The organism is Caulobacter sp. P4_E5, assembly GCF_056401555.1.
The window spans coordinates 54,714-109,413 of the sequence record NZ_JBFUJD010000004.1; the positions used below are offsets into that span (position 1 = coordinate 54,714).

The 54,700-nt window shown below is 68.4% G+C and carries 59 protein-coding genes and 1 pseudogene (2 of these 60 only partly in view); 31 read left to right on the forward strand and 29 right to left on the reverse strand.

Annotation, left to right across the window (positions count from 1 at the left end; genetic code table 11):
- The 3 genes from AC1DSO_RS02090 to pelA form a co-directional block, all read left to right on the forward strand.
- Positions 1-660, forward strand: the 3' portion of a protein-coding gene (locus tag AC1DSO_RS02090; RefSeq protein WP_477067256.1) for a PspA/IM30 family protein. Its footprint begins 111 nt before the window's first position; 660 of the gene's 771 nt are visible here — the last part of the coding sequence; its start codon lies beyond the left edge, outside the window; it ends in the stop codon at positions 658-660.
- Complete coding sequence (locus AC1DSO_RS02095; protein ID WP_477067257.1) at positions 660-1,826, forward strand: glutathionylspermidine synthase family protein; 1,167 nt, start codon at positions 660-662, stop codon at positions 1,824-1,826. Before AC1DSO_RS02090 ends, AC1DSO_RS02095 begins: the two co-directional genes overlap by 1 nt.
- Before the next feature lie 223 nt (positions 1,827-2,049).
- Positions 2,050-3,360 (forward strand): pectate lyase, encoded by a 1,311-nt coding sequence (gene pelA, locus AC1DSO_RS02100; protein WP_477067258.1) that lies wholly within the window; start codon positions 2,050-2,052, stop codon positions 3,358-3,360.
- A gap of 155 nt (positions 3,361-3,515) precedes the next feature.
- On the opposite strand, the gene AC1DSO_RS02105 is transcribed toward pelA, so the two are convergent.
- Positions 3,516-4,253 carry a copper homeostasis protein CutC gene (locus tag AC1DSO_RS02105; RefSeq protein ID WP_477067259.1) on the reverse strand — a complete coding sequence of 246 codons (738 nt, stop codon included), beginning with the start codon at positions 4,251-4,253 and terminating at the stop codon, positions 3,516-3,518.
- A 55-nt stretch (positions 4,254-4,308) separates the two neighbouring features.
- Here AC1DSO_RS02105 and AC1DSO_RS02110 point away from each other — a divergent pair, with 55 nt between their 5' ends.
- The 5 genes from AC1DSO_RS02110 to AC1DSO_RS02130 all read left to right on the forward strand — a co-directional run bounded on the left by AC1DSO_RS02110 (position 4,309) and on the right by AC1DSO_RS02130 (position 11,182).
- Positions 4,309-5,337, forward strand: coding sequence for a glycosylasparaginase (locus tag AC1DSO_RS02110; RefSeq protein ID WP_477067260.1), 1,029 nt, complete (start codon positions 4,309-4,311; stop codon positions 5,335-5,337).
- Between the two features lie 62 nt (positions 5,338-5,399).
- Complete coding sequence (locus AC1DSO_RS02115; protein WP_477067261.1) at positions 5,400-6,263, forward strand: dienelactone hydrolase family protein; 864 nt, start codon at positions 5,400-5,402, stop codon at positions 6,261-6,263.
- 81 nt (positions 6,264-6,344) lie between these two features.
- Positions 6,345-8,315: a TonB-dependent receptor gene (locus AC1DSO_RS02120; RefSeq protein WP_477067262.1), complete on the forward strand. Its 1,971-nt coding sequence runs from the start codon at positions 6,345-6,347 to the stop codon at positions 8,313-8,315.
- Positions 8,316-8,394: 79 nt separating this feature from the next.
- Positions 8,395-9,972, forward strand: coding sequence for a GH39 family glycosyl hydrolase (locus tag AC1DSO_RS02125; protein WP_477067263.1), 1,578 nt, complete (start codon positions 8,395-8,397; stop codon positions 9,970-9,972).
- Positions 9,973-10,249: 277 nt separating this feature from the next.
- Positions 10,250-11,182: an IS110 family RNA-guided transposase gene (locus AC1DSO_RS02130; protein WP_477067264.1), complete on the forward strand. Its 933-nt coding sequence runs from the start codon at positions 10,250-10,252 to the stop codon at positions 11,180-11,182.
- Positions 11,183-11,393: 211 nt separating this feature from the next.
- On the opposite strand, the gene holA is transcribed toward AC1DSO_RS02130, so the two are convergent.
- The 4 genes from holA to AC1DSO_RS02150 form a co-directional block, all read right to left on the reverse strand.
- A complete protein-coding gene (gene holA, locus AC1DSO_RS02135; RefSeq protein WP_477067265.1) occupies positions 11,394-12,446 on the reverse strand; it encodes a DNA polymerase III subunit delta in 1,053 nt (350 codons plus the stop codon).
- 5 nt (positions 12,447-12,451) lie between these two features.
- Positions 12,452-12,967, reverse strand: coding sequence for an LPS assembly lipoprotein LptE (gene lptE, locus AC1DSO_RS02140; RefSeq protein ID WP_477067266.1), 516 nt, complete (start codon positions 12,965-12,967; stop codon positions 12,452-12,454).
- Positions 12,968-12,972: 5 nt separating this feature from the next.
- A complete protein-coding gene (gene leuS / locus AC1DSO_RS02145; RefSeq protein WP_477067267.1) occupies positions 12,973-15,558 on the reverse strand; it encodes a leucine--tRNA ligase in 2,586 nt (861 codons plus the stop codon).
- A 136-nt stretch (positions 15,559-15,694) separates the two neighbouring features.
- The gene (locus tag AC1DSO_RS02150) at positions 15,695-16,222 is read right to left on the reverse strand and encodes a DUF3576 domain-containing protein (RefSeq protein WP_477067268.1); all 528 of its coding nucleotides are present in this window, start codon (positions 16,220-16,222) and stop codon (positions 15,695-15,697) included.
- A gap of 253 nt (positions 16,223-16,475) precedes the next feature.
- On the opposite strand from AC1DSO_RS02150, the gene AC1DSO_RS02155 reads away from it, so the two are divergent.
- Positions 16,476-16,886, forward strand: a complete 411-nt coding sequence (locus AC1DSO_RS02155) for an NtrZ family periplasmic regulatory protein (protein ID WP_477067269.1) — start codon at positions 16,476-16,478, stop codon at positions 16,884-16,886.
- 6 nt (positions 16,887-16,892) lie between these two features.
- Here AC1DSO_RS02155 and AC1DSO_RS02160 read toward each other — a convergent pair whose 3' ends face one another.
- Positions 16,893-17,513, reverse strand: coding sequence for a thiamine phosphate synthase (locus AC1DSO_RS02160; RefSeq protein WP_477067270.1), 621 nt, complete (start codon positions 17,511-17,513; stop codon positions 16,893-16,895).
- 12 nt (positions 17,514-17,525) lie between these two features.
- Here AC1DSO_RS02160 and AC1DSO_RS02165 point away from each other — a divergent pair, with 12 nt between their 5' ends.
- On the forward strand, positions 17,526-18,194 hold the full coding sequence (locus tag AC1DSO_RS02165) for a YggS family pyridoxal phosphate-dependent enzyme (protein ID WP_477067271.1): 669 nt from the start codon (positions 17,526-17,528) through the stop codon (positions 18,192-18,194).
- A gap of 110 nt (positions 18,195-18,304) precedes the next feature.
- Here the strand turns inward: AC1DSO_RS02165 and AC1DSO_RS02170 are convergent, their stop codons facing one another.
- On the reverse strand, positions 18,305-18,811 hold the full coding sequence (locus tag AC1DSO_RS02170) for a L,D-transpeptidase family protein (RefSeq protein WP_477067272.1): 507 nt from the start codon (positions 18,809-18,811) through the stop codon (positions 18,305-18,307).
- Positions 18,812-18,886: 75 nt separating this feature from the next.
- Between AC1DSO_RS02170 and AC1DSO_RS02175 the strand changes: the two genes are divergently transcribed.
- Complete coding sequence (locus AC1DSO_RS02175; RefSeq protein WP_047413838.1) at positions 18,887-19,573, forward strand: response regulator transcription factor; 687 nt, start codon at positions 18,887-18,889, stop codon at positions 19,571-19,573.
- A 51-nt stretch (positions 19,574-19,624) separates the two neighbouring features.
- Here AC1DSO_RS02175 and AC1DSO_RS02180 read toward each other — a convergent pair.
- Positions 19,625-19,705: pseudogene (locus AC1DSO_RS02180) on the reverse strand (hypothetical protein); the annotation flags it as partial.
- A 69-nt stretch (positions 19,706-19,774) separates the two neighbouring features.
- Positions 19,775-20,263, reverse strand: a complete 489-nt coding sequence (gene secB, locus AC1DSO_RS02185) for a protein-export chaperone SecB (RefSeq protein WP_477067273.1) — start codon at positions 20,261-20,263, stop codon at positions 19,775-19,777.
- Positions 20,264-20,409: 146 nt separating this feature from the next.
- On the opposite strand from secB, the gene timA reads away from it, so the two are divergent.
- The 4 genes from timA to AC1DSO_RS02205 all read left to right on the forward strand — a co-directional run bounded on the left by timA (position 20,410) and on the right by AC1DSO_RS02205 (position 23,007).
- On the forward strand, positions 20,410-21,018 hold the full coding sequence (gene timA, locus AC1DSO_RS02190; protein WP_477067321.1) for a TIM44-related membrane protein TimA: 609 nt from the start codon (positions 20,410-20,412) through the stop codon (positions 21,016-21,018).
- Positions 21,018-22,196 (forward strand): murein transglycosylase A, encoded by a 1,179-nt coding sequence (gene mltA, locus AC1DSO_RS02195; RefSeq protein ID WP_477067274.1) that lies wholly within the window; start codon positions 21,018-21,020, stop codon positions 22,194-22,196. The genes timA and mltA overlap by 1 nt, the downstream gene beginning before the upstream one ends.
- Position 22,197: 1 nt before the next feature.
- Positions 22,198-22,764 (forward strand): Smr/MutS family protein, encoded by a 567-nt coding sequence (locus tag AC1DSO_RS02200; RefSeq protein ID WP_477067275.1) that lies wholly within the window; start codon positions 22,198-22,200, stop codon positions 22,762-22,764.
- A 102-nt stretch (positions 22,765-22,866) separates the two neighbouring features.
- The gene (locus AC1DSO_RS02205; RefSeq protein ID WP_477067276.1) at positions 22,867-23,007 is read left to right on the forward strand and encodes a hypothetical protein; all 141 of its coding nucleotides are present in this window, start codon (positions 22,867-22,869) and stop codon (positions 23,005-23,007) included.
- A gap of 622 nt (positions 23,008-23,629) precedes the next feature.
- Here AC1DSO_RS02205 and AC1DSO_RS02210 read toward each other — a convergent pair.
- The 6 genes from AC1DSO_RS02210 to AC1DSO_RS02235 are packed head-to-tail and all read right to left on the reverse strand — an operon-like array spanning position 23,630 to position 27,709.
- Complete coding sequence (locus AC1DSO_RS02210; RefSeq protein ID WP_477067277.1) at positions 23,630-23,956, reverse strand: phosphoribosyl-ATP diphosphatase; 327 nt, start codon at positions 23,954-23,956, stop codon at positions 23,630-23,632.
- The gene (hisF, locus tag AC1DSO_RS02215; RefSeq protein ID WP_477067278.1) at positions 23,953-24,735 is read right to left on the reverse strand and encodes an imidazole glycerol phosphate synthase subunit HisF; all 783 of its coding nucleotides are present in this window, start codon (positions 24,733-24,735) and stop codon (positions 23,953-23,955) included. Before hisF ends, AC1DSO_RS02210 begins: the two co-directional genes overlap by 4 nt.
- Positions 24,735-25,469: a 1-(5-phosphoribosyl)-5-[(5-phosphoribosylamino)methylideneamino]imidazole-4-carboxamide isomerase gene (gene hisA, locus AC1DSO_RS02220; RefSeq protein WP_477067279.1), complete on the reverse strand. Its 735-nt coding sequence runs from the start codon at positions 25,467-25,469 to the stop codon at positions 24,735-24,737. The genes hisF and hisA overlap by 1 nt, the downstream gene beginning before the upstream one ends.
- Positions 25,457-26,098 (reverse strand): imidazole glycerol phosphate synthase subunit HisH, encoded by a 642-nt coding sequence (hisH, locus tag AC1DSO_RS02225; RefSeq protein WP_477067280.1) that lies wholly within the window; start codon positions 26,096-26,098, stop codon positions 25,457-25,459. Before hisH ends, hisA begins: the two co-directional genes overlap by 13 nt.
- A 6-nt stretch (positions 26,099-26,104) precedes the next feature.
- On the reverse strand, positions 26,105-26,695 hold the full coding sequence (gene hisB / locus AC1DSO_RS02230; RefSeq protein WP_477067281.1) for an imidazoleglycerol-phosphate dehydratase HisB: 591 nt from the start codon (positions 26,693-26,695) through the stop codon (positions 26,105-26,107).
- Between the two features lie 24 nt (positions 26,696-26,719).
- A complete protein-coding gene (locus AC1DSO_RS02235; RefSeq protein WP_477067282.1) occupies positions 26,720-27,709 on the reverse strand; it encodes an adenosine kinase in 990 nt (329 codons plus the stop codon).
- 147 nt (positions 27,710-27,856) lie between these two features.
- On the opposite strand from AC1DSO_RS02235, the gene AC1DSO_RS02240 reads away from it, so the two are divergent.
- A complete protein-coding gene (locus tag AC1DSO_RS02240) occupies positions 27,857-28,711 on the forward strand; it encodes an ATP-grasp domain-containing protein (RefSeq protein ID WP_477067283.1) in 855 nt (284 codons plus the stop codon).
- Positions 28,712-28,839: 128 nt separating this feature from the next.
- Here the strand turns inward: AC1DSO_RS02240 and nth are convergent, their stop codons facing one another.
- On the reverse strand, positions 28,840-29,547 hold the full coding sequence (nth, locus tag AC1DSO_RS02245; protein ID WP_477067322.1) for an endonuclease III: 708 nt from the start codon (positions 29,545-29,547) through the stop codon (positions 28,840-28,842).
- A 52-nt stretch (positions 29,548-29,599) separates the two neighbouring features.
- Between nth and AC1DSO_RS02250 the strand changes: the two genes are divergently transcribed.
- Positions 29,600-30,076: a DUF2244 domain-containing protein gene (locus AC1DSO_RS02250; protein WP_477067284.1), complete on the forward strand. Its 477-nt coding sequence runs from the start codon at positions 29,600-29,602 to the stop codon at positions 30,074-30,076.
- A gap of 43 nt (positions 30,077-30,119) precedes the next feature.
- Positions 30,120-31,034, forward strand: coding sequence for a methylated-DNA--[protein]-cysteine S-methyltransferase (locus AC1DSO_RS02255; protein WP_477067285.1), 915 nt, complete (start codon positions 30,120-30,122; stop codon positions 31,032-31,034).
- 115 nt (positions 31,035-31,149) lie between these two features.
- Here AC1DSO_RS02255 and hslU read toward each other — a convergent pair whose 3' ends face one another.
- The 4 genes from hslU to hslV form a co-directional block, all read right to left on the reverse strand.
- A complete protein-coding gene (hslU, locus tag AC1DSO_RS02260; RefSeq protein ID WP_477067286.1) occupies positions 31,150-32,442 on the reverse strand; it encodes an ATP-dependent protease ATPase subunit HslU in 1,293 nt (430 codons plus the stop codon).
- A complete protein-coding gene (locus tag AC1DSO_RS02265; protein WP_477067287.1) occupies positions 32,439-33,305 on the reverse strand; it encodes a DUF4440 domain-containing protein in 867 nt (288 codons plus the stop codon). The genes hslU and AC1DSO_RS02265 overlap by 4 nt, the downstream gene beginning before the upstream one ends.
- Before the next feature lie 69 nt (positions 33,306-33,374).
- Positions 33,375-33,872: a GNAT family N-acetyltransferase gene (locus AC1DSO_RS02270; RefSeq protein WP_477067288.1), complete on the reverse strand. Its 498-nt coding sequence runs from the start codon at positions 33,870-33,872 to the stop codon at positions 33,375-33,377.
- Positions 33,869-34,471, reverse strand: coding sequence for an ATP-dependent protease subunit HslV (hslV, locus tag AC1DSO_RS02275; RefSeq protein ID WP_477067289.1), 603 nt, complete (start codon positions 34,469-34,471; stop codon positions 33,869-33,871). The genes AC1DSO_RS02270 and hslV overlap by 4 nt, the downstream gene beginning before the upstream one ends.
- A gap of 19 nt (positions 34,472-34,490) precedes the next feature.
- On the opposite strand from hslV, the gene AC1DSO_RS02280 reads away from it, so the two are divergent.
- Both AC1DSO_RS02280 and AC1DSO_RS02285 read left to right on the forward strand, forming a co-directional pair.
- The gene (locus AC1DSO_RS02280) at positions 34,491-35,228 is read left to right on the forward strand and encodes a HesA/MoeB/ThiF family protein (RefSeq protein ID WP_477067290.1); all 738 of its coding nucleotides are present in this window, start codon (positions 34,491-34,493) and stop codon (positions 35,226-35,228) included.
- A 58-nt stretch (positions 35,229-35,286) separates the two neighbouring features.
- On the forward strand, positions 35,287-36,246 hold the full coding sequence (locus AC1DSO_RS02285; RefSeq protein WP_477067291.1) for an alpha/beta fold hydrolase: 960 nt from the start codon (positions 35,287-35,289) through the stop codon (positions 36,244-36,246).
- Positions 36,247-36,248: 2 nt separating this feature from the next.
- On the opposite strand, the gene AC1DSO_RS02290 is transcribed toward AC1DSO_RS02285, so the two are convergent.
- Positions 36,249-37,235, reverse strand: coding sequence for a 2-hydroxyacid dehydrogenase (locus tag AC1DSO_RS02290; RefSeq protein ID WP_477067292.1), 987 nt, complete (start codon positions 37,233-37,235; stop codon positions 36,249-36,251).
- 72 nt (positions 37,236-37,307) lie between these two features.
- Between AC1DSO_RS02290 and AC1DSO_RS02295 the strand changes: the two genes are divergently transcribed.
- From AC1DSO_RS02295 to AC1DSO_RS02315, 5 genes are all read left to right on the forward strand, one after another.
- The gene (locus tag AC1DSO_RS02295) at positions 37,308-37,856 is read left to right on the forward strand and encodes an SH3 domain-containing protein (RefSeq protein ID WP_477067293.1); all 549 of its coding nucleotides are present in this window, start codon (positions 37,308-37,310) and stop codon (positions 37,854-37,856) included.
- Positions 37,857-37,915: 59 nt separating this feature from the next.
- The gene (fabA, locus tag AC1DSO_RS02300; protein ID WP_477067294.1) at positions 37,916-38,431 is read left to right on the forward strand and encodes a 3-hydroxyacyl-[acyl-carrier-protein] dehydratase FabA; all 516 of its coding nucleotides are present in this window, start codon (positions 37,916-37,918) and stop codon (positions 38,429-38,431) included.
- An 87-nt stretch (positions 38,432-38,518) separates the two neighbouring features.
- Positions 38,519-39,733 carry a beta-ketoacyl-ACP synthase I gene (gene fabB, locus AC1DSO_RS02305; RefSeq protein ID WP_477067295.1) on the forward strand — a complete coding sequence of 405 codons (1,215 nt, stop codon included), beginning with the start codon at positions 38,519-38,521 and terminating at the stop codon, positions 39,731-39,733.
- Between the two features lie 18 nt (positions 39,734-39,751).
- On the forward strand, positions 39,752-41,656 hold the full coding sequence (locus AC1DSO_RS02310) for an O-linked N-acetylglucosamine transferase, SPINDLY family protein (protein ID WP_477067296.1): 1,905 nt from the start codon (positions 39,752-39,754) through the stop codon (positions 41,654-41,656).
- Between the two features lie 78 nt (positions 41,657-41,734).
- Positions 41,735-42,550 carry an enoyl-ACP reductase FabI gene (locus AC1DSO_RS02315; RefSeq protein WP_047413811.1) on the forward strand — a complete coding sequence of 272 codons (816 nt, stop codon included), beginning with the start codon at positions 41,735-41,737 and terminating at the stop codon, positions 42,548-42,550.
- Positions 42,551-42,670: 120 nt separating this feature from the next.
- Here AC1DSO_RS02315 and AC1DSO_RS02320 read toward each other — a convergent pair whose 3' ends face one another.
- The 4 genes from AC1DSO_RS02320 to AC1DSO_RS02335 all read right to left on the reverse strand — a co-directional run bounded on the left by AC1DSO_RS02320 (position 42,671) and on the right by AC1DSO_RS02335 (position 47,956).
- Positions 42,671-43,279 (reverse strand): TetR/AcrR family transcriptional regulator, encoded by a 609-nt coding sequence (locus tag AC1DSO_RS02320; protein WP_477067297.1) that lies wholly within the window; start codon positions 43,277-43,279, stop codon positions 42,671-42,673.
- Between the two features lies 1 nt (position 43,280).
- Positions 43,281-44,864, reverse strand: a complete 1,584-nt coding sequence (locus AC1DSO_RS02325) for a DHA2 family efflux MFS transporter permease subunit (RefSeq protein ID WP_477067298.1) — start codon at positions 44,862-44,864, stop codon at positions 43,281-43,283.
- A 13-nt stretch (positions 44,865-44,877) separates the two neighbouring features.
- A complete protein-coding gene (locus tag AC1DSO_RS02330; protein ID WP_477067299.1) occupies positions 44,878-46,008 on the reverse strand; it encodes an HlyD family secretion protein in 1,131 nt (376 codons plus the stop codon).
- A gap of 142 nt (positions 46,009-46,150) precedes the next feature.
- Positions 46,151-47,956: a methyl-accepting chemotaxis protein gene (locus tag AC1DSO_RS02335; RefSeq protein WP_477067300.1), complete on the reverse strand. Its 1,806-nt coding sequence runs from the start codon at positions 47,954-47,956 to the stop codon at positions 46,151-46,153.
- Positions 47,957-48,342: 386 nt separating this feature from the next.
- Here AC1DSO_RS02335 and AC1DSO_RS02340 point away from each other — a divergent pair, with 386 nt between their 5' ends.
- A complete protein-coding gene (locus AC1DSO_RS02340; RefSeq protein ID WP_477067301.1) occupies positions 48,343-48,480 on the forward strand; it encodes a hypothetical protein in 138 nt (45 codons plus the stop codon).
- On the opposite strand, the gene dut is transcribed toward AC1DSO_RS02340, so the two are convergent.
- The gene (gene dut / locus AC1DSO_RS02345) at positions 48,477-48,944 is read right to left on the reverse strand and encodes a dUTP diphosphatase (protein WP_477067302.1); all 468 of its coding nucleotides are present in this window, start codon (positions 48,942-48,944) and stop codon (positions 48,477-48,479) included. The genes AC1DSO_RS02340 and dut overlap by 4 nt on opposite strands.
- 68 nt (positions 48,945-49,012) lie before the next feature.
- Positions 49,013-50,236 (reverse strand): bifunctional phosphopantothenoylcysteine decarboxylase/phosphopantothenate--cysteine ligase CoaBC, encoded by a 1,224-nt coding sequence (gene coaBC / locus AC1DSO_RS02350; protein ID WP_477067303.1) that lies wholly within the window; start codon positions 50,234-50,236, stop codon positions 49,013-49,015.
- Between the two features lie 142 nt (positions 50,237-50,378).
- Between coaBC and AC1DSO_RS02355 the strand changes: the two genes are divergently transcribed.
- Entirely contained in the window at positions 50,379-50,960 is a 582-nt protein-coding gene (locus AC1DSO_RS02355; RefSeq protein WP_477067304.1) for a hypothetical protein, read from the forward strand.
- Between the two features lie 3 nt (positions 50,961-50,963).
- Here the strand turns inward: AC1DSO_RS02355 and ubiB are convergent, their stop codons facing one another.
- Positions 50,964-52,472 (reverse strand): 2-polyprenylphenol 6-hydroxylase, encoded by a 1,509-nt coding sequence (gene ubiB, locus AC1DSO_RS02360; RefSeq protein ID WP_477067305.1) that lies wholly within the window; start codon positions 52,470-52,472, stop codon positions 50,964-50,966.
- Between the two features lie 4 nt (positions 52,473-52,476).
- A complete protein-coding gene (locus AC1DSO_RS02365) occupies positions 52,477-53,235 on the reverse strand; it encodes a class I SAM-dependent methyltransferase (RefSeq protein ID WP_477067306.1) in 759 nt (252 codons plus the stop codon).
- Positions 53,236-53,305: 70 nt separating this feature from the next.
- Here AC1DSO_RS02365 and mutM point away from each other — a divergent pair, with 70 nt between their 5' ends.
- From mutM to AC1DSO_RS02385, 4 genes are all read left to right on the forward strand, one after another.
- Entirely contained in the window at positions 53,306-54,169 is an 864-nt protein-coding gene (gene mutM, locus AC1DSO_RS02370) for a bifunctional DNA-formamidopyrimidine glycosylase/DNA-(apurinic or apyrimidinic site) lyase (protein WP_477067307.1), read from the forward strand.
- A gap of 14 nt (positions 54,170-54,183) precedes the next feature.
- Positions 54,184-54,375 carry a hypothetical protein gene (locus AC1DSO_RS02375; protein ID WP_477067308.1) on the forward strand — a complete coding sequence of 64 codons (192 nt, stop codon included), beginning with the start codon at positions 54,184-54,186 and terminating at the stop codon, positions 54,373-54,375.
- Positions 54,375-54,557 (forward strand): DUF3606 domain-containing protein, encoded by a 183-nt coding sequence (locus AC1DSO_RS02380; protein WP_047413801.1) that lies wholly within the window; start codon positions 54,375-54,377, stop codon positions 54,555-54,557. Before AC1DSO_RS02375 ends, AC1DSO_RS02380 begins: the two co-directional genes overlap by 1 nt.
- Positions 54,558-54,638: 81 nt before the next feature.
- On the forward strand, positions 54,639-54,700 hold the beginning of the coding sequence (locus AC1DSO_RS02385; RefSeq protein WP_477067309.1) for an enoyl-CoA hydratase. 727 nt of this gene lie beyond the right edge of the window; only the first 62 of its 789 coding nucleotides appear in the window; the start codon lies at positions 54,639-54,641; the stop codon falls past the right edge of the window.

Sequence of the window (54,700 nt, forward strand, 5' to 3'; positions counted from 1 at the left end):
GCCGACAACGCCCAGGGCAAGGCCCGGGACGAGCTGGCCAAGCTGGTGGCGCGCCGCCGGTCGCTGGAGACCGAGGTCGCCCAACTGACCGACCAGTCGCGCAAGTACGAGTCCTCGGCGCGCGCGGCCATGAACAAGGGCGACCAGGCCCTAGCCCTGGAAGTGGCCCAGCGGATCGCCGACCTCGAGAAGGACGCGACCCAGAAGTCGACCCAGATGACCGAACTGCGCAGCGCCGAGGACAAGCTGCGCACGATCATCGCCCAGACCGACACCAAGGTCGAAGCGCTGCGTCGCGAGATCGAGATCGTGAAGGTCAACGAGAGCGTCCAGAAGGCCCAGGCGGCCGTCATCTCGCGCTCGGGCTCGGCCAGCGGCGTCGTCGGCTCGGCCGCCGACAGCCTCAAGCGCATCAAGGAACGCCAATCGGTCCGCGAGGAGCAGTTCAAGCTGCACAACGAGTCCGAGGACCGCAAGACCGGCGCCGACCTCGACGCCAAGCTGGCGGCCGCCGGCATCCTGCCGGGCGGCGGCGGGGCCGAGGACGTGCTGGCCCGCCTGATGGCGCCGAAGGATGAGGCTCTGCCCGCCCCGATGCTGGCCATCGAGGACAAGCAGAAGGTCGCCCAAAGGGATGGCAGGGACGGCTCGGACGCCTGATGCGCCGTCTCACCCTGACGCCTCGGCCCGACTGGAAGTCGAAAGCCGAGGCGGTCGGCTTCACCTGGCATCACGCCGACGGTCGTCGCTACTGGGACGAGCGGGCGGCCTACGCCTTCACGCTGGAAGAGGTTGAGGGCCACCTCGAGCCCGCGACCGAGGCGTTGCACAAGCTGTGTCTCGAGCTGGTGGCCGACGCGGTCCAGAGTGACGCGCTGATGGCCCGGCTGCAGATCCCGGAAGCCTCGCGCGACGTGGTCGCCGCCTCGTGGAAGGCGCGCGATCCGTCGCTCTACGGCCGCTTCGACTTCTTCTACGACGGGGCGGGGCCGCCCAAGCTCTACGAATACAACGCCGACACCCCGACCAGCATCTATGAGGCGGGTGTGTTCCAGTGGCTGTGGCTGGAGGATTTGATCCAGCGGGGCGCGCTTCCCGAGAGCACCGACCAGTTCAACAGCCTGCACGACCGGCTGGCCGAACGGTTCAAGGAGATCTTTCCGAACGGCGGCTTCGTCCATTTCGCTAGCGACGCCGACTTCGTCGAGGATCGCCAGACCGTGCGGTTCCTGGAAGACATGGGCAGGCTGGCGGGCCTGGAGCCCAAGTTCGTGCCGACGACCGAGATCGGCCTCGACGCCGATGGCCGCTTCATCGACCAGGACAACTACCTGATCGGCGCGATCTTCAAGCTGCACCCCTGGGAGGAGATGCTGCGCGAGCCCTACGCCGCCAACATCGCCGCCAGCAAGACGCTGTTCCTGGAGCCGCCGTGGAAGGCGGTGCTGTCCAACAAGGCCCTGCTGCCGCTGCTGTGGGAGCGCCATCCGGGCCACCCGAACCTGCTGGAGACCTATTTCGACGACGACCCCAAGGTCGAGCGCCTTGGCAACAGCTACGCCCGCAAGCCGCTGTTCAGCCGCGAGGGCGCCAATGTCGAGCTCTGGAAGGACGGTCGCAAGGGCCGGGTCTTGGACCAGGGCTATGGCGCGGAAGGCTGGATCCGCCAGGAACTGAAGCCGCCGCCGAAGTTCGGCGTCAACTATCCGGTGGTCGGCTCGTGGGTCATCGGCGACCAGCCGGCCGGCATCGGCGTGCGCGAGGATCGGGGACGGGTGACGCGGGATCGGTCTCGGTTCATCCCGCATATCATCGAGAATCCTTAGGCCGATCTCCCCGGCGAAAGCCGGGGCCCAGATCGAACCCTCTGGCGTCGCTATTCTTGAGCCGCCGCCCGATCGCGAACACCCAAACGTCCCCGGATGAATCTGGGCCCCGGCCTTCGCCGGGGAAGTCGGAGGATCTGTTTCAACCCGGTAGGAAACCGGTATCATTCCCGTGAGAAAAAGGCGTCCAACGACAACGACGCCTTCGGGGAGAGACGTCCAGATGACCCACCGCGCCGCCGCCATCGGCCTGTTCCTGTCCGTCAGCCTGCTGGCCGCGCCGGCCTTCGCGGGCGTGATCGGGACCAACGTCCCGGCCCAGCCGATCACCGCCGCCCGGATCGCGGCTCTGCCCGCCGCCCAACAACCAGCGTGGAAGGCCTATCTCGACCGCTCGACCGCCCAGGAGAAGGCCGATCGCGCCGCCCTGGCCGCCGAGCTGAAGCCGGGCGAGGTCGCCCCGCCGCCGCCGCCTTCGGGGCACGGTGACGGCGGCATGGCGCTGACCAAGGACTCCGCCTGGTACGCCTCGCCCGAGGCGCGCCACATCGCCGACGTCATCGTCAGCTTCCAGACCCCGGCCGGCGGCTGGAGCAAGAACCAGGACCGCGAGGGCGCCCTGCGCCTGCCGGGCCAGCCCTGGGCCTCGGACAACAATTCCAAATATCTCAGCGAGAACGACTTCGACGCCGCCCGCGACCCCCGGTGGGGCTATGTCGGCACGCTGGACAACAACGCCACCATCACCGAGATGCGCTTTCTCGCGAAGGTCGCCGCCCAGCTGCCGGGCAAGGATGGCGAGGCCTATCGCCAGAGCTTCCTGAAGGGTGTGCGCTATCTGCTGGCCGCCCAGTTCCCGAACGGCGGCTGGCCGCAGGTCTGGCCGCTGGAAGGCGGCTATCATGACGCGGTCACCTTCAACGACAACGCCGTCTCCGAGGCCGCGGCTCTGCTGACCGAAGTGTCCGAGGCCAAGGCCGACTTCGCTTTCGTGCCCGCCGACCTGCGCGCCAAGGCCGGCGCGGCGGCTAAGCACGGGCGCGAGGTCATCGTCGCCTCGCAGATCCGTATCGACGGCAAGCCGACGATCTGGGGCCAACAAGCCGATCCATTCACCCTGGAGCCCGTGGCCGGCCGCAACTTCGAGCCGCCGGCCCTGTCGACGGGCGAGAGCGCCGACCTCCTGATGTACCTGATGAGCTTGCCCGATCCGACCCCGGCCGAGGTGGCCGCGGTCCACGGCGGCGTGGCCTGGATGAAGGGCGCGGCGATCATGGGCAAGGCCTGGACCGGCGGGAAGGGCGACCCCGAAGGTCGCCGCCTGGTCGATCAGTCTGGAGCCGGTCCGATCTGGTCGCGCTATTACAGCCGCACCACCGGCAAGCCGGTCTTCGGCGAGCGCGACAAGACCCTGCGCGACGAGGTCAACGAGCTCTCGCTGGAGCGCCGCAACGGCTATTCCTGGTTCGGCGCCCAACCGGCCAAGGCGATCAAGGCGTATGAGGCGTGGACCAAGAGGTATCCGGCGAAGTAGCTCCTTTTTCTGATCGTAATCTCTCGTCATCCCGGCCGCAGCGAAGCGGAGAGCCGGGACCCAGGGCAGCCGCACTGCGCCGGCCCCTGGGTCCCGGATAGCCTCTGCGAGGCTTCCGGGATGACGATGAAATTAGGAAGCGGTTCGTGAGGTCGCTACAGCCCGCGCAAAACCCTCACCGCCTCCGCCACCGCCGCCTGATCCGTATCCCGCAGCTCCGGCGGCACGAAACCCATCTCTCCGAGCTTGGAACCGGGCGCCGCCCCAGGGATCGGGCCGCTGAACGAGCCGTGGACTTCGCGCACGCCCGTCCGCTTCACCAGGTCGGCGACATTGCCCGGCTGGACGCCCGCGCCGGCCAGGATGCCGATCCGCCCGGCGGCCTGCTCGACCAATGTCGCGATCTGTTCGGCCCCCGCCTGGGCCGTGAGAGCCCCGCCCGAAGTCAGCACCCGCTCGAAGCCCAGGTCGATGGCRACTTCCAGCGTGGCCGACTTATCAGGGACCAGGTCGAATGACCGGTGCAGGCTCATGCCGAGACCCTTCGAATGCTCGACCAGCTTTTCCAGCACCACGAGATCAAGCTCGCCGTCGGGACGGTTGGCGCCGATGACCACGCCGGCCAGGCCGTAGGCGCGCACCGCGTCGATGTCGCGGCGCATGGCGTCCAGGTCGCCGGCGTCGTAGCAAAAGTCGCCGTTGCGCGGCCGGATCATCGGATAGATCGGGATCGGCGCGCTGGCCGCCAACGCCATCAGGCCGGGCGCGGGAGTCAGGCCCTGCAGGGCCAAAGCCGCGCAAAGTTCGATCCGATCCGCCCCGCCAGCGATCGCCGCCGCCAATCCGGCGGGCGTATCGACACAGACTTCCAGCAGAATGCGGTCGGCGGTCATGGTCAGCTCTCGCTCATGCTAGGGATTCGGGGCGGTCTTGTTGGAGCACACGCGCATGATGAATCGTAGGGGCCTGATCGGCGCATCCTTAGTCGGATCGGCGATGATCGGCGCGAAGGTGTCAGCGGCGGAGGGTTCGGTGAAGCTGGAAGGTCCGTGCGTGATCTCCACCTGGGACTTCGGCGTCGCCGCCAACCAGGCGGCCTGGGCGGTGCTGTCAAAGGGCGGCCGGGCGCTGGACGCGGTCGAGGCCGGAGCGCGGGTGCCCGAGCAGGACCTGAAGAACCACAGCGTCGGCCGCGCCGGCTATCCCGACCGCGACGGTCACGTCTCGCTGGACGCCTGCATCATGGACGAGCTGGGCAACTGCGGCGCGGTGGCGGCGCTGGAGCACATCGCCCATCCGATCTCGGTGGCCCGCAAGGTGATGGAGAAGACCCCGCACGTGATGCTGGTCGGGGCGGGGGCGCTGCAGTTCGCGATCGAGCAGGGCTTCCCGTACGAGGAACTGCTGACGCCGGAATCCAAGGCCGCCTGGGAGGCCTGGAAGAAGGACGCCAAGTACCAGCCCAAGGCCAATAGCGAGGTCGGCGACTACGGCAAGACCTCGGGCCAGCTCGGCACGCCCGGCGGGGCGAACAACCACGACACCATCGGCATGCTGGCCATCGACGCCAAGGGCAACATCGCCGGGGCCTGCACGACCAGCGGCATGGCCTGGAAGCTACGCGGCCGGGTGGGCGACAGCCCGATCATCGGCGCGGGCCTCTATGTCGACAACGACGTCGGCGGCGCCACCTCGACCGGGGTGGGCGAGGAGGTGATCCGCAATGTCGGCAGCTTCCTGGTGGTCGAACTGATGCGCCAGGGTCGCTCGCCCGAGGCCGCCTGCCGCGAGGCCGTCGAGCGGATCCTGAAGAAGAAGCCCCAGGCCAAGGACATTCAGGTCGGCTTCCTGGCGGTCAACAAGCAGGGCGAGGTCGGGGCCTGGGCGATCCAGTCGGGCTTCAGTTATGCCCTGTGCGACGGCCGCAAGCAGGACCTGCTGCTGCCCGGCAAGGCGACCTATCAGACGCCAGCTTAAAGTGGATAGGCGAACGGATAACGCGGTTATAGCGTGCCGGTCTCATTCAGGAGGAGACCGCCATGTGCGATGACGAAATCCACCCCGGCCTCATGCAGGATCCGACTATTTCGCGGCGGAAGTTCGGTCTGCTGACCGCGGCCCTGACCGGCGTCGCGACCGTGGCCCATGCCGACGATGCGGTCGAGGAGAAGGACGTCGAGATCAAGACGGCCGACGGCGTCGCCGATGCGGCCCTGTTCTATCCGAAGGGCAAGGGCAAGTGGCCGGCGGTGCTGGTGTGGCCCGACATCTGGAGCCTGCGCCCGGTGTTCCGCCAGATGGGCCGTCGGCTGGCCGCGGCTGGCTATGTTGTGCTGGTTCCCAACCTCTTCTACCGGTCCAAGAAGGCGCCGGTGATGGAGGGGGCGATGAACTTCGCCGACCCGAAGGACCGCGAGGCGATCATGGCCCTGGCCAAGACCGTCACCCCGACGACGGCGGTGGTCGACGCCAAGGCGTTCGTGGCCTTCCTCGACGCCCAGCCCCAGACCAACAAGGCCAAGYGGGTCGGGACCCAGGGTTACTGCATGGGCGGGCCGCTGGCGTTCCGCACCGCCGGCGTCGCGCCAGATCGCATCGGCGCGGTGGCCAGCTTCCACGGCGGCGGTCTGACGGCGGACGGCCCCGACAGCCCCGTCCTGCTGATCCCCAAGACCAAGGCCGACTACCTGGTCGCCGTCGCCGACAACGACGACCAGCGGGATCCGGCCTCGAAGGACAAGCTGAAGGCCGCTTTCGCCGAGGCCAAGCGCTCGGCCACGGTCGAGGTCTACAAGGGCGCCAACCACGGTTGGACCGTTCCCGGCAGCCAGGCCTACAACGAGGCCTCGGCCGAGAAGGCCTGGAGCGAACTGCTGGCGCTGTACAAGAAGGCGTTGGCTTAGCGGATCCGGGCGGCGGCTGGGGCGATGGCCCTGGCCGCCGACCTCCGTTACACCGGGCTGTTCTCCGCCTAGAGGTCGCCCGTGTTGCTTGAAGCCCCGCCGTCCCCGGTGTCCGCCGTCGTCGTCGAGGCGCCGCGGTTGCCGTCGCTGGCGGGCCAGGAAGCCTTCTCCACCGCGACCTATGACGCTCGCGCCCTGGGCGGCCAGGCGCGGCTGGACGACGTGTTGAAGACGACGCCGGGCGTCTCGCTGTTCCGTCGCACCGGCAGCGATGCGGCCAATCCGACCATCCAGGGCTTGTCTCTTCGCGCCGTGGCGCCGTCCGGCGCCGGCCGGGCGCTGGTCACCCTGGACGGCGCGCCGCAGAACGACCCGTTCGGGGGCTGGGTGATCTGGACCGGCTTGCCGGGCGAGGGCCTCTCCGGCGCGACCATCGTGCGCGGCGCGGGGGCGGGCCCCTATGGCGCCGGCGCCCTGACCGGCGTCGTGGCCCTCCGTGAGCGGGCGGTCGGTGGCGGCTTGTCCAGCTTCACGGCCCAGGCGGGCCAGCGCGACAGCTGGCGCGCGGCCGGGACCTTCGGGACCGACCACGTGCTGCTGACCGCCAGCGGCTCGCGCACCGACGGCTATCGCCCCGTGCGCGGCGCGGCGGCGGGGGCGGCCGACGCGCCCACGACCCTTGAAGACGGTTCGATCGCGGCCCGGGTCCAAGGCGATCTCGGCGGCGTCCGCTGGGCGGTGCGCGCCGGGGCGTTCCAGGAGAAGCGCGGGGCCGGCCTGGTCGGGGCGCGCTCGAACGCCACCGGCGGGGTGCTGGCCGTGACCCTGGCCGGCGAGGCTTGGCGGCTGCAGGCCTGGGCGCGGTCCAGTGACCTGGAGAACACCTCGGCCGCTGTCGCCGCTGGGCGGGTCGGGACGACGCCGGCCAACGACCAGTACTCGACCCCGGCCAACGGCTACGGTCTCAACGCCGCTTGGCAGCACAAGGCCGGCGACTGGTCCTGGGAACTGGGCGGCGACGTCCGGGCGACCGAGGGACGGACCAACGAGCTGTTCCGCTATCTGTCCGGCGCGTTCACCCGGCGGCGCACGGCCGGCGGCCGCACCCTGGTCGGCGGCCTCTATGCCGAGACCGCCTATGCCCGCGAGGACTTCTCCCTGGCGGCCGGCGCGCGGCTGGACGGCTGGCGGTCCTATGCCGGCGTCCGTCGCGAGCGGGACGCGTCGACGGGCGCCCTGACCCTGGACGCGCCGCCGGCCGACGCCTCCGGAACCACGCCGACGGCGCGGGTCGGCGTGCGCCAGCGCCTGTCCGGCGAGGTCTGGTGGCGGGCGGCGGCCTATGCCGGTTTCCGGCCGCCGACCCTGAACGAACTGCACCGCCCGTTCCGGGTCGGTAACGACGTCACCGAGGCCAATGCCGCGCTGAAGCCCGAGACCCTGTACGGCCTCGAGACCGGGCTCGCGGGAGAGGGCGCGGTGCGGTGGACCCTCGGCGCCTTCTACAATCAGGTCCAGGATCCGATCACCAACGTCACGATCGGCATCGGCCCCGGGACCTTCCCGGTCGCCGGCTTCATCCCGGCCGGCGGCGTGCTGCGCCAGCGGCGCAACGCCGGCGAGATCAACGCCTATGGCCTGGAAGGCGACGTCGCCGCCGACCTGTCGCCGGCCTGGGCCGTGCGCGCGGCCTTCTCGGCCACCCACGCTCGCGTCGACGGGGCGGCCCAGCTGACCGGCAAGCGCCCGGCCCAGGCGCCGGCCCTGACCGTCACCGCCGGGGCGCGCTGGCGGCCGATCGAGCGCCTGAGCCTCGACGCCGACCTGCGCTACGAGAGCAAGCGTTTCGAGGACGACCTGAACACGCGAACCTTGAAGGCGGGGACGGGGCTCGACCTGCGGGCGGGCTGGAAGGTGTCGCCGATTAGCGAAATCTACCTGGCCGCCGACAACGCCTTGGACGCCGACCTCGCCGTCGGCCAGACGGCGGACGGCGTCACCAGCTATTCGGCGCCCCGGACGATCTATGTCGGCTTCGCCCTGCGTCGCTGAGTGGAAATTGTCCTACAATAACGATTGATAGCGCTATCATCGCCGTGTAGCCCTTTCGCCAACAAGAGGGAGGAACACCATGGCGATGTCGCGCCGAACCGTGCTGGCCGCGTTCTCGAGCCTGGCGCCGTTGGCGAATCTGGCCGCGATCACCCGTGCCTGGGCCGCGCCGGCCGCGCCGCGCGTGGTGGCCCTGGACCTGGCCAAGACCGGCGGTCCGGTCGATCGCTTCTTCGACCTCTCGGTCGGTTCGGACTATCCGGGAACCCTGATCCGCCCCGACAGCCAGGCCCAGCTGAAGACCGCCGTCGACGAGCTGGGATTCCGCTACATCCGCTTCCACGCGATCTTCCACGACGTGCTGGGCACGGTGAAGGTCCAGGACGGCAAGATCGTCTACGACTGGACCAAGCTGGATCAGCTCTATGACGCCCTGCTGGCCAAGGGGATCCGGCCGTTCGTCGAGCTGGGCTTTACGCCCGACGCGATGAAGACCTCCGACCTGACCATCTTCTACTGGAAGGGCAACACCTCCCACCCGAAGCTGGAGCCCTGGCGTGACCTGATCGACGCCTTTGTCCGGCACGTCCGCCAGCGGTACGGCGTCGAGGAGGTCCGCAAGTGGTTCTTCGAGGTCTGGAACGAGCCCAACCTCGACGGCTTCTGGGAGAAGGCCGACCAGGCGGCCTATTTCGAGCTCTATGACGTCACGGCGCGGGCCATCAAGGCGGTCGATCCCGCCCTGCGGGTCGGCGGCCCCTCGACGGCGGGCGCGGCCTGGGTCCCGGAGTTCCTGGCCCATGTGAAGACCACCGGCTCGGCCGTCGATTTCGTCACCACCCATACTTACGGCGTCGACGGCGGCTTCCTCGACGAGAAGGGCGAGCAGGACACCAAGCTGTCGGCCTCGCCCGACGCCATCGTCGGCGACGTGCGGCGGGTGCGCGAGCAGATCCAGGCCTCGGCCTTCCCGAACCTGCCGCTCTACTTCACCGAATGGAGCACCAGCTACACGCCGCGCGACAGCGTCCACGACAGCTATGTCAGCGCCGCCTACATCCTGGAGAAGCTGCGGCGCACCCAGGGCCTGGTCCAGGGCATGAGCTACTGGACCTATACTGACCTGTTCGAGGAGCCGGGCCCGCCGACCAAGCCGTTCGAGGGCGGCTTCGGCCTGATGAATCCGCAGGGGATCCGCAAGCCCGCCTGGTTCGCCTACAAGTATCTGAACGCCGTGAAGGGGCGTGAGATCGCCTGCGACGACGGCCAGGTCTTCGCCGCCCGCGACGGCGACCGGGTGGCGGCCCTAGCCTATGCCTGGCGGCAGCCCGACCAGAAGGTCAGCAATCGGCCCTTTTACACCCGCCTGCATCCGACCCTCGACGTCGAGCCGCTGAAGCTGCGGGTGGCGGGGCTGAAGCCCGGGTCCTATAGCCTGCGCGTCCGCCGGACCGGCTATCGCGCCAACGACGCCTATAGCGCCTATATCGACATGGGCCTGCCCAAGACCTTGACCGCCGAGCAGCTGCGCCAGCTGGAGGCGCTGACCCAGGATCGTCCCGAGATCGAGAAGGTGATCAAGGTGCGCGGCGAGGCGGTGGTCGACCTGCCGATGCGCGCCAACGATATCGTGCTGGTCGAGCTGGAACCGGTCTAAGTTCCGAACTCGGGTGAGCCACAGAAAGAAATCAAAGCCCTAAACCTTTGTCATCCCGGAAGCCTCGCAGAGGCTGTCCGGGACCCAGGGGCCGGCGCGCTGCGGCGGCCCCTGGGTCCCTGTGTGTCGAAACTGTGAGAGATTGGTCACGGGCGGGAGATCGTTGGGTCCCAGGTCTTGAGACCGTTAGCCGGCCAGATCCCCGCCCGCTTTAGACCACACCTGAACAGTTGCACGAGGCCGTTGGCGCGGACCTCGCATCACAGGGACAGGCACGATGACCATACACCCTGACGTGGTCGGGATCGATGTGTCCAAGCATCATCTCGACGTGTTCGACGCCGCGCTGGATCGCGGCGAGCGCGTGGCCAACACACGCGAACARGTCCAGGCCCTGGCCGCGCGATGGGCGGCCCTGGGGCGCTTCGTCGTCTTCGAGGCCACCGGCCGCTACGACCGGTTCCTGCGCCAGGAGCTGGCCGCGGCCGGGGTCGCCCATGCCCGGGTCAACCCGACGAAGGCCCGCGCCTTCGCCCAGGCTGCTGGCTTCCTGGCCAAGACCGACCAGATCGACGCGCGCATGCTGGCCATCCTGGGCGCGGCCTTGCGCCCCAGAGCGGCCGAGCCCGCCGATCCGTCCCGYGAGCGGCTGGCCCTGCTGCACAAGCGGCGCGACCAGCTGGTGGCCATGCGCCAGCAGGAACGCGCCCGCCGCRCCGAGCTGGACGAGGYCGACCTGATCGACGGTCTGGACGCTCACCTGGCCTGGTTGGATGAGGCCATCGCCGACCTCGACCGCMAGATCGCCGACCTGATCGCCAGCGTTCCCGACCTGCGCCGCGCCCAGGCCTTCATCCGCTCGATCCCCGGCGTTGGCCCCGTCACCGCCGCCACCTTGATCGCTCTGCTGCCCGAACTGGGCCAGCGCTCGCCCAAGACCATCGCCGCCCTCGCCGGCCTGGCCCCCTTCAACCACGACTCCGGCAAGCTGCGCGGCCAACGCGCCATTCGCGGCGGCCGAAAACGCGTCCGCGACGCCCTCTACATGGCCGCCGTCGCCGCCTCCCGCTCCAACAGCCGCTTCAAGGCCGCCTACCAAGCCCTGCGAAACGCCGGAAAACCCCCAAAGCTGGCCTTCATCGCCATCGCCCGAAAGCTCCTCGTCACCGCAAACGCCCTCCTGCGCGACCAACTCTCATTCCAGCCGTAAACACAGTTGCCGGCTCTCCGCCCCGCTGCGGCCGGGATGACGAGTGAAATGGGACGGTAGCTAACCCCCCCGCCCGCAAAGCCGAAGGATTCTCACTCGAGGAGGATCTGAATCATGACCGAACTAGACGCGCTCAATATCGTGACCAAGCTCATTGTCGTGGTGATGAAGCTTGGAGACCTCGTTCTACGCTTGGCGAGGCGTTTTCGGCCTACAGCCCCAATCGTCGCGCGCGCCCGGCGATCATCAGCGCCAAACGCTCGGCGATCAGCTGATCCGGCGAGCCGGAGGTCTTGCAAGCGCGGTCGGCGGTCAGGACCTCGCCCTGGATGTCGAGGATGGCTTCCAGGTTCCAGGCCCGGGCCTGGCGCAGGAACTCGCGCTCCTGTTTCCAGAAGACGCCGGCGGCCTTGGCGGCGGCCTGCAGGTCGACGCCGTTCTTGTGCAGGGTCAGGACCCGGCGCAGACGGCCCAGATAATAGCCGATGGCGCGGACGGCGGCCGGACCGCCTTCGCCCTCGGCCGCGGCGCGGCGCAGGGCGGTCTGGGCCGCGCCCGCCTTGCCGCCGAACGCGTCGGCGGCGGCGTCGCTGAGCGAGGCTTCGGGTTCCACGCCCAGGAAGTCGGTCAGGTCGGCGGCGGTGGCGTTGACGCCGCTGTTCGGACCCAGATAGAGCGCCAAACGCTCGATCTCGGCGCGGGCGACGCCGCGCTCCTTGGGCAGGCGGGAAACGAACAGGTCCAGCGCCTCGCCGTTCAGGCTGACCTTGTCGTTGGCCAAGGTGTCGCGCGTCAGGCGGGCAAGGTCGCCGGCCTCGTCCTCGTAGCAGGGGATGACGGCGCAGCCATTGGCCTTTTCGCCGACCTTGCGCAGCTGGGATTCGCGGCCCAGGGCGCCGGCCTCGACCAGGAAGAAGGCGTCGGGATTGAGCTGGCCTTCGACGTGGCGGGTCAGGGCCTCTGCGGCCTGTTTGTCGGGTCCGGCCTTCTCGCCGGACAGGCGCAGACGCACCAGACGGCGGCCGCCCATCATCGACTGAGCCGACAATTCGTCCTCCAGCTTGGCCGGATCGCCGTCGAGGTCACTGTCGGTCAGCTGAGCGGTGTCGAAGGGATCGTCCGGGCGTTCGACCACGCGCTTGGCCAAGGCGTTGGCGCGATCGCGCACCACGCCTCGGTCCTTGCCGTACAGCACCACGGCCCGGATGTCCGGGGTCGGCTCCTTGAGGAAGCGTTCGACGTCCGGACGCTTGGAGAGAATCATGGCCTCTAAGCCGGCTTCTTGCCCGCCAGCCAGGTGGCGAGGTCCAGCTGGATCTTGCGCGCGGCCTCGGTCGCGGCCCGCTCCTGACCGTCCTGTTGGGCCGCGATGGCGGCGTAGGGCTGGTCGGCGGAGTCGTAGGTTACCGAGACGTCGGTCGAGCCCTTGTGGGCCTCAACACCGGTGTGGGCGTCGAGCAGCCGCCAGGTGACCGACATCCGCAGCTCATAGCGATTGGCGACATTGTCCAGACGCACGCCGCGGGCGAAGCGTTGCTCGTTGACGCCGAACACCAGCTTGTAGGCCGCTGGGTCGCCCTGGCGGTGAGCGAAGGCGTCGTCCAGCTGCTCGCGCAGCAAATAGCCGCCCCGGCCCTCGGCCGCGACGGTCTCGATGCTGGAAAGCCCGCCCTCGACACCAGGGCGGCCGTATAGGGGCGTGAAGCCGGCGCAGGCCGACAGGACCGTCATCGACAGCGCCGCGATCGCGAAGGTTCGGGCGCCAATCAGCAGGGTGCGTTTCATCGGTCTCAATTGGCCACGATGTTGACGATACGGTCCTTGACCACGATCACCTTACGGACCGTGACGCCCTCAAGGTGGGCCAGGACGTTCGGATCCGCCAGAGCGATTTTCTGGACCTCGTCCTCCGGGGCGCCGGCCTTGACCTTGATCTCGCCGCGACGCTTGCCGTTGATCTGGATCGGCAGGACGCGCTCGTCGTCCGCGGCCAGGGCCGGGTCGGCCTTGGGCCAGGGCGCGTCGACGACCATGCCTTGGCCGCCGATGCTGGCCCAGGCCTCTTCGGCCAGGTGGGGCGTGAACGGAGCGACCAGCCGAGCGAGGATGTTCAGGGCCTCGGCGCGGGCGGCCAACACGGCGTCCGAAGCACCTTCGGCCGGAGCGGCCTTCAGCGCGTTCAGGAACTCGTATAGGCGCGCCACACCGCTGTTGAAGCGGAAACCCTCGATGCTGTCGGTGACGAAGCCGATCAGCTTGTGGGCCGCCTTGCGCAGGGCCAGGGCCGCTTCGTCGGTCTCGTCATGGGCGAAGTCGCCGGCCGGCTGGCTGTCGAACTCGTTCCACAGGCGGTGGGTGAAGCGCCAGGAGCCCTCGACGCCCGAATTGGTCCATTGGACGTCGCGTTCGGGCGGGCTGTCGCTCATCACGAACAGGCGCGCCGAGTCGACGCCATAGGCCTCGAAGATGTCCTCCGGAGCGACGACGTTCTTCTTTGACTTCGACATCTTCTCGATGTCGCCGATGACGATCGGCGCGCCGGTCTTGGCGTGCTTGGCGGTGCGGCTGTTACCCTCGGCGGTGATCACCACCTCCGACGGCTCGACCCACTCGCCGGCCTCGTTCTTATAGGCCTCGTGGGTGACCATGCCTTGGGTGAACAGGCCCGCGAACGGCTCCTCGACCGACAACAGGTCCTCGTCCTTCAGGGCGCGGGTGATGAAGCGGGCGTACAGCAGGTGCAGGATCGCGTGCTCGACCCCGCCGATATACTGGTCGACCGCCAACCAGTAGTCGGCCGCGTCCTTGCCGACCGGCTCGGCGGCGTGGGTGTCGGCGAAGCGGGCGAAGTACCAGCTGGAGTCGATGAAGGTGTCCAGCGTGTCGGTCTCGCGTTCGGCCTTGCCGCCGCACGAGGGACAGGTGGTGTGGCGCCAGGTCGGGTGGCGCAGCAGGGGATTGCCCGGCTTGTCGAAGGTGACGTCTTCGGGCAGGGCGACCGGCAGCTGGTTTTCCGGCACGGGCACAACGCCGCAGCTCGCGCAGTGGATGACCGGGATCGGGCAGCCCCAATAGCGTTGGCGCGAAATGCCCCAGTCGCGCAGGCGGTAGACGGTCGCGCCCTGGCCCTGGCCGGCCTTCTCGATGCGGGCGACGGCCTCGGCCTTGGCGGCCTCGACGTCCATGCCGTCCAGGAACTCGGAATTGAAGATCTTGCCGGGGCCGACATAGGCCTCCTTGGCGACCTGGAAGGTCGCGGGATCCTCACCGGTCGGCAGCACCACCGGCAGGACCGGCAGGTCGTACTTGCGGGCGAAGTCCAGGTCGCGCTGGTCGTGGGCGGGGCAGGCGAAGATCGCGCCGGCGCCGTAGTCCATCAGGATGAAGTTGGCGATCCAGACGGGCAGGGTGATCGACGGGTCCAGGGGGTGCTTGACCCGCAGGCCGGTGTCGTAGCCCAGCTTTTCGGCGCTCTCGATCTCGGCTTCCGAGGTGCCGCCCTTGCGGCAGTCGGCCACGAACTGCTGGATCTCGGGATTTTCGATCGCCAGGCGCTCGGCCAGCGGATGCTCGGGCGCGATGCCGACGAAGCTGGCGCCGAACAGGGTGTCGGGACGGGTGGTGTAGACCTCCAGCCCCTCGGCCATGCCGTCGGGCGCTTCGCCGTCGAACTGGAACTTGAAGCGCAGGCCCTTGGAGCGGCCGATCCAGTTCTCCTGCATCAAGCGAACCTTGTCGGGCCAGCGGTCCAGGGTCTTCAGGCCGTCGATCAGGGCGTCGGCGTAGTCGGTGATGCGCAGGAACCACTGGGTCAGTTTGCGCTTCTCGACCGTGGCGCCCGAGCGCCAGCCCTTGCCGTCGATGACCTGCTCGTTGGCCAGGACGGTCATGTCGACTGGGTCCCAGTTGACCGAGGCTTCCTTGCGATAGACCAGGCCGCGCTTCAGCAGACGCAGGAACCAGGCCTGCTGTTTGCCGTAATATTCCGGGTCGCAGGTGGCGAATTCGCGCGACCAATCGATCGAAATGCCCAGCGATTTCAGCTGCTCGCGCATGGCGGCGATGTTGTCGTAGGTCCAGCCCTTGGGGTGGACGCCGCGCTCCATGGCCGCGTTCTCGGCCGGCATGCCGAAGGCGTCCCAGCCCATGGGATGCAGGACGTTGAAGCCCTGGGCGCGCTTGTAGCGGGCCACGACGTCGCCCATGGCGTAGTTGCGGACGTGGCCCATGTGGATGCGGCCCGACGGATACGGGAACATCTCGAGCACGTAGTATTTCGGACGGCCGTCGTTGATCTCGCCGGTCTTGAAGACGTCGGCCTTGGCCCAGGCGTCACGCCATTTGGGCTCGGTGTCTTTGGGGTTGTAGCGGGCCATCGGAAACCAGGATCTTGATACGGAAAAGCGCGCTCAAGAAGCGCGTCCGCGACAAGTTATGCGGTTTCGCGGCTGGAGCGCGCTGAGAAAATAGGACGTCAGGGTCCTCTTCGCCGGGAAGAGGACCCTTGGGGCCTTAGCCCTTGATGTTCGAAAGACGAAGCTGACGAGCGCGGGTCAGGATCGCGTTCTCGATGTCGGTGGCGGTCTGGTCGGCGACGGGAGCGTCGACCCAGCCGCCGTTGATGTCCTTGGACTGCTTGAACACCGTGACGTTCAGGCCATCGGCGCGCAGGCGGGTGTCCAGGATATAGACCGTGGCCTTGAAGCGCTCGGCCGGGGTCTCGGGGTTCACGTACCAGTCGGTGACGATCACGCCGCCGTACGGGTCGGCCGAGGCCAGGGGCATGAAAGCCAGGGTGTCCAGGCTGGCGCGCCACAGATAGCCGTTGACGCCGATCGAACCCTCGGAGGCCGGAGCCTTGTTGCCGCCGCCGAAGCGCTTGAACGGGTTCAGGCCCGGTTCGTCGCTTTGCGTCGAGAACGTCTTCGGGGGCTTGTTGCTGCTGCAGGCGGACACGCCCAGCAGGGACAGAGCCAGGACGCCCGCGGCGACGCCGCGCATCACAGACCCACGCTCAAACGCCATAGTACCTCGCTCCAATGTCTCGCCGACGCGGCTTCGCGCATCCTGGCGCGCCCCCGCGGCCGGGAGCCGGTCTATAGCATGGCTACGCCGCCTCAAAACAGGAATCGCGTGACCTCGTCGCCACAGGAGTCGATTGAATCGCCCAATTCAGCCCGAAGTGCGACCAATGGCCGGTTGACCGCGTTCCGGCCAAGCCTTTAATCGCAATGTAAGGGCTCGTTCCTATATGGGATGGGTGGGGACAACAGAGTATGGGCGGCGAGTAGCGATGGTCGCGACGCGTTTCTTCTTGGCCGGGGCTGCCGCGCTGATCCTAACGGGATCGGCGTCGAGCGCGTTCGCCCAGGCCAAACCTCACGCCGTTGCGCCCGATTTCAGCGTCAAGAACGACTTCACCAGCGCCGCCGCCGGCGTCCAATACCCGCAGGATGACAAACGCACCCTGCGTTGGGACGCCAAGAAGGGCCGCTGGGGCCTGAAGCTCGACCTCGACCAGCCGACCAGCCGCGAAATGGAACTGCAGGACGTGCAGGCCGGCGCCTATTTCAAGGTGACGCCGTCCATCCGCGTCGGCGGCGCCGTCAGCCTGGGCGAGAACAACCCGGCCCTGGCCGCTCGCAAGGCCCAGCAGCCCGATCCGGCGCCGCGTGTCCGCCTGGAAACCGCCTTCAAGTTCTAGGGTTGGTTAGCCCGCCAGGGCTTCCACTGCCGCAATCCCGACAAGTCCGCCGCCGATCAGCTGCGTGACCGTGCGCGCCCGCACGCCGCCCAGGGCGTAGACGGGCAGGGCGGTGGCCGAGACCAGATCCTTTACGGCATCAACGCCCAGCGGGTCTCCCGCCGACGAACTATTGCTGGGAAAGACCGGCGAAACGACGATCGCATCCGCTCCGGCTCGTTCCGCCGCCCGCACGGCGCGCTCGTCGTGCGCGGCGACCGTGATCAGGTAGCGGGCGTGTTCGGCCCGCAGGCGGGGAATGTCGGCCACCAGGCGTTCAGGCATGTGCAGGCCGTCTGCCCCGATGCCCTCGGCCAGGTTGGCGTGAGCGCCGACCAGCAGCAGCAGGCCGCGTTCGTTGGCGATCGCCCGCAGGCGGCGGCCCTGCTCGACCGCGTCGGGCGCGCCGAACGCCCGGAACACGATCCCGGCCCCGCGCGGCAGGCGCTCGGCCACGGTCGTGGGATCAGGAACCCGGGCCGGATCGGTGAAGAACAGCAGGTTCGGCAAGGTCACGCCGCGCGCGGTCCTTGGCGGGAAGGTCGCGGCCGCACTAGACAGGACTTCCAGTTCGCTCACGTCGTGCAAGGCCGTTTCCTCATGTCGCTCGCCCAGTCGCAAGCCCTCGCCGAGATCCGCGACCGCATCGCCGCCGCCGAGACCCGCGCGAACCGGCCGGGGGGATCGACGACGCTGGTGGCCGTTTCCAAGACCCAGCCGTGGGAGCATATCGCGCCCGTGCTGGCGGCGGGACAGAAAGTGTTCGGCGAGAACCGGGTCCAGGAGGCCATGGAACGCTGGGGCCAGCGCCGCGAAGGGCTGGAGCTGCGCCTGATCGGCCCGTTGCAGACCAACAAGGTTCGCGAGGCGGTCGATTTCTTCGACGTGATCGAGACGCTCGACCGGGAGAAGCTGGCCCGCGCCGTAGCCGACGAGATCAAACGAACCGGCAAGGCCCCCCGCCTCTACGTCCAGGTTAATACCGGGGAAGAGCCGCAAAAGGCCGGAATCACGCCCGCCGCCGCCGACGCCTTCATCGCCGCCTGTCGCACGACCTATGGCCTGACGATAGAGGGTCTGATGTGCATTCCGCCCGTCGACGCCGACCCGTCGCCGCACTTCGCGTTGCTGCGGGAGATCGCCGTCCGCAACGGTGTCGCGAAGCTGTCGATGGGCATGAGCGACGACTTCGAGACGGCGATCGCCGAGGGCGCGACCTCGGTGCGGGTGGGATCGGCGATCTTTGGCGTGAGGACCTACGCTCAATAGGGGCTGTCATCCCGGACAAGCGCGCAGCGCGCAGATCCGGGACCGCCGGAAGCTCCGGGCCTGTTGCGGTCCCGGGTCTTCGCTACGCTTCGCCCGGGATGACAGGATAGCTAGGCGACGATCTCGACCGCATCCCCCGGCTTCGCCGCCGCCAGCACCGCTTCCAGATCCTCTCGCGCCAGCGCCACGCACCCTTCCGTCCCGGGATAACCCTCTCGCGCCAGGTGCATGAAGATCGCCGAGCCCATGCCGGGGGCCGGCGGGTCGTCGTTGTGGCCCAAGATCACCACCAGGTCGTAGACGGAGTCGTCGCGCCACATCCGCTCGGCGCTGGCGGCATAGGGCAGGGTGACGGGCCGGTTGTAGTTCGGATCGTCGGGAGCGTCGCACCAGCCGTCCTCGGGTCGGGTGGCGCGAAGCGGCAGGGCGGTGGTCGGGCCGTTCGGATAGACGTCCGGCCGATACCAGACCTCGTGCATGAGCCAGGTTCCGAGCGGGCTCTTGTTGTCGCCCTCGCGCTTTTCGGCCGCCGCGATCACGCCCGCCTTGCCGATCGCGCAGCGTAAGGTGCGCCCATCCAGTTCGAAGCGGCCGTCGGTATGGGCGCGGAACAGCATCGAAGGGCGACTCCTCGGACTTAAGGCCTCGCTCGGGGTTGTCCCCGGGGGCCGCAGCGGTGCATGTTTCGCCTTATGGCGCAACGCAAGACCCTTCTGCTGATCGACGACGACGACGACCTGCGCGGCGCCTTGGCCGAGCAGCTGGCCCTGCACGAGGAGTTCGCGGTCGCCGAGGCCGCGAGCGCCGGCGAAGGCGTGCGGATGTCGCGCGAGATCAAGCCCGACCTGATCCTGCTGGACGTCGACCTGCCCGACATGGACGGCCGCGAGGCCTGCCGGCTGATGCGCAAGAACGGGGTCACCGCCCCGGTGATCATGCTGACGGCGGCGGCCAGCGACAGCGACACGATCTTGGGCTTGGAGTCCGGCGCCAACGACTATGTCACCAAGCCCTTCCGCTTCGGCGTGCTCTTGGCCCGCATCCGCGCCCAGCTGCGCAGCTACGAGGCCTCGGAAGACGCGCTGTTCCGGATCGGGCCGTACGAGTTCCGCCCGTCCGCCAAGCTGCTGGTCGACGAGAAGCAGAAGAAGGTGCGGTTGACCGAGAAGGAAACCAATATCCTGAAGTACCTCTACCGCGCCGGCTCCAAGCCGGTGTCGCGCGAGGAGCTGCTGACGGAGGTCTGGGGCTACAACGCCGGGGTCACGACCCACACCCTGGAAACCCATGTCTATCGCCTACGCCAGAAGATCGAGCCGGACCCGGCCGTGGCGCGGATCCTGATCACCGAGATGGGCGGTTATCGGCTGCAGCCGTAAGCGGCTCGAGACGCGCACAAATCCTCGTCATCCCGGAAGCGCGTAGCGCTATCCGAGACCCAGGGGCCGGCGCAACGAGGCTGCCCCTGGATCCCGGCTCTCCGCTTCGCTGCGACCGGGATGACGCGCTATTTTGGGCCATGAAAAAGGGCCCGACCGTTCCCGATCGAGCCCCCTTCCGAATTCAGCTCGCCTTCGAACCTAGGCGTTGCCGACCACTTGGCCTTCGGCTTGGGCCTTGCGCGCGGCGTAGACGCCGGCGAAGTCGATCGGGTCGATCAGGAAGGGCGGGAAACCGCCCTCGGCCGTCACGTCCGAGATCAGGCGACGAGCGTACGGGAACAGGAAGCGCGGGCACTCGATCAGCAGCACCGGCTCGAGATCGGCTTCGGGCACGCCTTCGATGTGGAACAGGCCGCCATAGACGACCTCGACGTGGAACACGGCCTGCTCGTCGCGCAGGGCGCGGGCCGAAAGCTTCAGGTCGACCTCGAACAGGCCGTCGGGACGGCCGCGGGCATTCATCTCGACACCCATGTCGATAGCGGGCTGGGCCGCGCCGGCGCGCAGGCTGTCGGGGGCCAACGGGTTCTCGAACGAGAAGTCACGGACGAACTGGGCCAGGATGCGGATGCCCGATTGCCCCGCGGTCTCTTCCGAAGTCGCCTCGGGGGCGGTGGTGTCGGTCATTAGGATAAAATCCGTAATCGGCGGCTAGAACGCCTGAAGAAAGGTGGGCGCTGCTACCATGAGGCCCCGCCTGGCGCAATGTCAGGCGCCTGACGAGAGAGCGCGTCTCGCCTATATAGACATGATATCCTGGGCTCCAAAGCCCGCTGACGGACCTCGAAGTGCTCCAGATCCTGTTCCTCGCCGCGGTCGCCGCGGTCGTTCTGTACCAGCTCTACGCCACGCTCGGCCGCCGCGTCGGTCGCCAGCCCGAGGACGCGCCCGCGACGGCGCAGTCGGGCGGCGGAAGCGCGCCGGTCGATGCCCATCCCGCTCTGCGCACGGAAGGCGTGGCGGTGTTGAAGTCCAAACAGCCCGACTTCGATCCGACCAAGTTCCTGGCCGGGGCCCGGGCGGCCTATGAGCAGATCGTCAAGGCCTATGCCGAAGGCGACCGCGAGACGCTGAAGCCGCTGCTGGCGCCCGAGGTGATGAGCAATTTCGAGCAAGCCATGGCCGCTCGCGAGGCCGCTGGCCGCAGCGAGAAGGTCGAGTTCCTGACCCCGCCGCGCCTGGATCTCGAGAAGATCGACGTGGTCGGCGACATCGCCAAGGCGGTGGTGCGGGTCCTGGCCGAGGTGCGCACCCGCACCAAGGACGAGCGCGGCGAGGGCGTCGACGACCGTCGCACGGCCGAGCTCTGGACGTTCGAGCGCGAGGTCAAGAGCGCCAATCCGAACTGGTTCCTCTCGTTCGTGGCCGCCGCCGAGGCGTGATGGTCCGCGTCTCGATCCCGTCCGCCTTCGCGCCGCTGGCCTTGGCTGCGGCGCTGCTGGTCAGCGCCTGCGCCAGCTCGGTGACGCCGCGTCCGCCCGTGGCGACTGGACCCAGGCCGCCGCCCACGACCACCGTTTCGCCGCCACCGCCCTCGACCATGGCGCCGACGGCGCTGTCGTTCTCCAGCCTGGCCGGCTGGGGCGAAGAGGACCATCTGGCCGCCCTGAGCGCGTTCCGCGCCGGCTGCGGCGTGGCCAAGGAGCCGGCCATGGCCCGCGCCTGTGGCCTGGCGCGGAGCAGCGGGATTCAGGACGAGCAGGGCGCGCGCCTGTTCCTCGAGAGCAATTTCCGGCCCGAGCCGGTGGGTGACGAGGGCCTGCTGACGGCCTATTTCGCTCCGCAATACGAGGCGCGGATGTCGCGCAACGACGAGTTCAGCGTACCGGTGCGCGGCCTGCCGGCCGACCTGGTGGTGTTGGATCTCGGCGCGTTCGAGCCCGCCTTCGTCGGCAAGAAGGTCACTGGCCATGTCGAGGGCCCGACCTTCGTGCCCTATCCCGACCGCGCAGCCATCGAGGCGGTTCCGACCGACAAGCCCCTGGCCTGGATGCGGCCCGAAGAGCTGTTCTTCCTGCAGATCCAGGGTTCGGGCGTGCTGGTCCTGCCCGACGGTCGGCGCGTGCGGGCGGCCTTCGCCGGTTCGAACGGCAAGCCCTTCGTCGGCATCGCCAACGCCATGCGCGACCAAGGCCTGCTGCCCGACAACAACACCTCGGGCGACGCGATCCGATCCTGGCTAGCGGCCCATCGGGGCCCCGAGGCCGACGCGATCATGCAGCTGAACCCGCGCTATGTGTTCTTCAAGATGGCCGCCGATGACGGCAAGGAGCCCGTCGGCGCGGCGGGCGTGCCGCTGCCGGCCGGCCGGGCCATCGCGGTCGATCCCAGCCGCCACGCCTTCGGTGGTCTCTACTGGCTGGACGCCGCGGCTCCGAAGCTCTCCGGCGCTTTCCCCGTCTATCGCCGCCTGGCGGTAGCGCTGGACACCGGCGGGGCGATCAAGGGCGAGGTGCGCGCCGACCTCTACATGGGCACGGGCTCGGCCGCCGGCGCCGAGGCCGGCCGCGTGCGCCACGCCCTGCGCCTCTACCGGCTCGTGCCGAACCCGCAATCGTAACGTGGCCAGGAAGCCGCCGCCTGGACCCGAGGACGACCGCCGCCTCTGGAAGCTGGTCGCCTCGACCGTGACGCCTCGCGTGGCCGAAAAGCCCGAGAAGATGCGCAGCAAGGCCCGGATCCGACCGGTGAAGACCGCCACGGCCATCCCGCTGGACCCGCCGACCCACCTGGCGTCGATCGCGCCGTTGCGGGTGAGTCCCGAGGAGTTCAAGCCGGCCGCGCCGAAGGTCCCCAAGGGTCCGGCCGAAGGCATCGAGCCCAACCGCAAACGCCGGATCGTCAAGGCGCATGACCCGATCGGCGCGCGGCTCGACATGCACGGCCTCGATCAGGACCAGGCCCGCGCCACGCTCGAGGCCTTCATCCGTCGCGCCTATGACGACGGCCATCGCGCCGTGCTAGTCATCACCGGCAAGGGCAAGATCGGGCACGGGGTGCTGAAGAAGCGGACGCCTGAATGGCTGGCGGGGTCCGGCCTGCGCGAGATGATCGCGGGGGTTTCCACGGCCGATCAGCGGCACGGCGGGGAGGGCGCGTTGTACGTGGCGCTGAAGCGGAAGAGTTGAGTGTCCGCAACGGGTGGAAAAGGGGTCGGGCGCCTGAGCCCATCGCAGTGCAGCTTACTATTGCCTTTGGAGCGCCCGTCGGATCAGCCGGAGGTGGAAGGCGTGCGCTACGAGGAAGACGACCGCACAGAAAATAACTACTGGTATGACAAGGCCTTCCTGACCAGCCCTCGGTTTTACGAACGCTGCTGCGACAGCGACGAGCACCAGGCAGACCGCAGCCAGTACCGGGGTGAACGCTAGCGCGACCTTACGGGGCGCGGTCCAGTTTATCGAGCCATCCAGCCCCCACTGCATTGGCAATCGGGATTGGCTTTCGAAGCGGCGGTTGGCGCGCAGAGACATCGTTGTAAGCAGCGCCACAGTGCCCAGAACTACTACCGCCGCTACTAGCGCTTGCGTCATCAGACCACCTCAATCTACCGCAGGTTAAACTCTCCAATCGAAAAACCGCAATGGATGGTGAGCGGACTATGGGCAGGTTGGGAAGTATCGCCCACCGACGCTTGTAATCACACCTGCGTCGCTAGCTTTCCAGGCCACATCGACATCATGCTCACAGATGCCCTTGGTCCAATGAGCTTTGGCCGTTCGCGCCGCTCGATCTATCGCGAACCCCTGCGATTGAAGCGTATCCAAAACCACAGTTTCAGCCGTGCCGATCGGAAAGTGTTGAGCAAGGCGCTTAGGCCATTCTTTGTTCTCGATCGACACATCAAGGTCTTGTGCAATAGGCGGCGGGTTTCGTGGCCCGTCACCACACGACGTCACCAAGAGCAGCGTAGCCAGCCACAGTCTCTTCATGGCGAGAAAATCACTGAAAATCCCAAGGTCCGCAACGGGTCGTAAGCCGACCCTGCGAGCACTAAAGCTTCCGCGACGCCTTTTCGGCGATCCCCGAAGTCCCCTCCCGGGCCTCAAGCTTCTCGGCCACGGCGTCCAGCGAGACGCCCGAAGCCGCCATCAGGGCCAGCCAGTGGTACAGCAGGTCGGCGCTCTCGGCAGCCAGGGCGTCGGGCCCCTGGGCGACGGCGGCGATCACCGTCTCCACCGCTTCCTCGCCCAGCTTCTTGGCGGCCAGGGCCGGGTCGTTCAGCAGCTTGGCGGTGTAGGAGGCGGCCGGATCACCGCCCTTGCGGCTCTCGATGGTCGCGGCCAGGCGCGCCAGGACGGCGGTCAGGCGAGCGCTCATGCGGCCCCCTTCAGCGCGTCGAGACGCACGGGAATGCCCGCTTCGGCCATGGCCTGCTTGGCCTCGCCGATGCTGATCTCGCCGAAGTGGAAGATCGAAGCGGCCAGCACGGCGGCCGCGTGGCCGTCGCGGGCGGCTTCCACGAGGTGCTCGGTCTTGCCCGCGCCGCCCGAGGCGATCACCGGCACCGTCACGGCGCCGGTCACGGCCTTCAGCAGCGGAATGTCATAGCCGATCTTGGCGCCGTCGCGGTCCATCGAGGTCAGCAGGATCTCGCCCGCGCCGCGCTCGACGACCTTGGCGGCCCATTCCACGACGTCGATGCCGGTGTCCTTGCGGCCGCCGTAGGTCCAGACGTTCCAGCCCGAGCCGTCCTCGCGCGCCTTGGCGTCGATGGCCACCACCACGCACTGGGCTCCGAAGGCGTCGGCGCCGCCGGCGATCAGGTCGGGGTTCTCGACGGCGGCGGTGTTGACCGAAACCTTGTCGGCCCCGGCCAGCAGCAGGCGGCGCATATCGGACACCTGCCGCACGCCGCCACCCACCGAGACGGGCATGAAGCAGACCTCGGCTGTGCGCGAGATGACGTCCAGGATAAGACCGCGGCCCTCGCTGGACGCGGTGATGTCCAGGAACATCAGCTCGTCGGCGCCGGCCGCGTCATAGGCTCTGGCCTGCTCCACCGGATCGCCGGCGTCGCGCAGGGAGACGAAATTGACCCCCTTGACCACCCGCCCGTCCTTCACGTCGAGGCAGGGAATGATCCGGGTCTTCAGCATCAGGCGACCGCCGCGATCAGGGCTTCGGAGGGCTTGATGGTGCCGGCGTACAGCGAGCGGCCCAGGATGGCGCCGGCGATCTCGACGCCCTTGCGGGCTTTCAAGCGCTCGATATCGGCCACCGAGGCGACGCCGCCCGAGGCGATGACCGGGATCGAGACGGCGTCGGCAAGCTCGCCCACGCCTTCGACATTGACGCCGGTCAGGGCGCCGTCGCGGCTGATGTCGGTGATGATCAGGGCCGCGACGCCCGCATCCTCGAAGCGGCGCGACAGATCGATCGCCGACAGGTCCGACAGGCCGGTCCAGCCGTCGATCGCGACCTTGCCGTCACGAACGTCGACCGCCACGGCGATCTGCTCGGGCCACAGCCGGGCGGCCTTCTTGACCAGTTCGGGGTCGTGCACGGCCACGGTGCCGAGGATGACGCGGGACACGCCGGCCTCGATCCAGCTCTCGACGCCTTCCAGCGTGCGGATGCCGCCACCCAGCTGCACCGGGATCGAGATCGATTCCAGGATCGACTCGACGGCGGTGGTGTTGACCGACTTGCCCTCGATCGCGCCGTTCAGGTCGACGACGTGCAGCCACGAGAAGCCGTCCTTGACGAAGCGCTGGGCCTGATCGGCGGGCGAAGTGTTGAAGACCGTGGCCTTTTCCATGTCGCCGTGCAGCAGGCGCACGCACTGGCCGTCCTTCAGGTCGATGGCGGGATAGAGGATCATGGGCGCCATTCCAGGAAGTTGGCGAGCAGGGCGAGCCCTGAAGCTTGTGATTTTTCGGGGTGGAACTGTACGCCGGCGACATTGCCCTTGGCCACAGCCGCCGTGAACGGACCACCATGATCGGTGGTCGCGACCAGGTCGGCCGAGTCGGCGGTGGTCAGGGCGAACGAGTTGGCGAAGTACATGTGGGCGCCGCTTTCGACGCCCGCGAACAGCGGATGGTCGCGGACCAGGGTCACGGCGTTCCAGCCCATGTGCGGGATGGTCAAGGCCGAATCGGTGGGCTCCAGCCTCTTGACCTGGCCGGCGATCCAGTCGAGGCCGTGGGTGACGCCGAATTCCAGGCCTTCGCTGGCCAGCAGCTGATGGCCGACGCAGATACCCAGGAACGGAACGCCTCGGCCATGCACGGCGGTGTTCATCGCCTCGTAGACGCCGGACGCGTCGAGGCCCGCGCGGCACGAGGCGAAGGCCCCGACGCCGGGCAGGAAGACGCGATCGGCCTTGGCGACAAGGTCGGGATCGGCGGTGACAACGATGTCGGCGTCGATCGCGGAGCGGCGGGCCGCCTCGCGCAGGGCCTTTTCGGCCGAACGCAGGTTGCCCGACCCGTAATCGATCAGGGCGACGGTCTGCATGGGTTCCTACAGCACGCCCTTGGTGGACGGGGCCTGGCCGCCGGTCTTGGGATCGATCTCGACCGCCTGACGCAGCGCCCGGGCCAGGGCCTTGAAGCCGCTCTCGGCGACGTGGTGGGTGTTGTCGCCGTACAGCGTCTCCAGATGGACGCACGCCCCGACGTTCATCGCGAACGCGTGGTGGAACTCCTTGAAGAGTTCGGTGTCCATCTCGCCGACCTTGGGCCGCTTGAAATCGACCTTCCAGATCAGATAGGGCCGGTTCGACAGGTCGATGGCGCAGCGCGTCAGGGTCTCGTCCATCGGAATATAGGCGTGGCCGAAGCGGCGAATGCCCTTGAAGCCGTCCAGCGCCTTGTTGATCGCCAGGCCCAGCACGATGCCGGTGTCCTCGACCGTGTGGTGCATGTCGATGTGCAGGTCGCCCTTGGTCTCGACCTTCAGGTCGAAGCCGCCGTGGCGCGCGAAGCTCTCCAGCATATGGTCGTAGAAACCGATGCCGGTGGAGATCGTCGAGGCGCCGGTCCCGTCGAGATCGATCCAGACCCGGATCTGGGTCTCTTTCGTCTCGCGGACCACTTCAGCGGTGCGGGCCATTGAATCCTACAGTCCGTTCTTGCCTTAGAGGCCGTTTTGGGCGGCCAGCTCGCGCAGGCTGACCTGCGGGCGCGGACCATAGTGGTTGATCACCTCGGCGGCGGCGAGACTGCCCAGCTGGCCGCAGACCGGCAGCGGGCGACCTTGGCTGAGGCCATAGAGGAAACCGGCCGCGTATTGGTCCCCCGCGCCGGTCGTGTCCACGACTTTTTCGACGGGGTAGGCCGAGATTTCGTGAAGCTGCCCGCCAGCGGCCACGACCGAGCCCTTTTCGCCCCGGGTGACGGCGGCGATCTCGCTGCGCGCGGCCAAGGCCTTCACGGCGGCGTCGAAGTCGGTGGTTTCGAACAACGAGCAGACCTCGTCCTCGTTGGCGAAGACGATGTCGCACTGGGTTTCGATGAAGCCCAGCAGGGCGCCGCGATGGCGGTCGACCATGAAGCTGTCGGACAGGGTCATGGAGATCTTGCGGCCCGCGCCGTGGCTGAGCGCGGCGGCCTTGGCGAAGGCGCGGCGGGCTTCGGGGGGATCGAACAGATAGCCTTCCAGATAGGAGTACTGGGCCGCCTCGATGATCGCCGGGTCGACGTCGGCCGGGGTCAGCTCGACGCAGGCGCCCAGATAGGTCGACATGGTGCGCTGGGCGTCAGGGGTGACGTTGATCAGGCTTTGCGCCGTGGCGGGACCTTCCGCCAGGGACGGCGTGGTGAAGATGCAGCCGATGGCCTTCATGTCGTGACGGAAGACCGAGCCCAGTTGATCATCGGCGACCTTGCCGATGAAGGCGCCGCGGCCGCCGAAGCTGGCGACGCCGGCCACGGTGTTGGCGGCGCTGCCGCCCGAGGCTTCGATCGCTGCGGCCATGACGTCGTACAGGCTGGCCGCCCGGGTCGGATCGATCAGGGCCATCGAGCCCTTCACCAGGCCCTCACGCGCGAGGAAGGCGTCGTCGCATTGGGCGATGACATCGACGATGGCGTTGCCGATGGCGGCGACGTCGTAGAGCGCGGTCATGGGGCGGAGCAAACCTTTGAAAGAACACGGCCAAGCGGCCGAAAACACTTGGCGATTAAAGGAAGTAGGGCCGCAAGGCAACGCGAGCCTTGTTCCGGGCGTCCCGACATCCTAGCTGCGACCTTCCTATCAAGCGTGGGTAAACCGATGGTCGACGTCCTGCTTCTGGTCCCCGCTCGCGATGAGCACCGCTATGGCGACGCCTGGGCGAAGCTGTTCGAGCGCCTGGCCGCGCCGCTGCGCGCCCACGGCCTGACCGTCGCGGCGCAGCCCTGGACCGACGCGATCGAGACGGACCAGACGCGGCTGGTCATGCCGTCRCTGGCCTGGGGCTATCACGGTCGCCAACCGGAATGGTTCGCCAAGCTCGACGCCCTCGAAGCGGCGGGTGTTCGCATGGCCAACCCTCCGGCGGTGTTGCGCTGGAATTCGACCAAGACCTATCTGGTCGAGCTGGCCGGCAAGGGCGCGCCGGTGGTGCCGACCCAAGCTCACGATCAGCTGACCCCCGAGACCGTCCAGGCCGCCTTCGACGCGTTCGGGGTCGACGAGGTGGTGGTCAAGCCGCAAATCTCGGCGGGATCTCACGAGACCATCCGGGTCAAGCGCCACGGGTCTCTGGAGGGCGGTCCGACCGGGTCAGCCCTGATCCAGCCGTTCCTGCCGGCGGTCGGCGAGGAGGGCGAGCTGTCGCTGTTCTATTTCGACGGCGTTTTCAGCCACGCGGTGGCCAAGGTGGCGGTCGACGGCGATTTCCGCGTTCAGCCGCAGTTCGGCGGCCGGGTCAGCGAGATCGCGCCCGAACCGGAAGCCCTGCGCGCGGCCGAAATGGTGTTGGAAGCGGCCGGGGCGCGGTTGACCTATGCCCGCGTCGACCTGATCCGGGGGCTCGACCACACGCCGCAGCTGATGGAGCTGGAGGCCATCGAGCCCGACCTGTTCCTGGAGCACGCCCACGACAAGGGCGCGGCGTTCGCGGCGGCGGTGGCGCGGGCGCTTTAGGCGGTTGGCTCAGCTGGCCCCCACCGGACCTCGCGGCGCGAGGTCGTCCGCTCCCAGAGGGGGCGGAAGGCGCTAATCTTCTTCCCCCTCCGGGGGAGGAGGGCCGAAGGCCCGGAGGGGGCAAGGTCTTAAGCCCCCAGAAATAGCTCCCGCGACGGACACAGGTCGCTGATCTTGCAAATTTCGCACTTGGGCCGCCGCGCGACGCAGACGTACCGACCGTGCAGGATCAGCCAGTGGTGCGCGCGGGTCTGGTAGGGCGGCGGCACGATCCGCATCAGGTCCTGCTCGACCGCGTCGGGCGTCTTGCCGGTCGACAGCTTCAGCCGGTGCGAGACGCGGAAGACGTGGGTGTCGACGGCGATGGCCGGTTCGATGTCCAGCTCGTTCAGCACGACGCTGGCGGTCTTGCGGCCGACGCCGGGCAGGCTTTCCAGCGCCTCGCGGTTCAGCGGGACCTGGCCGCCGTGCTGGTTCACCAGGATATGGGCCGTGGCGATGACGTTCTTGGCCTTGGTCCGGTAGAGGCCGATTGAGGCGATGTACGGAATCAGGCCCGCCTCGCCGAGCTCCAGCATCGTCTCCGGCGTATTGGCGACCTTGAACAGCTTGTCGGTGGCCTTGTTGACGCTGACGTCGGTGGCCTGGGCCGACAGGGCGACGGCGGTGACCAGCTCGTAGGGGTTGGCGTAGTTCAGCTCGGTCTTGGGCCGCAGCTCCAGGCTCTCGAAGCGGTCGAACAGCACCTCGACCCGTTCGCGCTCGGCGGGGCTGATCCGCTTCTGCGCGGGCTTCTTCTTCTTTGGAGCGGGGGCTTTGGCCATCGGCCGGACCATGCCGTGATGCGCGCCGCTCGCCAAGCGCGAGGGAGGCTCCTAAATTCAGGGCATGGCCATGCCGATTTACATGGACCGCGTGATCGCGCCCCACCGCTCGTTGACGCCGCAAGGCGCGGCCGTGCTGCTGGGCGTGGTGATGGCGTTCAACGTTCTGGTGGCGATCTTCCTGCTGGTGGTAGGCGCGCCGCCGGTGCTGCCGTTCCTGGGCCTGGATGTTCTGGCGCTGTGGCTGGCCCTGCGCGCCAGCGACCGCGCCGCCCGCCGGGTCGAACGGGTGCAGGTCACCGCCGAGGCGGTCACGGTCAGTCGCGAGGACGAGAAGGGCGCGCGCACCGTCTGGACCTCGCCGACCGCCTTCACGCGTGTCGATGTCGACCAGCCGGGCGAGCACGAGACCCGGGTGCGGCTGATGATCTACCGCAAGCGCTTGACCTTGGCCCGATCGTTGAGTCCGGACGAGCGCATGACCTTCGCCAACGCCCTGCGGGACGCCATCCGCGCCGCCAGAAGCGAGCGCTGGTCATGACAGCAAGAACCGGGCGGACGCCATTGGACGAGGGTCGTACCTTATGAGCATGGCATACGACGCTTCCCCTCAAGAAAACCCGTTGTCGGCGGCGATTTCCGAGACGGCCAGCCAGGAGCTGGTCCGTCTGGCGGAGCGCTCGGTCGACTACCACCGCATGGCTCGCGCGCTCGACTGGCTGGCCGAGCGGTGGTCGGATCATCCGTCGCTGGACGAGGCGGCCCAGGCCGTCGGCCTGTCGCCGTTCCACTTCCAGCGCATCTTCACCCGCTGGGCCGGGGTCAGCCCCAAGAGCTTCGTCTCGGCCATCGCCCATGCCGAGGCCCGGCGCTCGCTCGAGGCCGGCGGCACCGTGCTGGACGCGGCCTTCGACGCCGGCCTGTCCGGCCCCTCGCGCCTGCACGACCTGTTCATCGCCCAGGAGGCGGCGACGCCGGGCGAGGTGCGCCGGCGCGGCGCGGGCATGCGGCTGCGCTGGGGCTGGGCCCCGACGCCGTTCGGCAAAGGCCTGTTCGTGATGGCCGACCGCGGCCTGGCCGGCCTGGCCTTTTCGGATGGCGACGACGAGCTTGTGTTCGCCGACATGCACCGCCGGTTCCCGGCCGCCGACTGGACGCGCGATGACGAGGCCGCTTTGGCCACCGCCGTCCACGCCTTCACGGGCGGGGAGAGGCCGCTGCCGATCGTGCTGATCGGCTCGCCCTATCATGTCCAGGTCTGGAAGGCCTTGTTGCAGATCCCGGCCGGGGAGACCGCCACCTACGGCCAGGTCGCCTGTTGGGCCGGCAAGCCCAAGGCGTTCCAGGCCACGGGCGGGGCCATCGGGGCCAACCCGATCTCGCTGCTGATCCCCTGCCACCGCGCCATCGCCAAGAGCGGCCGGCTGACCGGCTATCACTGGGGCCTGGCGCGCAAGGCGGCGATGCTGGGGATGGAGGCGGTGGCTAAGGCGGGCTGATACTCGCCCCCTCCGCGCCTACGGCGCTCCTCCCCCAAAGGGGGAAGAAGGATCCAACCTTCCGCCCCCGCTGGGGGCGGACGATCGCGAAGCGATCAGGTGGGGGCCTGCGGCGTCACAGAATAAAGCGACTGAGATCCGCGTTCGCCGCCAGCGCGCCGATCCGCTCCTGTACATAGGCCGCGTCGATCGCGACCGTTTCGCCGCTGCGATCCGCCGCCGAGAAGCTGATCTCCTCGACCACCTTCTCCAGGATCGTCTGCAGCCGGCGGGCGCCGATGTTCTCGACCGAACCGTTCACGGCCACGGCCGCGTCGGCCAAGGCGTCGATCGCCTCGTCGGTGAAGGTCAGCGTCACGCCCTCGGTCAGCATCAAGGCCTGATGCTGGCGGATCAGGTTGGCTTCCGGTTCGGTCAGGATGCGGCGCATGTCGTCGCGCGACAGGCCCTTCAGCTCGACGCGGATCGGTAGGCGGCCTTGCAGTTCGGGCAACAGGTCCGACGGCTTGGCGACGTGGAAGGCGCCCGAGGCGATGAACAGGATGTGGTCGGTCTTGACCGGTCCGTACTTGGTCGAGACCGTCGTGCCCTCGATCAGCGGCAGCAGGTCGCGCTGCACGCCCTCGCGGGAGACGTCCGCGCCCGAGCGCTGCGACGAGCTGGCGACCTTGTCGATCTCGTCCAGGAAGACGATGCCGTGGTTCTCGGCCAGCTCCAGGGCCTCCTGGGTCAGGGCTTCCTGGTCCAGCAGCTTGTCGCTTTCCTCGGCGATCAGCGGGGCCCAGGCGGCGGAGACGGTGGTCTTGTGGGTCTTGGTGCGCCCGCCGCTGAACGACTTCATCATCTCCGACAGGTTCAGCACCGCCGCGCCCGGCTGGCCGGGGATCTCGAAGCTCTGGCCGCCGGTGTCCGCTAGCTGCAGCTCGACCTCCTTGTCGTCCAGCTCACCGGCCCGCAGCTTCCTGCGGAAGCTGTCGCGGGCGGCGGTCGAACCGGGGCCGGTCATGGCGTCCAGAATCCGCTCCTCGGCGGCCGCCTCGGCCTTGGCCTTGACGGCGGCGCGGCGCTTGTCGCGGACCATACCGAGCGCACTTTCCACCAGATCGCGGACGATCTGGTCGACATCGCGGCCGACATAGCCGACCTCGGTGAACTTGGTGGCCTCGACCTTCAAGAACGGGGCTTGGGCCAGCTTGGCCAGACGTCGGGCGATCTCGGTCTTGCCCACGCCCGTGGGGCCGATCAGCAGGATGTTCTTGGGCGTCACCTCGTCCCGGAGGTCGGCGGGAACCCGGCGACGGCGCCAGCGGTTGCGCAGGGCCACGGCGACGGCCTTCTTGGCCTCGTTGTGGCCGACGATATAGCGGTCCAGTTCGGAAACGATCTCGCGGGGGGAAAACTCAGTCATCGGTCGTTGATCAGGGCCTCGAAGATCAGGCGCCACCCGTCGGGGCGCTTCTGCCAGACATGCATATAGTGCCCCGCGACCGAATTTTGAGCCGCTTCACGCCATTGCGCTTCGCCGTGGGTCCAGACGAAGTCGCCGGCCTTGGACGCGCCGCCGCCGCGCAGGGTCAGGGCCATGGTGGCCGGGCGCAGGGCCAAGCGCGCCTCGACGGCGTTCGGCGCGAGGGTCCGCGTGCCGCGCGGGCCCAGCATACGAGCGTCCTGGGTCAGCAAGGCCTTGTAGGCCTCGGCGGTGTTTTTGCTGGCGGTTTCAGCGAGGGCGGCTTCGCGCGCCCGCACGGCGTCGAAGGCCTTGGCGGGGGAAGTCTCACCCGATCCGGCCACCGAACCGACTTCGGCGCGCGTCTCCGGGCCTTGGGCCGAGACCGCGTCGGCCGGTCCGCCGCCGTCGTAGATCCAGCGCCACTGGCCATCGGCGTCCTTGCGCCAGATGCTGGCGTACCAGCCGCCGCGCTTGCCATTGATCGCCGAGGGACCGATGGACAGGCCCAGGTCCCCCGACCTGGCCGCCACCACCCAGGCCGGCCACCATTCCAGCTTTGGCTCGCCTTCGCCTGAGCGCCCGCCATAGAGCGCCTTGGCGCTGACCGGGCCAGGGCCGAAGACGATCGCGTCGTCGGCCATGTGCTTCAGGAACGAGCTCTTGATCCCCATCGTCAATCCGTCGGCGGCGAAGGCGCGCTCGGCGGCCTCGACCTGTCGGGCGGGGGCCTTGGAAGCTATCTGGGGCGCGGCTTGGGCGGCATGGGCGAAGGCCAGCGCGAAGCCGGCGGCCAGAACGGTCTTGAGCATGGTCTTGAACATGGCAGGATCCTCCCCTGGCTCGAGCCAAGCCCCTGGAAACCCGCCACGCACGCCAATTGCGACCAAAGCCTACGAGGCTTCGACGGCCGGTTCGAACACCATGACCATCGCCGGGCCTTCGCCCGTTTCGCGCACGCCGATCTCGCGGAAGCCGGCCCGAGCATAGGCGCGGCGGGCGCGGGGATTGTCGACGTCGGGATCGATGGCGACCCGCGGTGCGCCGGCGGCCAGCAGTCTCTCGGCCAGCAGGCGCAGGAACCGCCCGCCATGGCCGACGCCCAGCAGGTCCGGCTCGCCGACGAAGGCGTCGATGGCGCGACTGCCCGGCGGCAGGTCGGCGAAATGGGGCTGAGGCCAGGAGCCGACGTCGTAGTGCTGGGCGTAGGCGAAGGGCTGACGGTCCACCTCGACGATCAGCATGGTCATCAGCGGGTTGGCGAGGTCCTCGTCCAACAGGGCGTACTGTTCGTCGGCGTTTCCCCACCAGGCCACGACCTGCGGCGTTTCCAGCCAGCTGCGCAGCATCGGCAGATCCTGGCGCGTCGCGGGCCGGAAGCTGTAGCTCACGACAGGCTTTCGACCGTCAGGTTGCCGTTGGTGTAGACGCAGATCTCGGCGGCGATGGCCATCGCCTTGCGCGCGATCTCTTCCGCCGAAAGGTCCTGGTCGATCAGGGCCTTGCCGGCCGCCAGGGCGTAGTTGCCGCCCGAGCCGATCGCGGCCACGGCATTGCCGTCGCCGGCCTCGCCCGGCTCCAGCACGTCGCCGACACCGGTGACGGTGTAGATGGCGGTGTTGTCGGCCACCAGCAACATGGCCTCCAGCCGGCGCAGATAGCGGTCGGTGCGCCAGTCCTTGGCCAGGTCGACGCAGGCGCGGGCCAGCTGGTCAGGATACTGCTCCAGCTTGGCCTCAAGCCGTTCGATCAGGGTGAAGGCGTCGGCCGTGGCGCCGGCGAAGCCCGCCACCACCTTGCCGCCGGCCAGTCGGCGCACCTTGCGGGCGTTGCCCTTGACGACGGTCTGGCCCATGGAGACCTGTCCGTCACCGGCGATCACGGTCTGTCCGTTCTTGCGCACCGCCAGAATGGTCGTGCCGTGCCAGTCGGGGAAGGAAGTCGAGCTTTGCATGGCTTCGCATGTGGCGAGGCCGGGCCGGAGGGTCAAGCGCCATGAGTTTTTCCCGATGAGCTTCTCGGAAGTCGAGGTCGAGCGCTACGCCCGCCATCTGGTGCTGCGCGAAGTCGGCGGTCCCGGGCAGCAGAAGCTCAAGGCCGCGCGGGTGCTGGTGGTTGGAGCCGGGGGGCTTGGCGCGCCAGCGGCGCTGTACCTGGCCGCCGCAGGGGTCGGGACCATCGGCTTGGCGGATCCCGACGTGGTGTCGCTGTCGAACCTACAGCGCCAAGTACTGTACGCCACCGCCGACGTCGGCCGACCCAAGGTCGAGGCGGCGGTCGAGCGCTTGTCGGCGCTTAACCCGCATACGACGGTCGAGACCCATCCGGTATGGCTGGACGCGATCAACGCCGGCGACCTGGTGGCGCGGTATGACCTCGTGCTCGACGGCACCGACGACTTCGCCACCCGCTTCGCGGTCAGCGACGCCTGCCTTACTCACGGCAAGCCGCTGGTCAGCGGCGCCCTGGGCCGCTGGACCGGCCAGGTCGGGGTGTTCCACGGCCGGCCCTGCTATCGCTGTCTGGTGCCGGAGACCCCACCCGACGCCGAAACCTGCGCCTTGGTCGGCGTGGTTGGGGCCCTGGCCGGCGTGATCGGCTCGATGATGGCGCTGGAGGCGGTCAAGCTGGTCGCCGGGGCCGGCGAGCCCTTGTCCGGCAAGCTGCTAATCTATGACGCCCTGGCGGCCGAGACCCGCACCGTGCGGATCGGGGCCGATCCCCATTGCACGGCCTGTGGCGCTTGACGAATTTGACGGAACAGCGTTCGCTCAAATCCAACAAGGGCGTCGCGGGGAGGGCGGCATGAAGACCCTGGCGCGCGGTCTCACGACCGCCCTGGTGCTGATCGTCGTGCTGGCGACGATCGGCTGGCTGCTGTTGCAACGGCCCGACATACCGTACGCCACGCTGGAGGCGCGGTATGGCTATGCGGATTCCCAGTACGTGGACCTGCCCGGCGTGCGTGCCCACTATCGCGACGTCGGCCCGCGCGAGGCGCCGGTGATCGTGCTGGTCCATGGCTTCGCGGCCTCGACCCACGCCTGGGACGAGTGGGTCAAGGCGCTGTCGACCGACTACCGGGTGGTGGTTCTCGACCTGCCGGGCCATGGTCTGACGCGCACCGGCGCGGCCTATGTCGTGCGTCCGGATGGCTACGAGGCGGTGGTCGACGATCTCACCCGGCGTCTCGACCTTTCACGGTTCACCCTCGGCGGCAATTCGATGGGCGGCGAGGTCGCCTGGACCTATGCCCTGGACCATCCTGATCGGGTGGACCGCCTGATCCTCGTCGACGCCGCCGGCTGGCCGACGCCCGGCCGGGGCGGCGGCATGATTTTCAAATTCCTCGGCAATCCGGTCGGCCGCCGAGTGCTGAAGGACATCGAGATCCGCCCCCTGATGACCCAGGCCCTGCGCTCGGCCTATGTGGATCCGAAACTGGTCACGCCGGCCCTGGTGGAGCGCTATGTCGACCTGGCGCGTGGGCCGGGCCACCGCGATATCCTGTTGGGCCAGCGGCCGCGCCGGGTGGCCACGGCGTCGGATCTGGCGCGGATCCACGTCCCGACCCTGGTGATGTTTGGTCAGGACGACCGGCTGATCCCGGCCGCCGACGGCGAGGCGTTTCACAAGGCCATACCGGGCGCGACCCTGATCCTCTATCCCGGCGTCGGCCACCTGCCGATGGAGCAGATCCCGCAACGATCGGCGGATGACCTGAAGGCCTGGCTGACGGCGCATCCGCCGGCGGCCGCGCGTTAGTCCTAAAGCATCGACGGGATCACCCGGTCCGGCGGGCGGTGGCCGTCCATGAAGGTCTTCACATTGACGATGACCTTCTCGCCCATGTCGATCCGGCCCTCGACCGTGGCCGAGCCCATATGCGGCAGCAGAACGACGTTGGGCAGTTTCAGCAGCTTGGGATTGATCGCCGGCTCGTGCTCGTAGACGTCCAGGCCGGCGCCGGCGATCTCGCCGCGCGCCAGCATGTTGGCCAGGGCCCCCTCGTCGATCACCTCACCGCGGGCGGTGTTGACGACGATGGCGTGCGGCCGCAGCAGCTTCAGCCGGCGGGCCGACAGCAGGTGGTAGGTGGCCGGGGTGTGCGGGCAGTTGACCGAGACGAAGTCCATCCGGGCCAGCATCTGGTCCAGGCTTTCCCAATAGGTGCAGCCCAGCTCCTCGGCGATGCGCGGGCTGACGGGCTTGCGGTTGTGATAGTGCACCTGCATGCCGAAGGCCTTGGCGCGGCGGGCCACGGCCTGGCCGATCCGGCCCATGCCGATGATGCCCAGGCGCTTGCCCCACAGGCGGCGGCCCAGCATCCAGGTCGGCGACCAGCCGTGAAAGCCGCCCGCCTTGACCACTTCGGCGCCTTCGACGATCCGGCGGGAGGCGGCCATGATCAGGGTCATGGTCAGGTCGGCGGTGTCTTCGGTCAGCACGCCGGGCGTATTGGTGACGATGATGCCGCGGGCGTTGGCGGTGGCGACGTCGATATTGTCGACACCGGCCCCGAAATTCGCGATCAGCTTGAGCCGATCGCCGGATCGCGACAGAAGGCGGGAGTCGATACGATCGGTGATCGTCGGCACCAGCACGTCGGCCCGGCTCATGGCGTCGACCAGTTCATCCGCCGTCAAGGGGTTGTCGGAGACGTTCAGTTCGGTGTCGAACAGTTCGCACATCCGCGTCTCCACCGGATCGGGGAGTTTGCGGGTGACGATGACTTTGAGCTTGCGGGCGGCCATGGGCGGTTTGAAAAGCTCTCACTGACGGGCGTTTGAAAGCTGTAGCAAAGGGGCCCGAAGGGGCCAAGCAACATGCCGTCGAAAACAGAACAACGTTCGTCTCGCACGCCACTTGGAGCCGGTTTCGCCCTGGCCGTGGTCGGAATTGTGTCCGTCCTGGCCGGGCCGGCGGCCGCGGAGGGCCCGAAGATCACCCCGTCGGGCCTGGAAGTGCCGCGCTACGTCTCGCTGAAATACGCCGAGGTCAATGCGCGCAACGGCCCGGACGAGGCCCACCAGCTGCTGTGGATCTACCACGTCAAGGGCCTGCCCGTGCAGGTGATCGCCGAAACGCGTGAGTGGCGGCGGATCTGCGATCCCGAGGGCGGCGTGGCCTGGGTGCACAAGCGCACCACCGACGGCCGGCGCTCAGCCATGCGCGTGCAGCCGACGAACCTGCCCCTGTTCGGCGCCCCCAAGGCGGGGGCCAAGATCAGCGCCTATCTGAAGGGTCGGTCCATCGCCAGCCTGGACAAATGCGAGAAGGGCTGGTGCCGGCTACGCGCCGACGGCTCGTCCGGCTGGGCGAGGGAAAGCGACATCTGGGGCGCGGATCCGGTGGTCCAGTGCCGCAAGGGCTAGGAACGTCCTTCGACAGGGAAACGTTGAGACCTGACCCGCCGCCGTGCTAGGGCGTCCCCATGCAGAAGAACGCCTATACCTTCGAAGAACTTCTGGCCTGCGGCCGCGGCGAGCTGTTTGGCCCCGGAAACGCTCAGCTTCCGGCTCCGCCGATGCTGATGTTCGACCGGATCGTGCGGATCGAGTCCGACGGCGGCAAGTACGGCAAGGGCTATGTCGAGGCCGAGTTCGACATCCATCCGGACCTCTGGTTCTTCGGCTGCCACTTCATCGGCGACCCGGTCATGCCGGGTTGCCTGGGCCTGGACGCCATGTGGCAGCTGGTCGGCTTCTTCCTGGGCTGGTCGGGCGGCCCCGGCCGTGGCCGCGCCCTGGGCGTTGGCGAAGTCAAGTTCACCGGCCAGGTCACGCCCGACGTGAAGAGGGTCGTGTATAAGATCGACCTGAAGCGGGTCATCATGCGCAAGCTGGTCATGGGAATCGGCGATGGCGTGATGGAAGCCGATGGTAAGGTGATCTACGAAACCAAGGACCTGAAGGTCGGCCTGTTCACGGCCGAGCAGATGGCGTCTTGATCGGCTAGAAGACAAAGATCCATTGGACGAGACCGGCCGTTCGAGAGCCGGCCCCCTGATGGTTGGGGGGAGAAGAGGATTAGAGACATGCGTCGCGTCGTCGTCACCGGACTGGGAATCGTCTCGTCCATCGGCAACAACGCCAATGAAGTCCTGGCGTCGCTGCGCGAGGCCAAGTCGGGGGTGGTCGCCGCCCCCGAATACGCCGAGCTGGGCTTCCGTTGTCAGGTTCACGCCGCGCCCCAGATTGAATGGGAGTCGCTGGTCGACCGCCGTGCGGCGCGTTTCCTGTCGCCCGGCCTGGCCTATGCCCACATCGCCATGGAACAGGCGATCGCCGACTCCGGTCTCGGCGAGACCGAGGTCTCGAACGAGCGCACCGGCTTGATCGTCGGTTCCGGCGGTCCCTCGACCAGCATCATCGTCCAGGCCGCCGCCACCACGAAGGAAAAGGGTCCCAAGCGGATCGGTCCGTTCGCGGTGCCCAAGGCCATGAGCTCGGGCCCGTCGGCGGTGCTGTCGACCTGGTTCAAGATCCGCGGGATCAACTATTCGATCAGCTCGGCCTGCGCGACCAGCGCCCATTGCATCGGCGCGGGCGCCGAGCAGATCCAGCTGGGCAAGCAAGACATCGTCTTCGCCGGCGGCTGCGAGGAGCTGGACTGGACCCTATCGAACCTGTTCGACGCCATGGGCGCCATGAGCAGTAACTTCAACGACCGTCCGGCCGTGGCCAGCCGCGCCTATGACAAGGCCCGCGACGGGTTCGTGATCGCCGGCGGCGCGGGTGTCGTGGTGCTGGAAGAATACGAGCACGCCAAGGCGCGCGGAGCCAAGATCTATGGCGAACTGGTCGGCTACGCGGCCAATTCCGACGGCTACGACATGGTCGCCCCGTCGGGCGAGGGCGCGGCGCGCTGCATGAAGCTGGCCATGGCCGAGGCCGGTGGCCGGACCATCGACTATCTGAACCCGCACGGCACCTCGACGCCGGTCGGCGACAGCAAGGAAATGGGCGCGGTGCGCGAGGTGTTTGGGGACAAGCCGCCGATGATCTCGTCGACCAAGTCCCTGACTGGCCACAGCCTGGGCGCGGCCGGCGCGCAGGAGGCCATCTACTCGATCCTGATGCTCAACAACGGCTTCGCCGCCGAGAGCGCCCACATCGAGGAGCTGGACCCCGAGTTCGCCGACCTGCCGATCCTGCGCCAGCGCGCCGACAAGCCGCTGGAGACGGTGATGTCCAACAGCTTCGGCTTTGGCGGCACCAACGGCACACTGATCTTCAGCCGCGTCGACTAAGGTCAGGCGGGGGCGCGTTTGACGACCGCCCGCGAAGCCTTCGCCCTCTATCAAGCCGGCCGGATGGCCGAGGCCGCCGCCTTGTGCGAGCGACTGGTGGTCGAGTCCCCCAGCGTCGAGGCTTGGCATCTGCTCGGTGTCACGCGGCTGGCCTTGAGCCAGGCCCAGGCGGCGCTGACCGCGCTGGACGCCGGCCTGGCGCTGGATACTAAGCGCGCCGGCTTACTATCGGCCCGAGCCTTGGCCCTGACGGCCTTGGCGCGGGACCAGGAAGCGGTGGTCGCGGCGCGGGCGGCACTGGCCGGCGACCCCGAGAACCCGCCGGTTTTCAACGCCTTGGGTGTCTCCCTCCGACGCCTCGGACGACCTGGCGAAGCTCTCGCCGCCTATGACGCGGCCTTGACCGTCGAGTCCGGCTTCGTCGACGCTCTCTGCAATCGTGGGATCGCGCTCACTGACCTGGGCCGGTTCGAGGAGGCCTTGGCCGCCCACGACCTGGCCGTCCGCGCCGCGCCGCGCGAGGCGAGAGCCTTGGCCAACCGCGCCGCTCTCCTGTCGCTGCTGAACCGTCCGGCCGAGGCGGCGCGGGACTTGGAAGGCGTGCTGGAGCTCGACCCGCTCTATCCCCGCGTCGCGGGCGACCTGATGTGGGCGCGCCGCCAGATCTGCGACTGGAGCGAGGACGCGGCGCTGGACATGCTGGTCAAGGCGGACTTGAAGCTCGGCCGGCCATCCATCGCGCCGTTCGCGGCCCTGGCGATCTTCGACATCCCGGTCCTGCATCGCCGCTGCGCCCAGCTGAGCGCGCCGCCGGCGGTTACGCCGCCGGTATGGCCGGTCCGACCGGCGGGCGAGCGGATCCGCATCGCCTATCTGTCCTCGGACCTGCACGAGCACGCGACCGCTCGCCTCCTGGTCGGGGTGCTGGAATCGCACGATCGGTCGCGGTTCGAGATCTTCGTCGTCTCGTATGGCCCCGAGACCGGCGGCCCGATGCAGGCCAGGTTGAAGGCGGCCTGCGAACACTGGATCGAGGCGCGCGGCCTGAGCGACGCAGCGATCGCCGCCCTGTGCCGCGAGGCGGGCGTCGACATCGCCGTCGACCTCAAGGGCTACACCCAGGACGGCCGTCCCGGGATCCTGGCCCATCGCGCCGCGCCGGTTCAGGTCAGTTGGCTGGGCTATCCGGGCACGCTGGGCGCCCATGCCGACGTCGTGATCGCCGACGTGGTGACCGTTCCGCCCGGCGCTGAGTCCGATTGGTCCGAGGCGGTGGTTCGCCTGCCGCTCTACCAGCCCAATGACGCCCTGGGCGCGGTCATACCGCCGCCGAGTAGGACCCAGATGGGTCTACCGGGCGGCGCCTTCGTCTTCTGCTGTTTCAACAATCCGTCCAAGATCACGCCGGAAACCTTCGCCGCCTGGATGGCGATCCTGAAGGCCGTGCCGGAGAGCATCCTGTGGCTCTATGCTGGTGCGCCGGGGGCGGCCGAGAACCTGCGGGCCCATGCTGCCGCAGCGGGGACCGCGCCGGAGCGCCTGATCTTCGCCAAGCCCGCGCCGCACGCCGAACACCTGGCCCGCCACGTCCTGGCCGATCTGATGCTCGATACCTGGCCCTACGGCGCTCACACCACCGCTAGCGACGCGCTACGTATGGGCGTCCCGCTGCTGACCCTGCCGGGCGCGAGCTTCGCCAGCCGGGTCGGCGCCAGCCTGCTGACCGCGCTCGGCTTGCCGGAGCTGATCGCGGCGAGTGAAGCCGCCTACATCGCCAAGGCCGTCGGATTGGTGGCCGATCGAACGGCGCTGGCGGCGTTGAAAGCGCGTTTGAGCAAGGCCTTGGAGACCTCGGGCGTCTTCGATCCGGCCGCCTTCGCCCGATCACTGGAAGCCGCCTTCACGGGTATGGCCGCTCGCTGAGCCGACCGGAAAGGGTTCCGCCCGGCGCGAGCCCCTGCTAACCACGGTCAACGATTTGCGAAAAAGAGGGCCCGACACATGGCCGACGATTACGCGTTCCCCAAGGGCGAGCTGATGCGGGGCAAGAAGGGCCTCGTCATGGGCGTGGCCAACCACAACTCGATCGCCTGGGGCATCGCCAGCCAGCTGGCCGCCCAGGGCGCCGAGATGGCCTTCACCTACCAAGGCGAGGAACTGGAGCGTCGCGTGCGGCCGCTGGCTGAAAGCATCGGCGTCAAGACGATGATCCCCTGCGACGTCACCGACGACGCCTCGATGGATGCGGCCTTCGCCGAAATCGAAAAGGCGTTCGGCACGCTGGACTTCGTCGTCCACTCGGTGGCGTTCGCCAACAAGAACGAGCTGAAGGGCTCGTTCGTGGAGAACACCAGCCGCGAAGGCTTCCTGCTGGCCATGAACATCTCGGCGTTCAGCTTCGTGGACGTGGCCAAGCGGGCCTCGAAGATCATGCCCAACGGCGGTTCGCTGATCACCATGACCTATCTGGGGTCGGAGCGGACCATCCCGAACTACAACACCATGGGGGTGGCCAAGGCGGCGCTGGAAGCCTCCACCCGCTACATCGCCCGCGACCTGGGGCCGAAGGGCATCCGCGCCAACGCCATCTCGGCGGGGGCCATGCGAACCTTGGCCCTGGCCGGCATCGCCGGCGGCCGTGGCATGATCGCCCAAGGCCGGGCGTTCAGCGCCATGAAGGAAGACACCTCGATGGAAGGCGTCGCCGGCTGCGCACTGTGGCTGGCCTCGGACCTGGGCAAATCGACCACGGGCGAAGTCGTCCACGTCGACGCCGGCTTCCACATGATGGGCATGCCGGACGCCGAGGAGGCGTAAAGTTTACTGTCATCCCGGCCAAGCGCGCAGCGCGCCGAGCCGGGACCGCCGGAAGCTCCGAGCCTGTGGCGGTCCCGACTCTCCGCTTCGCTGCGGCCGGGATGACAGGATTTTTGCGGCTTACGGGGCGTAGGCCCGCATGAAACGTTCGGCCGCTTCCCGTGCGAGGCGGCCGAACTGTTCGGGGGTCTTGTCGGACGGCAGGCGCAGCAGCGAGCGCAGCTGGTTCTGGCCCATGACCATGCCGGAGAAGAACTCCGCCGCCTGGTCGAAGTCCTCGACCTTCATGCGGCCAAGCTCGGTTTCGGTCTTCAGGAATGCCGCCAACTGCCGGCGCGCGGCGAGGGGGCCGGCCTCGAAGACCTCCCGGGCGACATCGGGCATCTCGCCCGAGCCCAGGATGATCACGCGCAGCATTGAATAGTTCTTGTTTGTGATCACCGTCTCCAGAACCGAGCGCGCATAGGCCTCAAGGGTCGCGGTCGGATTGTCCACCGCCCCGGGCTCGCGGAGCGAGGCGGTGATGGCGTCAACCCGGCGCTGCATCAGAGCCCGCATCAGCTCGGCCTTGGATCCGTAGTGGTTGTAGACGGTCTGCTTGGAGACCCCCGCCCGGCGGGCGATCGCCTCCATCGGCGCGGCCAGGCCGCGCTCGCCGATCACCTCGACGGCGGCGTCGAGGATGGCCTCGGTCTTGGCGACGTCGATCTGTCCGGGAACGCGGGGCATATCAGTGGGCGTCCGAAGGCGGCGGGGGAGCGTTCCTGACCGGCGCGGCCAGCAGCGAGACGCCGGCGGCGACGAAGCAGCCGATGGCCAGCAGGGTGAAGCTGTCGCCGAAGGCCATCACCGTGGCCTGCTGCTGCATCATGCCGCCGATAGCCTTGCGCGCCGCGCCGCCGGGATCGGCGACGCCCAGCTGCATCATGCGCTCGGTCAGGCCGGCCATCATGTTGGCCGTTGCTCCGCCCTGCATCACCTTCGAGGTCATGTCGTCGTAGTAGAGCGCGGTCTGCTGGGTGATCGAGGTGGCCAGCAGGGCGAGGCCGATCGCCCCGCCGGTGTTGCGCGAGAGGTTCACGATGCCCGAGGCGTTCTTGACCATGTGTGGCGGCAGGGTGCTCATCGTGATCTGCTGGGTCGCGATCATGGCGATCATGACCCCGACGCCCCGGCAAGCCTGAACGCCCGCGAATTCCCAAAAACCCCAGTCCTTGGTCACGGCGTGGGCCATGTACATGCCCCAGCCGGCCAAAAGAAAGCCGATGAACATCGGCACGCGCGGGTCGGTCTTGCGCACCAGGCGCCCGGCGATCGGGCCGGTGAGGAACATCGACAGACCCGAGACGACCATCGTCGTGCCGACTTCGGACGCCGAATAGTGGCGCACGCGGCCCAGGAACTGCGGCAGCAGGAAAGTGCCGCCGAACAGGCTGGCCCCAGAGACGGCAGTCATCAGCACACCGACGGTGAAGTTTCGGTTGGCGAAGGCGCGCAGCTCCACGATCGGGTTGCGGTAGGTCAGTTGCCTCCAGATGAAGGTCACGCCGCCCAGGACGGCGACCACGGTCAGCCACAGGATGGCGGTGTCGTCGAACCAGTCGTCCTTGGCGCCTTCTTCCAGCACGAACTGCATGCTCATCAGGAAGATCGCCATCACCGCCAGGCCGAACCAGTCGAAGCCTTTCGACAGGCTGGGATCGCCCTTGTCGAAATCGGCCCAGCGATAGACGCCGAACAGCACGATCAGGCCGGTCGGCACGTTGATGAAGAACAGCCAGCGCCAGGACAGCGCCTCGGTCAGGTGGCCGCCCAAGGTGGGACCCACGGTCGGCGCCAGGGTGACGATCAGGCCCATGATGACACTGGCGGTGATGCGCCGCTCGGGCGGGAAGGCGGTGAAGGCCACGGCGAACACCGTCGGGATCATCGCCCCGCCGATGAAGCCCTGCAGGGCCCGGGTCAGGATCATCATGTCGATCGACGAGCTGAGGCCCGTCAGTACGCTCATGATGATGAAGCCGGTGCACGAGATCAGGTAGAGGCGTTGGGTGCCCCAAAGCCGCGACAGATATCCCGACAGTGGGATCATCACGACTTCCGGGATCAGATAGGCGGTCTGGATCCAGCTGATCTGGTCGGTGCTGGCTCCGACGCCAGCCTGGATCTGCGGCAGCGAGGCCGCCACGATCTGGATGTCGAGGATGGCCATGAACTGGCCGATGACCATGGCCCCGAAGCCGAGGAACAGCTTGGTCCAGTTGATCTCGGGCGCGGCGGGCGCCGAAGACGCGGGGAGGACGGCGTCGGTCATGACGCGTCCGCCCCTAGCGCGCCACGCCCTGGCGGGCGACCTGAGGCATGGCTTGGCCGGCCTCGGCGAACGAGAGGCCCGAGCGGTCGCGGACGTCGACCTTGATCTCGACCGACAGGCCGGGACGCAGGGCCGCGCCCAGCTGGCTGCGATCGACCACGATCTTCACCGGCAAGCGCTGGGTGATCTTGGTGAAGTTGCCGACCGCGTTCTCGACTGGGATCAGGGCGAACTCCTGGCCGGTGGCGGGGGCGAAGCTGTCGACCTTGCCAACGATCTTCTGCTTGCCGAACGCGTCGGCCTTGATCTCGACCGGCTGGCCCACGCGGATGCGCGAGACCTGGGTCTCCTTGAAGTTGGCGACGATATAGGCCTGGCCTAGCGGCACCACCGACATCAGGGCGACACCCGGCTGGACCAACTGACCCGGGCGGACCGAGCGGGCGCCGACCACGCCGCCGACCGGCGCGCGGATCACGGTGCGCTCCAGGTCCAGCCTGGCCTGCTGCACGGCGGCGTGGGCGGCGGCGGCCTGGGCGATGGTCTGGGCCTTGGCCGAGCCCAGCGACTGGGCGGCGCGGCGTTCGGCCTCGAGGGCCGCCTGGGCGCTGAGGACGCCGGCGGCGGTCTGGGTGGCGCCGGCGCGTTCGGTCTGGACCTTCTGCTGCGAGACCCAACCTTGCTTGGCCAGGGCGTCGTAACGCTCAAGGTCGGCCTTGGCGCGGCCAGCGTCGGCCTGGGCGCTAGTCACGCCGGCGGCCTTCTGGGCGATCATCGCCTGCTCGAGGCTCGACTTGTCGTCGATGGCGTGGATGGCCGCGTCGGCGGCGCCGGCATTGGCGATCGCCTGGTCGAGGCGGGCCTGGAAGGTCGATGGGTCGATCTTGGCCAGCACCTGGCCGGCCTCGACGCGCTGGTTGTCGGCCACCAGCACCTCGGCGACATAGCCGGAAACCTGCGGGCTGACCTGCACGGTGTCGGCCTGGACGAAGGCGTTGTCGGTGGCTTCATAGCGCTGCTTGTCGAGAAACCACAGGGTCCCTCCGACCAGCACGCCGGCCAGGACGACCCCGCCCACGACCACCGGAACCAGCTTCTTGTGACCCGCGGTTTTCACGCCCACGGAATTTTCAGGCGACGCCATGACCCAAACCCTTGTCGAACGGCTTCAAGCGCGCCGGATAGTCCCCTCCGACGCGCGCTTCAAGGGATAAATGGACGCAGTCGTCCAAAAATCAACGACGACTGGAAAAGTTTTCGGCGAAGGTTTGTTGACGCCGCCGATCTCAGGCGGCGTGACGGGTCTTGCCTCGCTGGTTTTGGCCGCTTTCGGCGAGGCGGAAGCGCTGCACCAGGCGACCCAGTTCCCGCGCCTCGTTCGAGAGCGCGTGGCTGGCGGCGGTGCTTTCCTCGACCATGGCCGCGTTCTGTTGTGTGGCCTGGTCCATCTGGTTCACGGCGGTATTGACCTGCTGCAGGCCGGTCGACTGCTCGGCGGCGGAAGCGGCGATCTCGGCGACGATGCGGTTGATGTCCTGCACGCCGGCGATGATCCGGCCCAGGGCCTCGCCCGTTTCGCCGACGAGGCTGACACCCTCGTCGACCTGCCGGGTCGAGGCGTTGATCAGCGCCTTGATTTCCTTGGCGGCCTCGGCCGAGCGCTGGGCCAGGGCCCGCACCTCTTGGGCGACGACCGCGAAGCCGCGACYGGCCTCGCCCGCGCGGGCGGCTTCGACGCCGGCGTTCAGGGCCAGAAGGTTGGTCTGGAAGGCGATCTCGTCGATCACGCCGATGATGGCGCCGATTTCGCGCGAGCTGGATTCGATCTGGCCCATGGCGGCGACGGCGCGGTCGACGACCTCGCCGCCCGTCTCGGCGTCCTTGCGGGCGAGGTCGACCGTGCGGCGGGCGCTGCTCGCGCCGTCGGCCGTGCGGCGGACCGTGGCGGTGATCTGGTCCAGAGCGGCGGCGGTTTCTTCCAGGCTGGCCGCCTGCTGTTCGGTGCGCTTGGACAGGTTGTCGGCCGCATGGCTGATCTCGCCCGAACCGGCTTGGATGCCGCCGACCGCGCCGTTGATCACGACCATGGTCTGGGCCAGCTGATCCATGGCCGCGTTGAAATCGCCCTGCAGCTTGCGATAGGCGGGCGGGAAGGCCTCGTTCAGGCGAACGGTGAGATCGCCGCTCGCCAAGGCTTCGAGGCCTTCGCCGACGCGGGAGACGACCAGGGTCTGCTCACGGGCGTTGGCCTGGCGTTCGGCGTCGCCGGTCTCGCGCTGGCGCTCGGCCTCGGCGCGCTGGTCGGCGGCCACGCCCTCCAGGCGGATTTTCTCGATCGCGGCGTCCTTGAAGGTCAGGACGGCGTCAGCCATGCCGCCGATCTCGTCCTTGCGGCCGACGGCCGGCACATCGACGGTGTTATCGCCGCCGGCCAGGCGGCGCATGGCCGCGGTCATGGCGGTGACCGGCGCGGCGATGGCGTTCGACAGCAGCCAGCCCATCAAGATCGCCACCCCGATGGCCACGCCGCCGCCGCCGGCCAGGGTGAAAAGGCCGGCGCGGAAGGCCTTGGCCTGTCGCGCGGCGCGGGCGGTCAACTGCTGGTCCTCGACCTTCGCCATGGCCTCCAGCGCCTTCCGGCTAGCGGTCAGGCGGCCGGTGGAGGCGATCTCCCGGCGCGCCGCTTCCAGGGTCGCGGGATTGTCGGCGTCGGCGATCTGCTTGTCGATCTCACCGTGAAACACCGCGACGGCCGCGCTCAGGGCGTCAATGCGGGCTTTCTGGTCGGCGCCCTCGGCCCCGGCTTGAAGGCGTGTGAAAGCCGCCTCGTACTCAGCGCCGTACTTGGCGCGCTTCTTCAGGAACGAGGCGTCCAGGCTGGCGACATAGCCGCGCACGGCGTTCTGCTCCTCGACCAAGGCTCCCGTCGTGTCGCCGATTGCGTCGACATAGGCGTAGCTGCGCGCGTTCAACGCCGTGATCTTCTGGATCGAGGCCATGCTGAACGCGACCAGCGCGCCGGCGGCGATGACGCCGGCCACCAGCATCGCGAATGCCAGCAAGAGCTTGTGCGCAACCTTCAGATTAGACATGAGCGGTGTCCTGGATCTCGTCGTCCAGCAACAACTGCCCCAGCACGGTTAATAAACCGGCACGATTTCAATAAAGACCGCTGTTAGGCGAGGTTCGGAGTTCCGAACCTGTCGCCAATCCAAGTAGAGTAAGGGCCTTTACGAGTCGCGACGTTTTGACGCGGTGATCTATACCTGTCGGCGGCGCTTTTAGAAATGATCCGTGTCCGGATAGATCCCGCTCTACTCGGAAGCGCGAGATCGCCCGGCGCGGCCGCGCCGAATTTCCGCTTGGGCCGGAATCACGGCACAGTAAAAGCCGTTCCCCGACGCAACCATGCGGCCCGGAGCGCGTATCTCCTCCGGCGAGTTCCCGCCGGCCCAGCTCCAGGTCGCAGGAGGTTCAGATGAAGTCCCATCCCCCGATTGGCCAGTCGCCGCTGGACATGATCCGCCCAGTGCTCTGGATGGCGGCAGGCGCCTTCGCCGCCGGCTTTGGCGGCTATCTGGTATTGGGTCTGCGGGCCGCGCACGCTGGGGGCTAGACCCCCGTCGAACCGAAGCCGCCGGCGCCGCGATCGGTCGCGTCCAGATCCTCGACCTCGATCAGCGGCCATTGTGGGGCCGCGGCGATGACGCCCTGGGCGATGCGGTCGCCCCGGCGGATCGTGAAGTCCTCTTCGCCCAGATTGATCAGCAGCACGCAGACCTGGCCGCGATAGTCGCTGTCGACGGTGCCGGGCGCGTTGACCACGGTGACGCCGTTCTTGAAGGCCAGGCCCGAGCGCGGCCGCACCTGCATCTCCCAGCCGTCGGGGACCGCCACCGAAAAGCCCGTCGGGGCCATGCAGCGCGAGCCGGGCTTCAGCACGATCGGCTCGGCTTCAGGCACGGAGGCGCGCAGGTCGAAACCCGCCGCCCCGGCGGTGGCGTAGTGCGGAACCGGCAGGTCGGCATTGCCTTCCCAACGCTTGAAGCGGATGGCGAGGCCGGCGGGGATGGCGGACATGCGGGCGGTTCCTGGATCTTGGAAGACCGCCCGGCTGTAGCTGATTTGCCGGGCCTCAGGCCAGAGGGCTAGGCGAGAGCCTGGGCGATCCTTTGGGCGATCTGGGCGGCGACCACATCCTTGGCGGCGCGATCCCAGCGCTCGGTCTTGTCCTTGGTGACCAGCAGCACGGCGTTCTCGCCGCCGCCCATTACGCCGGGCTCGGTGACGTCATTGGCGATGATCCAGTCGCAGCCCTTGCGGGCCAGCTTGGCGCGGGCGTGGTCCTCGACGTGGTCGGTCTCTGCCGCGAAGCCGACGACCAGCTTCGGCCGTCGCGGTCCGGTGGCCGAGAGGGTGGCCAGGATGTCGGGGTTCTCGACGAAGGTCAGGGCCGGCGGGCCGCCCTTTTCCTTCTTCAGCTTGGTCCCGAACGCCTCATCGACGCGCCAGTCGGCGACGGCGGCCACGAAGACGCCGACGTCGGCGGGCAGGGCGGCTTGGCTGGCGGCCAGCATCTGGCGGGCGGTCTCGACGTCGATGCGGGTGACGCCGACCGGGGTCGGTAGGGCGACCGGTCCGGCGATCAGGGTGACCTCGGCGCCCAGCTTGGCCAGCGCCTCGGCGATGGCGAAGCCCTGCTTGCCGCTGGAACGGTTGGTGATCCCGCGCACCGGATCGATCGGCTCGAAAGTCGGGCCAGCGGTGACCAGGGCGCGCTTGCCGGCCAATGGGCGCTCGTGGGGCCGGCCAGCGGGACCTTCAAGCATGGCGATGATCGCCGCGAAGATCTCTTCAGGCTCGGCCAGGCGTCCGGGTCCGAACTCGCCGCAGGCCATGGCCCCCTCGTCGGGACCCACGAAGCTGACGCCGTCCGCCTTCAGGGTGTTGATATTGCGCTGGGTGGCCGGGTGCAGCCACATCCGCACGTTCATGGCCGGCGCCATCAGCACCGGCTTGTCGGTGGCCAGCAGGGTGGTGGAGGCCAGGTCTCCGGCCAGGCCGTTGGCGGCCTTGGCGATCAAGTCGGCCGTCGCCGGGGCCACGACCACCAGGTCGGCCGAGCGCGACAGCTCGATATGGCCCATCTCGGCCTCGTCAGTCAGCGAGAACAGGTCGTCATAGACCTTGTCCTCGGCCAGGGCGGCGAGGGACAGCGGCGTGACGAACTCGGCCCCGGCCTTGGTCAGGATCGGCCGTACGCCGACGCCCGCCTTGCGCAGCAGTCGGGTCAGCAGCAGCGCCTTGTAGGCCGCGACCCCGCCGCCGACGATCAGAAGAACCCGCTTCTCGCCTCTGTTCCCGTCGTCCACGTCGCGCTCCGCTTCTGGCGTGTCGTTCGCCCCAGCACATGCCCATCCGCGGGACAAAGCGCCAGCCCGAAGATAGGGACTCGACTCGTGTTCCGCTTTCGTTCAATAAACGTAAAGGTAGAGCAATGGGGCGAACACGATCATGAAGATTGCGCGACATCTCTTAAGGCGGCGTCTCTTCGGGGCCGCCGTGACGGTCCTGCTGGCGGCTGGCCTGTCGGCCTGCGACAGCGGCGCCTCGGCCGTGAAGGCGCCCAAGGCGGGCGAACGGGCCAGCGTCGAGGGAACCTCGCCGGCGACGGATACGGGCGGCGGCGACAGCGGCCGGCGGAGTGATCCGCGCGACGCGCCGGTCAAGCTGGTGGCGGGCAAGCCTTATTGGGCGGCCAACCGGACCCGCTCGGCCGAGGAGAACGCCCAGCGCTCGTTCGAGCGAAACGGCGCGACGTTCGAGGCCAAGTCGGCTGATGACTATGTGGCCAAGGTCCACGCCTTCATCAGCGATCCGCCTAAGGGCGTCGAGACGCTGAAACGGTCCAACGGCGACCTGCTGATCTATGACCCGAAGGACAACGTCTTCGCGGTGGTGTCGCGCGAAGGCGCGCCGCGCACGATGTTCAAGCCGGATGAAGGCGCGGCCTATTGGGACGAACAGAAGTCCCGTGAGGCGCGCCGGGCCTCGGCGTCGAAGAAGCGCGACCGAGAGCTGGCCGAGAACGGCTAGCCGTTACGGCGCCAGCAGCAGGCCAGTGACGAAGGCCGCACCGGCCGTAGCCGCGCCGACCAGGAACCACAGCAGCGGCCAGGTGTGGTCGCGCTCGAACACCACCGGGGGCGACGCCGGCGGGGCGTCGGCGAGACGGGCTAAAGCCCTGATCGCGCGCAGGGCCTCGTCGGCGAAGTCCTTGGCCTTGGCGGCGGGCGACAGTTCGCGGCCGATCCAGCGGCGCACCACCGGGTCGGCGGCGGCCCACAGGTCGTGGGTCGGGTCGATGCGGCGCGCCACGCCCTCGACGGTGACCATGGTCTTCTGCAGCAGGACCAGTTCTGGCCGCAGGGCCATGTCGAACAGGGCGGTGATCTCGAACAGCTGGGCCAGCAGGCGGCCCATCGAGACGTCGCGGGCGTTGCGGCCGAACACCGGCTCGCCGACCGCCCGCAGGGCCTGAGCGAAGGCGTCGACATCCTGGTGGGCGGGGACATAGCCGGCGTCGAAATGGACCTTGGCGACCCGCGCGTAGTCGCGATTCAGGAAGCCGTAGAGGATCTCGGCTAGGTAGCGGCGCTCACCAGGTCCCAGGCGCCCGAGGATGCCGTAGTCGACGGCCACGACCGCGGACGGTGCGGCGACGAACAGGTTGCCCTCGTGCAGGTCGGCGTGGAACAGGCCGTGGTCGAGTGCCTGGGCGAGGAAGCCGCGGGTGACGTTCTCGGCCAGAGCCTTGTGGTCCAGGCCTGGCAGGGTCAGGGCGGCCGGGTCGGACAGCGGTACGCCCTCAGCCCAGGTCAGGGTCAGGACCCGCTTGCCGACGCCCTCCCAGCAGACCAGCGGGGCGCGCATGTAGGAATCGGTCGCCATCGCCTCGCCCAGCTCGGCGCAGCCGGCGGCCTCGAAGCGCAGATCCATCTCGAGGTCGAGAGACCGGATCACCACCTCGACGAATTCGATCGGCCGCAGGCGGCGCGAGGCAGGAGCCAGCCTCTCGGCCAGGCGGGCGGCCAGGCGCAGTACGGCGGTGTCCTGGGCCACCTGGCGTTCGATGCCTGGGCGCAGCACCTTCACCGCCGCCTTGCGACCGTCCAGCAGCACCGCCGGATGGGCCTGGGCCAGGGAGGCGGCGGCGACCGGCTCGCCGATCTCGGCATAGACGTCCGTCAGCGGCTTGCCGAGATTGCGGACGATCTCGGCCTTGGCCTCGGCCAACGGGAACGGCGCCAGCCGGTCCTTCAGGTGCGAGAGGTCCTCGGCGAAGGCGGTCCCGAAGATGTCGGCCCGGGTCGACAGGAACTGGCCCATCTTGATCGCGGCCGGACCCTGCTTTTCCAACACGCGGGCCAGGCGCTCGCCCGGCCGTCCTCGCTTGGCCGCTGGACCGGCGAACAGGCGCAGCAGCCGCCCGGCCAGCTTGGCCGACGGCGGCAACAGCGGCTCGACCTCGCGCGGGACCAGGGCGTCGGCCCGGACCAGGGCCCAGCCCGCGCCGGTCAGACGCCAGAAGGCGGACAGGCCGGCCACGGGTCTAAAGCGCCCAGCCCTGATGCAGGGCCGCCACGCCGCCGGTGAAATTGGTGAAGCTCACCCGCTTGAAGCCGGCGGTCTCCATCATGCCGGCGAAGGTCCGCTGGTCGGGAAAGCGGCGGATGCTCTCGACCAGATACTGGTAGGCCTCGCGGTCCTTGGCGACCCATTCGCCGACCTGCGGGATGACCTTGAAGCTGTAAGCGTCGTAGGCCTTGGCCAGGGCTTCGGTCACCGGGCGCGAGAACTCCAGGCACAGAAAGCGGCCGCCGGGCTTCAGGACGCGGCGCGCCTCGCGCAGGGCCGCGTCGATGTCGGTGACGTTGCGGATGCCGAATGAGATCACATAGGCGTTGGCGTAGTTGTCCGGCAGCGGCAGACGCTGGGCGTCGCCGACCGTCCAGGTGATCTCGGGCTCGCCGCCGCGCTCGATGCCGGCGGCGATCATCTCGGCGTTGTAGTCGATGATGTTGATGGTCGCGTCCGGACCGCCGCGCCGCTGCTGGGCGCCGCGAGCCATCTTGGCGAAGCGGCGGGCCATGTCGCCGGTGCCGCCGGCGCAGTCGATGATCACCTCGCCCGGCTGCGGGTTCAGACGCGCGGCGACCGCGTCCTTCCACAGGCGATGCACGCCCCCGCTCATCAGGTCGTTCATGATGTCGTAGTTCTTGGCGACGCGGTCGAACACGCCGCGCACCAGGCCCGCCTTCTGCGAGGCGTCGACGTCCTTGAAACCAAAGCTGGCGGAGGAGTTGCTCATGACGTCTTTGGGCCGCGCTCTCTATATGACAGGACGCTCTTAGCTTGCGCCTCGCGTCGAAGGAACACCCTTGCCCGAATTGCCCGAAGTCGAGACCGTCCGCCGGGGCTTGGAGCCGGTGCTGGCCGGAGCCCGCCTGTCGCGAGTCCGCGCCAACCGCCCCGACCTGCGCTTCCCGCTGCCCGAAGGGTTCGTCCAGCGGCTGGCGGGCGCGAAGATCCTGCGCCTGGACCGCCGGGCCAAATATATCCTGGCCCCGCTGGACCGGGGCGACACCCTGGTCATGCATTTGGGGATGACCGGCCGCTTCGAGATCGCGGCGCCCGAGGGAACAGTTCGGCCGGGGGATTTCGCGCGCGAGGTCACACCCGACGACAAGCACGCCCACGTGGTCTTCGAGACCGAAGCGGGCGCGACCATCACCTATTACGACCCCCGCCGGTTCGGCTTCATGGATCTGATCGCCACCGATCGGGTCGACCGCCACCCCTGGTTCGCGGCCATGGGCCCCGAGCCGCTGGGCGATGGTTTCGACGTCAAGACACTGGAAAAAGCCTTCGAGAACCGCAAGCAGGGACCCAAGACCCTGCTGCTGGACCAGAAGACCGTCGCGGGCCTCGGCAATATATATGTGTGCGAGGCTCTGCACCGGGCCCACATCTCGCCGTTCAAGCCCTCGGGCGGGATCGCCAAGAAGCGCCTGGGGCCACTGACCGCCGCGATCAAGGAGGTCCTGGCCGAGGCCGTCGAGGTGGGCGGCTCGACCCTGAAGGACTTCGCCGCCGCCGACGGCGCCCTGGGCTATTTCCAGCACCGCTTCCGCGTCTATGACCGCGAAGGCGAGCCGTGTCCGACGCCGGGCTGCGGGGGCGTGATCGCCCGGGAGGTCCAGGCGGGACGGTCGACCTTCTTCTGTCCCGTTTGCCAGGTCTGAGTTAGGTTCTGCGTATGAGCGACCCGAACGACACCGCACCCGGTCCCGCCCCGATCCCCGAGGACGAAACCCCGATGCAGCGAGCCCTGCGCCTGAAGCAGGCCGCGCTCGACGCTCGGCCCAAGGCGCCGCGAGGCGGCGGCTTCCAGCGCCAGCAGGCCAGCCGCGCCGCCACCGGCAATTCCAGGCCCTGGGGGCAACGCTGATGGCCGGCCTCAAGGACAAGCGCGGCTTCATCGACAAGGACCGGCTGGATCTCTCCGAGCGTCAGGCCGTCGAATACTGGATGAAGCGCTGGGGCGTGACCCGCGACCAGATCACCGCCGCCCACCGCAAGGTCGGCCGCATGACCAAGGACATCGCCGCCGAGCTCGGCAAGAAGCGCTGACACCGGATCGTCGATAGCCCGAGGGCTCCCCAACGGCGCGCGCCTCTCTATAAAGGCGACGCTGAAGCAGGAGACCCGCCGATGGCCGACTACCAGACCCTGATCGTCGAGGCGCCCGAGGCCGCGCCCGGCGTGACCTTGAT

Coding starts and splice junctions, on each gene's coding strand:
- AC1DSO_RS02280 (WP_477067290.1), top strand. CDS start 34,491: ATGAGCTTCTCGGAAGTCGAGGTCGAGCGCTACGCCCGCCATCTGGTG.
- AC1DSO_RS02235 (WP_477067282.1), bottom strand. CDS start 27,709: ATGACCGCGCTCTACGACGTCGCCGCCATCGGCAACGCCATCGTCGAT.
- AC1DSO_RS02175 (WP_047413838.1), top strand. CDS start 18,887: ATGGCGCAACGCAAGACCCTTCTGCTGATCGACGACGACGACGACCTG.
- leuS (WP_477067267.1), bottom strand. CDS start 15,558: ATGGCCCGCTACAACCCCAAAGACACCGAGCCCAAATGGCGTGACGCC.
- AC1DSO_RS02250 (WP_477067284.1), top strand. CDS start 29,600: ATGGCCATGCCGATTTACATGGACCGCGTGATCGCGCCCCACCGCTCG.
- AC1DSO_RS02125 (WP_477067263.1), top strand. CDS start 8,395: ATGGCGATGTCGCGCCGAACCGTGCTGGCCGCGTTCTCGAGCCTGGCG.
- AC1DSO_RS02285 (WP_477067291.1), top strand. CDS start 35,287: ATGAAGACCCTGGCGCGCGGTCTCACGACCGCCCTGGTGCTGATCGTC.
- AC1DSO_RS02095 (WP_477067257.1), top strand. CDS start 660: ATGCGCCGTCTCACCCTGACGCCTCGGCCCGACTGGAAGTCGAAAGCC.
- mltA (WP_477067274.1), top strand. CDS start 21,018: ATGGTCCGCGTCTCGATCCCGTCCGCCTTCGCGCCGCTGGCCTTGGCT.
- dut (WP_477067302.1), bottom strand. CDS start 48,944: ATGTCCGCCATCCCCGCCGGCCTCGCCATCCGCTTCAAGCGTTGGGAA.
- AC1DSO_RS02155 (WP_477067269.1), top strand. CDS start 16,476: ATGGTCGCGACGCGTTTCTTCTTGGCCGGGGCTGCCGCGCTGATCCTA.
- AC1DSO_RS02330 (WP_477067299.1), bottom strand. CDS start 46,008: ATGGCGTCGCCTGAAAATTCCGTGGGCGTGAAAACCGCGGGTCACAAG.
- fabA (WP_477067294.1), top strand. CDS start 37,916: ATGCAGAAGAACGCCTATACCTTCGAAGAACTTCTGGCCTGCGGCCGC.
- hisA (WP_477067279.1), bottom strand. CDS start 25,469: ATGGCGCCCATGATCCTCTATCCCGCCATCGACCTGAAGGACGGCCAG.
- AC1DSO_RS02210 (WP_477067277.1), bottom strand. CDS start 23,956: ATGAGCGCTCGCCTGACCGCCGTCCTGGCGCGCCTGGCCGCGACCATC.
- nth (WP_477067322.1), bottom strand. CDS start 29,547: ATGGTCCGGCCGATGGCCAAAGCCCCCGCTCCAAAGAAGAAGAAGCCC.
- hisF (WP_477067278.1), bottom strand. CDS start 24,735: ATGCTGAAGACCCGGATCATTCCCTGCCTCGACGTGAAGGACGGGCGG.
- lptE (WP_477067266.1), bottom strand. CDS start 12,967: ATGAAACGCACCCTGCTGATTGGCGCCCGAACCTTCGCGATCGCGGCG.
- AC1DSO_RS02170 (WP_477067272.1), bottom strand. CDS start 18,811: ATGCTGTTCCGCGCCCATACCGACGGCCGCTTCGAACTGGATGGGCGC.
- fabB (WP_477067295.1), top strand. CDS start 38,519: ATGCGTCGCGTCGTCGTCACCGGACTGGGAATCGTCTCGTCCATCGGC.
- AC1DSO_RS02295 (WP_477067293.1), top strand. CDS start 37,308: ATGCCGTCGAAAACAGAACAACGTTCGTCTCGCACGCCACTTGGAGCC.
- AC1DSO_RS02320 (WP_477067297.1), bottom strand. CDS start 43,279: ATGCCCCGCGTTCCCGGACAGATCGACGTCGCCAAGACCGAGGCCATC.
- pelA (WP_477067258.1), top strand. CDS start 2,050: ATGACCCACCGCGCCGCCGCCATCGGCCTGTTCCTGTCCGTCAGCCTG.
- AC1DSO_RS02380 (WP_047413801.1), top strand. CDS start 54,375: ATGGCCGGCCTCAAGGACAAGCGCGGCTTCATCGACAAGGACCGGCTG.
- secB (WP_477067273.1), bottom strand. CDS start 20,263: ATGACCGACACCACCGCCCCCGAGGCGACTTCGGAAGAGACCGCGGGG.
- hisB (WP_477067281.1), bottom strand. CDS start 26,695: ATGGCCCGCACCGCTGAAGTGGTCCGCGAGACGAAAGAGACCCAGATC.
- AC1DSO_RS02355 (WP_477067304.1), top strand. CDS start 50,379: ATGAAGATTGCGCGACATCTCTTAAGGCGGCGTCTCTTCGGGGCCGCC.
- holA (WP_477067265.1), bottom strand. CDS start 12,446: ATGATTCTCTCCAAGCGTCCGGACGTCGAACGCTTCCTCAAGGAGCCG.
- AC1DSO_RS02265 (WP_477067287.1), bottom strand. CDS start 33,305: ATGTTCAAGACCATGCTCAAGACCGTTCTGGCCGCCGGCTTCGCGCTG.
- AC1DSO_RS02375 (WP_477067308.1), top strand. CDS start 54,184: ATGAGCGACCCGAACGACACCGCACCCGGTCCCGCCCCGATCCCCGAG.
- hslU (WP_477067286.1), bottom strand. CDS start 32,442: ATGACTGAGTTTTCCCCCCGCGAGATCGTTTCCGAACTGGACCGCTAT.
- hisH (WP_477067280.1), bottom strand. CDS start 26,098: ATGCAGACCGTCGCCCTGATCGATTACGGGTCGGGCAACCTGCGTTCG.
- AC1DSO_RS02340 (WP_477067301.1), top strand. CDS start 48,343: ATGAAGTCCCATCCCCCGATTGGCCAGTCGCCGCTGGACATGATCCGC.
- AC1DSO_RS02315 (WP_047413811.1), top strand. CDS start 41,735: ATGGCCGACGATTACGCGTTCCCCAAGGGCGAGCTGATGCGGGGCAAG.
- AC1DSO_RS02165 (WP_477067271.1), top strand. CDS start 17,526: ATGTCGCTCGCCCAGTCGCAAGCCCTCGCCGAGATCCGCGACCGCATC.
- AC1DSO_RS02255 (WP_477067285.1), top strand. CDS start 30,120: ATGAGCATGGCATACGACGCTTCCCCTCAAGAAAACCCGTTGTCGGCG.
- AC1DSO_RS02110 (WP_477067260.1), top strand. CDS start 4,309: ATGATGAATCGTAGGGGCCTGATCGGCGCATCCTTAGTCGGATCGGCG.
- AC1DSO_RS02325 (WP_477067298.1), bottom strand. CDS start 44,864: ATGACCGACGCCGTCCTCCCCGCGTCTTCGGCGCCCGCCGCGCCCGAG.
- AC1DSO_RS02365 (WP_477067306.1), bottom strand. CDS start 53,235: ATGAGCAACTCCTCCGCCAGCTTTGGTTTCAAGGACGTCGACGCCTCG.
- AC1DSO_RS02290 (WP_477067292.1), bottom strand. CDS start 37,235: ATGGCCGCCCGCAAGCTCAAAGTCATCGTCACCCGCAAACTCCCCGAT.